This window comes from Deltaproteobacteria bacterium (assembly GCA_019309045.1).
In the GTDB taxonomy this organism is placed as follows: Bacteria; Desulfobacterota; Syntrophobacteria; order BM002; family BM002; genus JAFDGZ01.
The window spans coordinates 1-42,157 of record JAFDGZ010000017.1 but is presented as its reverse complement, the minus strand read 5'-3'; the positions used below and the strand labels follow the sequence as shown (position 1 = coordinate 42,157).

38 protein-coding genes are annotated in these 42,157 nt (G+C 53.6%); 34 read left to right on the top strand and 4 right to left on the bottom strand.

The window, feature by feature from the left end; translation table 11 throughout:
• Positions 1–263 precede the first annotated feature (263 nt).
• The 4 genes from JRI89_05540 (at position 264) to JRI89_05525 (ending at position 4,016) form a co-directional block, all read left to right on the top strand.
• A complete protein-coding gene (locus tag JRI89_05540; protein MBW2070702.1) occupies positions 264–1,586 on the top strand; it encodes a porin in 1,323 nt (440 codons plus the stop codon).
• Entirely contained in the window at positions 1,586–1,891 is a 306-nt protein-coding gene (locus tag JRI89_05535; GenBank protein MBW2070701.1) for a hypothetical protein, read from the top strand. The genes JRI89_05540 and JRI89_05535 overlap by 1 nt, the downstream gene beginning before the upstream one ends.
• 253 nt (positions 1,892–2,144) lie before the next feature.
• Positions 2,145–3,572, top strand: coding sequence for a carbon starvation protein A (locus JRI89_05530; GenBank protein ID MBW2070700.1), 1,428 nt, complete (start codon positions 2,145–2,147; stop codon positions 3,570–3,572).
• Positions 3,573–3,593: 21 nt separating this feature from the next.
• Positions 3,594–4,016, top strand: a complete 423-nt coding sequence (locus JRI89_05525; protein MBW2070699.1) for a hypothetical protein — start codon at positions 3,594–3,596, stop codon at positions 4,014–4,016.
• A 108-nt stretch (positions 4,017–4,124) separates the two neighbouring features.
• Here JRI89_05525 and JRI89_05520 read toward each other — a convergent pair whose 3' ends face one another.
• Entirely contained in the window at positions 4,125–5,150 is a 1,026-nt protein-coding gene (locus JRI89_05520; protein MBW2070698.1) for an AraC family transcriptional regulator, read from the bottom strand.
• A 161-nt stretch (positions 5,151–5,311) separates the two neighbouring features.
• On the opposite strand from JRI89_05520, the gene JRI89_05515 reads away from it, so the two are divergent.
• The 3 genes from JRI89_05515 (at position 5,312) to aceA (ending at position 9,018) form a co-directional block, all read left to right on the top strand.
• Positions 5,312–5,683 (top strand): PilZ domain-containing protein, encoded by a 372-nt coding sequence (locus tag JRI89_05515; GenBank protein ID MBW2070697.1) that lies wholly within the window; start codon positions 5,312–5,314, stop codon positions 5,681–5,683.
• Positions 5,684–6,003: 320 nt separating this feature from the next.
• Positions 6,004–7,611, top strand: a complete 1,608-nt coding sequence (aceB, locus tag JRI89_05510) for a malate synthase A (GenBank protein MBW2070696.1) — start codon at positions 6,004–6,006, stop codon at positions 7,609–7,611.
• 123 nt (positions 7,612–7,734) lie between these two features.
• Positions 7,735–9,018 (top strand): isocitrate lyase, encoded by a 1,284-nt coding sequence (gene aceA, locus JRI89_05505; protein MBW2070695.1) that lies wholly within the window; start codon positions 7,735–7,737, stop codon positions 9,016–9,018.
• Between the two features lie 86 nt (positions 9,019–9,104).
• On the opposite strand, the gene JRI89_05500 is transcribed toward aceA, so the two are convergent.
• From JRI89_05500 to JRI89_05490, 3 genes are read right to left on the bottom strand one after another with little or no spacing between them, the layout of a single operon-like run.
• On the bottom strand, positions 9,105–9,305 hold the full coding sequence (locus JRI89_05500; GenBank protein ID MBW2070694.1) for a bifunctional isocitrate dehydrogenase kinase/phosphatase: 201 nt from the start codon (positions 9,303–9,305) through the stop codon (positions 9,105–9,107).
• A gap of 16 nt (positions 9,306–9,321) precedes the next feature.
• Positions 9,322–9,954 carry a bifunctional isocitrate dehydrogenase kinase/phosphatase gene (locus JRI89_05495; GenBank protein ID MBW2070693.1) on the bottom strand — a complete coding sequence of 211 codons (633 nt, stop codon included), beginning with the start codon at positions 9,952–9,954 and terminating at the stop codon, positions 9,322–9,324.
• Between the two features lie 53 nt (positions 9,955–10,007).
• Entirely contained in the window at positions 10,008–11,444 is a 1,437-nt protein-coding gene (locus JRI89_05490) for a right-handed parallel beta-helix repeat-containing protein (GenBank protein ID MBW2070692.1), read from the bottom strand.
• Positions 11,445–11,837: 393 nt separating this feature from the next.
• Here JRI89_05490 and JRI89_05485 point away from each other — a divergent pair, with 393 nt between their 5' ends.
• The 27 genes from JRI89_05485 to mutS form a co-directional block, all read left to right on the top strand.
• The gene (locus tag JRI89_05485; GenBank protein MBW2070691.1) at positions 11,838–12,221 is read left to right on the top strand and encodes a hypothetical protein; all 384 of its coding nucleotides are present in this window, start codon (positions 11,838–11,840) and stop codon (positions 12,219–12,221) included.
• A gap of 19 nt (positions 12,222–12,240) precedes the next feature.
• Positions 12,241–13,092, top strand: a complete 852-nt coding sequence (locus JRI89_05480; protein MBW2070690.1) for an EFR1 family ferrodoxin — start codon at positions 12,241–12,243, stop codon at positions 13,090–13,092.
• 49 nt (positions 13,093–13,141) lie between these two features.
• Entirely contained in the window at positions 13,142–13,939 is a 798-nt protein-coding gene (locus JRI89_05475; GenBank protein MBW2070689.1) for an SDR family NAD(P)-dependent oxidoreductase, read from the top strand.
• Positions 13,940–14,020: 81 nt separating this feature from the next.
• Positions 14,021–14,716, top strand: coding sequence for a molybdopterin-dependent oxidoreductase (locus tag JRI89_05470; GenBank protein ID MBW2070688.1), 696 nt, complete (start codon positions 14,021–14,023; stop codon positions 14,714–14,716).
• Positions 14,717–14,750: 34 nt separating this feature from the next.
• Complete coding sequence (locus tag JRI89_05465; protein ID MBW2070687.1) at positions 14,751–15,026, top strand: DUF2007 domain-containing protein; 276 nt, start codon at positions 14,751–14,753, stop codon at positions 15,024–15,026.
• A gap of 88 nt (positions 15,027–15,114) precedes the next feature.
• A complete protein-coding gene (locus JRI89_05460; GenBank protein MBW2070686.1) occupies positions 15,115–15,759 on the top strand; it encodes a DUF3786 domain-containing protein in 645 nt (214 codons plus the stop codon).
• Positions 15,760–15,907: 148 nt separating this feature from the next.
• Positions 15,908–16,624, top strand: coding sequence for a tetratricopeptide repeat protein (locus JRI89_05455; GenBank protein MBW2070685.1), 717 nt, complete (start codon positions 15,908–15,910; stop codon positions 16,622–16,624).
• A gap of 393 nt (positions 16,625–17,017) precedes the next feature.
• Positions 17,018–18,019 (top strand): tetratricopeptide repeat protein, encoded by a 1,002-nt coding sequence (locus JRI89_05450; GenBank protein ID MBW2070684.1) that lies wholly within the window; start codon positions 17,018–17,020, stop codon positions 18,017–18,019.
• Positions 18,020–18,180: 161 nt separating this feature from the next.
• Positions 18,181–18,492 (top strand): membrane protein insertion efficiency factor YidD, encoded by a 312-nt coding sequence (locus JRI89_05445; GenBank protein ID MBW2070683.1) that lies wholly within the window; start codon positions 18,181–18,183, stop codon positions 18,490–18,492.
• Positions 18,493–18,652: 160 nt separating this feature from the next.
• Positions 18,653–19,954: a phenylacetate--CoA ligase gene (gene paaF, locus JRI89_05440; GenBank protein ID MBW2070682.1), complete on the top strand. Its 1,302-nt coding sequence runs from the start codon at positions 18,653–18,655 to the stop codon at positions 19,952–19,954.
• A gap of 155 nt (positions 19,955–20,109) precedes the next feature.
• A complete protein-coding gene (locus JRI89_05435) occupies positions 20,110–20,541 on the top strand; it encodes an ACT domain-containing protein (GenBank protein ID MBW2070681.1) in 432 nt (143 codons plus the stop codon).
• Positions 20,542–20,727: 186 nt separating this feature from the next.
• The gene (locus tag JRI89_05430; GenBank protein ID MBW2070680.1) at positions 20,728–21,897 is read left to right on the top strand and encodes an ABC transporter substrate-binding protein; all 1,170 of its coding nucleotides are present in this window, start codon (positions 20,728–20,730) and stop codon (positions 21,895–21,897) included.
• Positions 21,898–21,977: 80 nt separating this feature from the next.
• Positions 21,978–22,862, top strand: coding sequence for a branched-chain amino acid ABC transporter permease (locus tag JRI89_05425; protein ID MBW2070679.1), 885 nt, complete (start codon positions 21,978–21,980; stop codon positions 22,860–22,862).
• A 58-nt stretch (positions 22,863–22,920) separates the two neighbouring features.
• Complete coding sequence (locus JRI89_05420; GenBank protein ID MBW2070678.1) at positions 22,921–23,895, top strand: branched-chain amino acid ABC transporter permease; 975 nt, start codon at positions 22,921–22,923, stop codon at positions 23,893–23,895.
• Positions 23,896–23,911: 16 nt separating this feature from the next.
• A complete protein-coding gene (locus tag JRI89_05415) occupies positions 23,912–24,700 on the top strand; it encodes an ABC transporter ATP-binding protein (protein MBW2070677.1) in 789 nt (262 codons plus the stop codon).
• Complete coding sequence (locus JRI89_05410) at positions 24,693–25,433, top strand: ABC transporter ATP-binding protein (GenBank protein ID MBW2070676.1); 741 nt, start codon at positions 24,693–24,695, stop codon at positions 25,431–25,433. The genes JRI89_05415 and JRI89_05410 overlap by 8 nt, the downstream gene beginning before the upstream one ends.
• A 25-nt stretch (positions 25,434–25,458) precedes the next feature.
• The gene (locus JRI89_05405; GenBank protein MBW2070675.1) at positions 25,459–26,745 is read left to right on the top strand and encodes an AMP-binding protein; all 1,287 of its coding nucleotides are present in this window, start codon (positions 25,459–25,461) and stop codon (positions 26,743–26,745) included.
• A gap of 403 nt (positions 26,746–27,148) precedes the next feature.
• Complete coding sequence (locus tag JRI89_05400; GenBank protein MBW2070674.1) at positions 27,149–28,471, top strand: outer membrane protein transport protein; 1,323 nt, start codon at positions 27,149–27,151, stop codon at positions 28,469–28,471.
• A gap of 225 nt (positions 28,472–28,696) precedes the next feature.
• Positions 28,697–29,668, top strand: coding sequence for a Ppx/GppA family phosphatase (locus JRI89_05395; protein ID MBW2070673.1), 972 nt, complete (start codon positions 28,697–28,699; stop codon positions 29,666–29,668).
• A gap of 132 nt (positions 29,669–29,800) precedes the next feature.
• Positions 29,801–31,279, top strand: coding sequence for an IMP dehydrogenase (gene guaB, locus JRI89_05390; GenBank protein ID MBW2070672.1), 1,479 nt, complete (start codon positions 29,801–29,803; stop codon positions 31,277–31,279).
• Positions 31,280–32,839 carry a glutamine-hydrolyzing GMP synthase gene (guaA, locus tag JRI89_05385; GenBank protein MBW2070671.1) on the top strand — a complete coding sequence of 520 codons (1,560 nt, stop codon included), beginning with the start codon at positions 31,280–31,282 and terminating at the stop codon, positions 32,837–32,839.
• A gap of 233 nt (positions 32,840–33,072) precedes the next feature.
• A complete protein-coding gene (locus tag JRI89_05380) occupies positions 33,073–36,471 on the top strand; it encodes a DNA polymerase III subunit alpha (protein MBW2070670.1) in 3,399 nt (1,132 codons plus the stop codon).
• A gap of 99 nt (positions 36,472–36,570) precedes the next feature.
• Positions 36,571–37,305: a UPF0280 family protein gene (locus JRI89_05375; protein MBW2070669.1), complete on the top strand. Its 735-nt coding sequence runs from the start codon at positions 36,571–36,573 to the stop codon at positions 37,303–37,305.
• A 144-nt stretch (positions 37,306–37,449) separates the two neighbouring features.
• Positions 37,450–37,950, top strand: a complete 501-nt coding sequence (locus JRI89_05370; GenBank protein MBW2070668.1) for an HIT domain-containing protein — start codon at positions 37,450–37,452, stop codon at positions 37,948–37,950.
• The gene (locus JRI89_05365; GenBank protein ID MBW2070667.1) at positions 37,937–38,350 is read left to right on the top strand and encodes a LapA family protein; all 414 of its coding nucleotides are present in this window, start codon (positions 37,937–37,939) and stop codon (positions 38,348–38,350) included. Before JRI89_05370 ends, JRI89_05365 begins: the two co-directional genes overlap by 14 nt.
• Positions 38,343–39,560 carry a tetratricopeptide repeat protein gene (locus JRI89_05360; protein MBW2070666.1) on the top strand — a complete coding sequence of 406 codons (1,218 nt, stop codon included), beginning with the start codon at positions 38,343–38,345 and terminating at the stop codon, positions 39,558–39,560. The genes JRI89_05365 and JRI89_05360 overlap by 8 nt, the downstream gene beginning before the upstream one ends.
• A 30-nt stretch (positions 39,561–39,590) precedes the next feature.
• The coding region (mutS, locus tag JRI89_05355; GenBank protein ID MBW2070665.1) for a DNA mismatch repair protein MutS at positions 39,591–42,157 on the top strand (2,567 nt) is incomplete at its 3' end.

Sequence of the window (42,157 nt, the reverse complement as noted above, 5' to 3'; positions counted from 1 at the left end):
CTCCTGGAGAGAGTAAGTTCCAAAATATCAAGCAGTTATCATAGCAGAGCCAGAAGGAGTGTCAAGGAAAAAATGTCATTTTTATCAATAATTTTAAGACCATAATTTAGCCAGAGGTTTTTACGATTCCATCAGTTTTCGTGTTTTCGCCATGAAAAGTTCTGCCATGAAATGTCATGGATCCGCCTGAGGAGGGAGAAGAACTGACTGTAACAACTTCATCGAGGTGAGAAACCTGAGCAGGAGGGAGAAAGGAGGTTCAGGTGGCGAAAAAACTGAAAGCATTCGCTATTATTTTTGTCGGGCTAATGCTTGGAGTTCAGGGATCTTTTGTGGGTATGGTTGCAGCTGGGGAGGCAACCGTAGACTCCAAGACGATTGAAAGACTGGAACGTCTGATCAGGGAACAGCAGAAGCAGTTGGAATCGCTGCAGCAGCAATTGGACCAGTTGAAGCAAACAGCCGCCGAGGCGCAAGACCAGGCTTCTGAGGCCAAGTCCGCTGCGGAGCAAGCGGCTGTAGCGGCCAGGCATGCGGTGGTAGCGGTCCAGCCTGTGGACAGGGCGGTCACCTCAGGCCAGGCGCGGGTGAAGCTTGCCATCTCCGGTCAGATCAACCGGGCGGTGAATGTGATCGATGACGGCAAGAACACCACGGGTTATTTCGTGGACAATGACTCCAGCAACACGCGGGTGCGTTTTGTAGGCACGGCAAAGGCTAGCGACGACTTGTTGCTCGGTTCACGGTTGGAGATGGCAATGAACTCCAATGAATCGGGCGAGGTCAGTCAGAACAGTGAAAATTCCGGTGATTTTTTCAATGTGCGCTGGGCGGATCTTTCCCTGGCCAGCAAACGTTTCGGCAAGCTTTACTTTGGCAGGGGCGATACGGCCTCCAACAACGCAGCTGAGCTAGATCTGTCCAGAACCGACGTGGTTCAATACGCTGGCATTGCCGACATTGCCGGGGGCATGTTGTTTCGGCAAAACCGTGGGGATAAGTTGACCAGCATTTCGGTTTCCGATGCGTTCAAGGATCTGGACGGGCTGAGCCGTCAGAACCGGGTGCGTTATGACACGCCCACTTTGTGGGGTTTCCATCTGCAGGGAGGGCTGGTCAGCAACCAGCGCTGGGATGCTTCGCTGTGGTGGGGAGGTCAGGCCCTGGGCTTCAAAGCGGTGGCTGCGGCAGCAATATCCGATCCCAACAAGAGCAACACCGACCTCATTGTGGACGGTTCGTTTTCAGTTCTGCACGAGGCCAGCGGGCTGAACCTGACCCTGTCTGCTGGTCAGCGGGGGCGGGACCACCAGGGTGATGCCTCGAACTTTTACGTCAAGGGCGGCTGGCTGACGCAGTTTTTTCCCGTAGGTCAGACCGCTTTTGGTCTCGACTACACCCGTTCGGTGAATCTGCCTACTGGCAGGGATGACGGCTATTCCATCGGCGGAGCAGTGGTGCAGCAATTTGAGAACTACGGTACCGAGGTTTTCCTGCAGTACCGGCTGTACTCGCTTTCGCGAGATGCCGCCCCCAGTGTCCAGAGTATGAAAGTGGGCACCATCGGGGCAAGGGTCAAGTTCTGATGCGTATATGTAAAGGATATGGCCGCAAAGTTTGCTGGCTGGCAGTCCTGCTGCTGCTTGCAGTTGTCATGGCAGGCTGTGCCGGGGTTGAGCCTTACCAGTCTCGCAACCACCGGGAGGAGGGGCCGGAGAAGGGGTTGTTTACCGGATCCCAGGGCGAGTTCGTGATCTTGAGGAAGGCAGGCGAGGCAAAGAAGAGCAGCGAAGACAAGAAAAGCCCGAATGAACCCGAGACCTCTGAGCAACAGGTGACGGACAGCAATCAAAGCGGAAAAGTGGCCGAGCCCTCAGGGGACACGCTTTGACAAAGATATCTGGCAGGGGCATCTAATATGGCCCCCAAGCTCAGGAAAACGGAGGCGGGGCGGGATGGTACCGGCTTCAAGACCATTCTGCTGAGGAACACGATGAGGAGTCCAATTTCAGTTTCATGAGAGCATCGTTTCTCTGAATTCCAAAGCCAGGATGCCAGGGGCAGAGGTGATTCTGCCAAAGTAAGAAAAGGAGTGATGAGAGGGGCTTGATGTCTGCCAGCTGAGGTTGAAGAGGGAGGTCTGGATGCTTTTATTTTTTGCCAGTGTAGGTGCATTGATCCTTGGTTTTTTCATATACGGCAGCATTATTGACCGCATGTTTGGTGCGGATGCATCTCGCCAGACCCCTGCCGAGATCATGGCAGACGGGGTGGACTACATGATGCTGCCGCCCTGGAAAATATTTCTGATCCAGCTGCTCAACATTGCCGGCCTGGGACCTATCTATGGGCCTATTCTGGGGGCACTTTACGGGCCCTCGGCTTTGATCTGGATTGTTTTTGGCTGTATTTTTGGCGGAGCCGTCCACGATTACTTCTCCGGCATGCTGTCTGTGCGCCACAACGGGGAGAGTATTCCCGATGTGGTGGGCTACAATCTGGGCAATGGCATCAAGCAGTTTATGCGGGGCTTTTCAGTGGTGCTGCTCATTCTGGTGGGAGTGGTCTTTTTTCTGGGTCCAGCGGCTCTGCTGGGCAGTCTGACTGACATTGACAAGGCCATCTGGATTGCCGTCATCATTGCCTATTATTTTGTTGCTACCATCTTGCCCATAGATAAGATTATTGGTCGCATCTATCCTGTGTTCGGTGCGGTGCTCATCTTCATGGCTGTGGGTTTGATCGTCATGTTGATTGTCAAGGGCTATGGTTTCTATCCCCAGAGAACTTTAACAAATATCAACCCGCAGAATCTGCCTCTGTGGCCTCTGATGTTCATAACCATTGCCTGCGGTGCTGTCAGCGGCTTTCATGCCACCCAATCGCCCATGATGGCCCGCTGCCTGCCAAACGAAAAGTACGGGCGCAACGTGTTTTACGGTTCCATGATAGCGGAAGGTGTCATTGCCCTGATCTGGGCCACTCTGGCCATGTCGTTTTTCCGCACCCCGGAAATGCTCAATGAGGTGCTTGGCAAAGGGGGCCCCGGGCTGGTGGTCAACCAGGTCTCCACCACCTTGCTGGGGCACTTTGGAGGTCTGCTGGCCATCTTCGGGGTGGTGGTACTGCCGATTACCTCTGGTGATACGGCTTTCCGGAGTGCCCGTCTGATCATCGCCGACGTTTTCAAAGTTTCCCAGAAGCAGAGTTTGAAGCGTTTGATCATTGCGGTTCCCTTATTTGTCATCGGTTTCCTGATCTCGCTTTCCGACTTTGGTCTCATCTGGCGCTACTTCGGCTGGGCCAATCAGACCCTGGCGACCGTGGTGCTCTGGACGGCTGCTGCCTATCTGCTGAGCAGGAAGAAATTTCACTGGGTGGCCACTGTGTCGGCCATTTTCATGACGGTGGTGGTGATCAGCTTCATTGCCAACTCCAGGATTGGCTTCAACCTGCCTTTGCCTCTGGCCACCAGCATGGGCATTGGCGCCGGGGTGTTGGCGGTGGTATCGTTTTTCTGGTACAGCAGCCGGGTCAGGGCGGCAGACGCTGGCGCGCAAGAGGGACTGTAAGTGACGCAGGAGGAAATTGTTATGAAGTTATTGAAATCGTTGCTGCTCGCCGGTCTGCTGCTTCTGGTTAGCTCAGTTCTTTACGCCCAGGACTACAGCGGCACCTGGATAGGTCATGTCACCGAATCCATTTCCCACTGCAAAGAACTCGGCAAGGCAGAGGTTGGCGAGTATCGCTTGACCATCACCCAGAAGGGCAATGAGATCATTATTATGGAAAACGTGGTGCAGCGGCCCTACACAGGTGTGCTCAACCCGCAAACACCAGGAGAAGTGCACGTGCAGGCAACATATCGGTCTCGGGGCGGTTATGTCAGCGATCTGGTGGACATTAAATTTACTGATGAGAACAGCGGCAGCGGGCGCGGCGTCTGGGGCTGGTCCGACGGCTGGTACCAGTGCGGCGGCAGTTACCAGTTCACCCTGCAGAAGAAGCGGCCCTAGCGTTTCTTGGAGATGGGGTGAAGTTGGCGATGAGGGCTGTGGATTTGAGGCCGAACCAGAGCAAGAATGTTCAGGAAATCTGTCACACCGCAATTACAGGGGCAGGATTCAAACCTGCCCCTGCGGGTTGACAATCCTGGTGGACCGCCGGAATTCACTGGGGGTAACTCCCAGCCAACGCCTGAATGCCCTTGAAAAGGCGCTGGATTCTGAAAAACCCAGCAAGAAGGCAATATCGGTTATACTGGTATTCTGTTCACTCAAGTACTTTTGCGCCAACTCCTGGCGCATCTCGTTCAAAAGAGTATTGAAGGTCGTGCCCGCACTTTGCAGTTGGCGTTGAAGCTTGCGGGAACTCATGTACAGCGCCTGTGATACGGTTTCGTCTGTAACCCTGCCTGAAGGAAGCTGATCGATGATAACCGCTTTGACCTTTTCAGCAATGCGGTCCTGATCAAGTTGGGCGAGATACTGGATCATTACCTGATCATGCAGCTCGGCAAGTTGAGGGTTAGAGCCGGGCAGAATCTTATCAACCACTTCTGTGGAGAATCTCAGGCTGTAAGCGGGAGCTCCAAATAGTACTGGACAGCGGAAGTACTCAAAGAACTTTGCGGAACAGGCAGGCCTGGAATGTCTCAGGGTCACGGACACCGGTGTCAGGTCTTCCAGGTAGTTCACTCGGCAGACGCTCAGAGTAACGGCCAGGGCAGCATCGCTTCGTTCAGGAATGTCACCATTTCTACGGTCCGATACCAGGGTGAACCTCAACCCTTCTTCAGTGTCGTCCAGCTTCATAAACGGTTTATCCGAAAGAAAACGATAATATCGATCCATCCTCTCCAAAGAGGTTCGTAAAGTGTGGCTTGCCAGCATGGCGTAGCCCAGGGCTCCAAAATTGGAAGGATGCCACAACTCGGCGGCCTTGAGACCGAAACATGGATCATCGATGATCTCCACAGCCTGGCGCCATAGATTATCTATCTCCTGTATTCTATATCTCCCTGCTGGGTGCTTCATTACTTCAGGGTTCAGACCTGCCTTGCTGAACAGCCTGTCTGCATCAACGCCATAAGATTCCAGGATATTCCACAGTACAAGCAATAAACTGGCCCTATTTGTTGCGCAGATCATGGTTGAACTCTCCTCGGCTATGCAGTGGGCTCGAGAAATATCCTGGTGAGTTTCTTCTATCTAACAAGTTTGGCGCGATAAGTCAAAAAAATGCCGCTTATAGTCAAGCCTTTGATTATTCTATGCCTTAAGTTCTCCATAAAACCACTGGAGAGGTCAGCATGGAGCGATACACAAGCATAGATGACATAATAATGAGGATTTGCACCCAGCGCAGGCACAAGAGACTGTGGAAAAATTTTCAGGTGAAGCTCCGCAAAAGAATTCCCGGTACTGCGGTAGATGTGTGGCTCGAAGGCAATACTTTGAATTTGAGTCAAAGCGGAGCCTGCATCAGGACCAACAGCTGGCCGTCTTTCAAGGTCGAGGAGTTTACGCAGCTTACTTTTCTCTTGCCTCCAGACTTTACTGGAAAGGATGCTCCTGTGGAGTTGCATGGATCTGCTATTGTCAAGAGAGTTGACAGTGCTAGAAAGAGTATCGCTGTTGAATTTATCAATGAACTCCGGGAGTTCAAGTCAAACATGTGGTAATGATGAATTTGCAGACTACCGCAGCCAGCAACTACCTCGAGGCGGGAGTATTAACCGGAATTCTAGACAACATTTCAATAATAACTGGAGCCCTGCGGCCAGCGAGTTGCTGCCGGGATAGGGTTGTATTTTCTCAAGGCCTGCTCAAACACAAGATCGCATTATAATGGTTTTTCGTATTGACAAATATTGGATGCTTTTTAAATTATAGTGATTAGGTAGATTTTTTGAACTATCGAATAGCTCTAGATGAAATCTTGTAGAAATATGCATCGGTCGGCAGTGGGAAATAATGTTGCCGACAAAGGAGATTTACAATCATGGCAGATACAGCGATACATGGTAAAGGCTCTGATGGAGTGGAAATTCTTGGACAGGTCACCCCTGAATTTGCCGAAATCTTGACTCCAGAGGCCCTGGCCTTTGTAGCCAGGCTTCATCGTGAATTCGATGATCGCCGGCTGGAGCTCCTGCAAGAAAGAGAAGAAAGACAGGCTGAACTCGATGCGGGCAGCATGCCAGATTTTCTTGAGCATACCAGGGAGATAAAAGAGGGGAACTGGCAGGTAGCTCCCATTCCGGACGATTTACAGGACCGGCGGGTGGAGATAACCGGGCCGGCTGAGCGCAAAATGATTATCAACGCCCTGAACTCGGGGGCCAGTGTATTTATGGCAGACTTTGAAGATGCCAACTCGCCCACCTGGTACAATATGGTTCAGGGGCAGGTCAATTTGCGTGATGCAGTAGCCGGCACTATCAGCTTCTCTTCTCCCAAGAAGGAATACAGGCTCAATGAGGAGACGGCGACTTTGCTGGTGCGGCCGCGAGGTTGGCACCTCCCAGAGAAGCATGTCCTTGTAAATGGCCGTCCTGTTTCCGGGTCACTTTTCGACTTTGGTCTGTTCTTCTTTCACAATGCCAGGAGGCAGATAGACAATGGTACTGGCCCGTATTTCTATATTGCCAAACTGGAAAATCACCTGGAATCCAGGCTCTGGAACGACGTCTTCTGTCTGGCCCAGGACGAACTGGGAATTCCTCGGGGCACCATCCGGGCTACTGTCCTGCTGGAGACCATTTTGGCTGCCTTCGAAATGGAAGAAATTCTCTTCGAGATGCGCGACCACTCTGCAGGCCTCAATCTCGGCCGCTGGGACTATATCTTCAGCTTTATCAAGAGATTCCGTAAATACCCTGACTTTGTCATGCCAGATAGAAGTCTGGTTACCATGGCCAGCCATTTTCTGCACTCTGCTTCTCTACTGCTGATTCAGACCTGCCACAAAAGAGGAGCGCACGCCATGGGCGGTATGATGGCGCAGATTCCGGTGAAAGGCGATCAGGCAGCTAACGAGGCTGCCCTGGCCAAGGTTCTCGAAGACAAGGAAAGGGAAGCTGGCGATGGCCACGATGGCACCTGGGTGGCTCACCCAGGTCTTGTGCAGATAGCCAAGAAGACTTTCGACAAAATTATGCCGGAGCCGAACCAGATTCACAGGAAGCGGCACGATGTGCATATTACGGCCGAAGATCTGCTCACTGTTCCGGAAGGTGCAATTACGGAAAACGGCATCCGGCACAACATAAACGTGGGTCTGCAATATCTGGAGGCCTGGCTTCGAGGAATCGGTTGCGTTCCCATCTATAACTTGATGGAGGATGCAGCCACTGCAGAAATCAGCAGAACGCAGGTCTGGCAGTGGATACACCACCCAACCGGTGTGCTTACTGATGGCAGGGAGGTCACCAATGATCTTTACCGGCAGCTGGTGCCCGAAGAATTAGCAAAGATCAGGGAGATGATCGGCTCAGAGCGGTTTTCTTCAGGTAAATTCGACCTGGCCAGTGAACTCTTCGACAGGTTGATTACCGAGCCGGACCTGCACGAATGGTTGACACTGACCGCCTATGATTACCTGGACTAGGTTCTCGGGATTATTGAGCTGATGACTGAGTTGTGCTGCGAGGATTTGCTCCAGTACGGCCTTGACGGTCTCGAGCCGTCTGCTGAGACAGGGCGAGCAAATTCAGGCGCAGGAGGAGGTGTGATGCGAAGGGAAAAGGAGGCTGCCGCCCTAGAGAAGGCATGGAGCAGTGAGGCACGATGGCAGGGAGTGGAGCGACCTTACACCGCCGAAGAGGTATTGAAATTGCGGGGCTCCATTCGACTTGACTACACCCTGGCGCAGATGGGCGCCGACAGGCTGTGGCAGTTGCTGCACACGCAGCCATACGTGCCAGCCCTTGGGGCTCTCACCGGCAATCAGGCGGTGGAACAGGTGCTTGCCGGACTGCAAGCAATTTATGCCAGCGGCTGGCAGGTTGCAGCAGATGCCAACAGGGCAGGACAGACCTATCCTGACCAGAGCCTGTATCCAGCTGACAGTGGTCCGGCCCTGGTCCGCAGGATAAACAATGCTCTGCTGCGTGCCGATCAGATTCAACATACTCTGCAGCTGGGAGATATCTACTGGTTCGCCCCCATTGTGGCCGACGGAGAAGCCGGTTTCGGGGGGCCGCTCAATACTTACGAGTTGACCAAGGCAATGATCGAGGCCGGCGCAGCAGCTGTTCACTTCGAGGATCAGATCTCATCTCTGAAAAAATGTGGCCACATGGGAGGCAAGGTGCTGGCGCCGGCATCGGAGTTTCTGCGGAAGTTCGTGGCGGCTCGACTTGCTGCTGACGTACTGGGAGTGCCCACCTTGCTGATTGCGAGAACTGATGCCAATGGCGCCAATCTGCTTCGCAGCGATATCGATCCCCTGGACCAGCCATTCTTGACCGGCAAAAGGACACTCGAGGGCTACTTCGAGGTCAGGGGAGGGCTCGAGCTGGCGATCAGCCGTTCTCTGAACTATGCTCCCTTTGCTGATATAATCTGGTGTGAAACTTCAACGCCAGACCTGGGTGAGGCCAGAGAATTTGCTCAGGCTATCCAGGAAAAATTTCCTGGTAAATTAATGGCTTACAACTGCTCTCCCTCTTTCAACTGGAAGCGCCACCTGGATGATGCAACTATCCGTCGGTTCCAGGAAGAACTCGGCGGTATGGGCTACAGGTTTCAGTTTGTTACTCTCGCAGGATTTCATACGCTGAATGCTTCCATGTTCGAACTTGCCCATGGGTACAGGACCGAGGGCATGGCAGCCTACTCTCGTCTGCAGGAACATGAGTTCCAGATGGCAAGGGACTGGGGCTACAGTGCAGTGAAGCATCAGGGGTTTGTTGGCGCAGGCTACTATGATGAGATTCAAAAGGTTATTGCTCGGGGAGAGGGTTCCACTGGGGCGCTGGAAGGTTCAACCGAGGAGGAGCAGTTCGAGACATAGGCACAAACGGCCGGCAGAACTTCAGCCCGCTGGCCCCATGTCTTGAACTCCACCGCAGCAGGGTCTCCAATGGCAAAGGGCTGGCTCTACGGCCCAGGTGGGGGGCACCAGCTGCATCGGTCCCCAGCGGGTTCTGTCTGTCTGAGGCGTTTGCTCTGATCGTACGGAAGAATGCAGAGTATTCCATGTACGGCCAATTTTTCCTGGACTTGCTGCCAGAAACGGACCTGAAAGAGGTCCGAGTGATGCTCCAGGAAGACCTGGCGCAAATATCCCTGCAGACCCAGGAAATACTGAAATTCTTCAGGGAACTCGAAAAAAACTTGAGGGGATCATCTCAACACGGTCAATGGAAGCAGCAGCAGTTGCCTTCAGATATGCTTCTATCTTTGCACTGGCCAGGCGGCAATCCCTGTGCAAATCTTCATAGGCTGTTCCAAATTGATAGTCTGTGAGTATAGCGGTGACTAGACTAGTGATTGAGGGAAAATTTTTATAGGTGTGATAAGGCAGGTGTCCAATCTGATATGATGCTGTCCGAGAACAGGTGTCCACAAACTCCACCTGCTGATTAACACCAACCGTACCGAGCAGACGCCGGCTGACAGAGTTGAAAAAAGTTTCGGCAAGTTCCCAGGCATCCATGGAGCGGACCAGATGCGCATATACAGCTTTGGCGGCAATCCATAGACCTGTATCCTGGAAGCGCAGGCCAAATAGTTTTCTGATGCTGCTCTCGATGCTGCTTACGGCCGCCGGATAGAGTTCGAGCCTCTTGGCAGCATCAGCTCGCAGTCCGAGCCAGTCACGCTCATCGAAGCGAACTTTGGCCTGCGCCGTAATGGCCCTGAATGTGCTGTGGTAATAGTGGAAGGCCTGGTAGATGGCTTCCGCGCCACTACGAGCCAGCCTGCTGGTAAGATCGTTTTGGCTCATTCAGTTCACGCCAGCGGACCCGGTGGGCCAGGTCCAGGAATATAGCAAGCACCCTAATCGGACAACAGAAAATTAACGGCAGGAATCGCCGCCCGCCCAGGATTGAATTCGTCCGCGCCAATGTCACAGCCTAGCAAAGCGAAGCCAGCCGGTCTGGGATCGCCTTCGAAATCATCCAGGGGTGCAATTCTGGAGTAGAAGTACAACGAAGGAGGTATACTAATCCATTTGCCACAAATGCCCGCATCAATTGCCGCAGAGCTCGGCCGCAATCGCAGATTGAGGGAGTCAGCATTGGCAAATCCAGGATCGGCATGCAAGGAATGCCCACCGGCAGTAACACCGGAATAATCGCCGGCCACATTGTCAAACAGCAAATTATAGTCGTTGTCGAGATTTACCGTGGCGCTTGAACCCTGGTACAGGGTGATGCCGTAGCCGCTGCCGCAAACTGCCTGATATGTTCCCGCAACAATGTTATTGATTATTGTTGCATTTATGACTGAAGTGTCAGAGGCGCTCAAATATATTCCATGGGATCTGCATGAAAATATGGTGTTATTGTATAAATAGAGTGAATGAGTATGAGTCTTGGAGCCAAGTACAGATACAGCTGTAGAGGCAGATATGAAAAAATTATTTTTCAGCGTTGTGGTGGTCGCAGAAGACTCGCTTCCTGTAGTTCCTGATCCAGAAATATTGACAGCTTTGAAAGGATCTGTGGTATCAACTATAAAGCCTTCAAATATATTGGAGTCTGCAGTGACAGATACTGTTCTGCCGTCTTTTCCCGATTCTATACTGACCCCGCCAGCAACTGCAAAGCGAAAGGTATTGTTTTCGAGTATGACATTCAAATCGTAATCATCCGGATCAAGGCGAAGACATACTGGACTTCCAGCTGGCTTACCGATTACCTGGATAAAGCTATCCGAAATGGTCAGTGTTATATTACCTGCCATAACGGCGCTGGCGATTGACACGGCGCTTTGAATCTGGTCTCCAGTTATTCTCAGTTTATTCAATGATACATCGAGAGTGTTGCTGCTGGAATCATTTGCTATTATTACATCTTCACTTACGTCTGAGTCAGGAGGTCCAGAACCTCCATAAGCATTGATGTTCAACCCCTCTAAAGTGATCGTTGTGTCAGAATTCCGGTTCGCATAAATTCTTATTGGAGGGAGAGCACCAGTGGTCTTTTCTATGGTGGGGGTAAAGCCGTTCCCGGCCATGATGGTAACGCTCTCTGTTATGTAGACGCTTTCATCAAAGGTACCGTTGCTGTTGATAATCACTACTCCCGGATCCGCATCACTCTCCACTACGTTCACTGCCTTCTGAATGGTAGCGTAGTCTCCAGGGACAACAACAGTCGCTGCATACAACCGTCCATCAAGGTTGCAGAAGATAATCAGGGCAATTACCACAAGAAGAAAGCCTTTTATCAGCATTCGTGCCAGATTCCACCTCGTGATTTCCGAAGACATATTGTCCCTCCTTCCTGTAATGCTGGGGGCTTGCAAGAGTGTACGTTGTGAGATTAGGAGTGATATCCACACCTGCCATGGCAGCAAAGCCGTGGCAAGATTCAGGAAGCATCAAGGTCATGAACAGGTAGGCCTCGTGCATTACATGGTGTCGTGTGGTCTGTGGCTTCTTGCAGACATCTTTTTCGTAAGGCAACTGCAATCTAGACCGAAGAATGCTTGCATGTCAAGTAGTTGTCTTGAAACAAGACCCTAGGTTGAATGCTATCTGAGAAGATCGTTTCACAACCGAGGTGAAACGAGGCTGCAGCACTTGTTTCGATTCTCCAGAGTCTTGGGTTATGATATATAGCACAACCTGGCAGCTTCGATAAATTTGACGGCCAGGGCGGTATGGCGATTATTACCATTTCCGCAAGATGTTTCAGCCATGACAGCCAGATTGCCGGAAAGGTGGCTCGCTGTCTGAACTGCGGCTGCCTGAGCAGAGAGATCCTCAGAGACACATCGTGCATGTTTCATATCTCTGAAACGAAACCAATCAGGTCTCTGCAACAGGCCCCAACCATTTTCGAGAAAACCACCCATGGCAACAAAAAGTATCCTGTCTACATTCAGACCGCTCTTCTTGAGCGAGTGAAGAGGAGCAACGTAGTTTATTATGGACTCGCTGGCTCAGCCTTCAGATTAGCCGCCAGCAATCGGCTAGTGAAAGGGGTGCACTTTCGTTTTGCCATCAAGCGGCAGCGAAAAGAAGGCCAGCCGCAATTTGCATAAAGAGTGTTGCGGACTAATTATGTCAGATAGCACAGAGGTATACATAATCTACTTTTCGGCTGCCGGCTCCACCCGCCATGTGGCGGAAGTAATGGAGAAACGTTTTGCTGCAATAGGGTTGCAGCCGTTCCTGTATGATCTGGCAAGAGACAGGGACCTCTGCCTGACCATTTCCAGGCAGATACAGCTGCGGGCAAATGACTGTTGTCTGATTGTGGGCTCTCCCGTATATGTGTCGCATGCAGCGCCGCCTGTTATGGAGTTCATTTCGAGCTTGCCCAGTGTTGCTGTATCATATGCAGTGCCCTTTATCACCTGGGGTGGTGCCACCAGCGGCATTGCCCTCTACGAGATGGCAAGGGAGCTTTCCAGGAAAGGGTTCAAGATTGTTGCTGCTGCCAAGGTTCTGGCTGTTCATTCTCTCATGTGGCAACTGAAAGATCCTCTAGGGGAGGGCCACCCGAACTCGGAAGATGACAGAATGATTGAACAACTCGTCGATGAGGTCTGCCGCAAAATCCAGGCTGCTGAGAGAAAAGAGATGGAGCTGGCCCGGCTGGCATACCAGAGCAAAGAAGTTCACACTGAAATGGAAAAAGTTAGCCTGCAAGCTGCCAAGGCGTACATGCCGGCTCGAGAACTCGACGAGGAGATATGCACCCAGTGCCAAATCTGCGCAGAAGTCTGCCCCACCAAGGCTGTGACTCTGGCGCCGTACCCGGTGTTCAAGGAAGGCTGCCTCTATTGTTTCAGTTGTATGAGAGTTTGCCCTGAAGGAGCGATAAAGGCCGATCTCAGCGAGCTCTGGCAGCGAATAAGGGAGAGGGAAGCCTTTTTCAAGGAACAACCCCAGACAGAGATTTTTGTCTGATTGCGGATAAGATATTGGCCGGAGATCATTTTCGCTGGCAGGTGAGGGAATGGCTGAAAACTCTGTTGTCATTATAACTGGAGCATCGCGAGGTGTGGGGGCGTGGGTGGCGCGCTGGCTGGCCAAAGTGGGCGCAGCCATGACCCTGATAGCCAGATCTGCAGAGCAGCTCCACCATGTTGCCAGGGAGGTCGAGCGGCTGGGAGGACGGCCGCTGCCATTTGCAGCAGATGTGGCCGTGGTGGAGAACTGCTTGCAGGCCGTTGAACTTACTTTGCATCATTTTTGCAGAATCGACGCCCTGGTAAACAATGCTGCCGTGGTGGAGCCGCTGGCATTTGCTGCCTCTGCTGAAGCAACATCCTGGCGATACAATATTGAAGTCAATCTGCTGGCCCCCTTTTATCTGAGCAGGGCTGCCATACCAGAGCTGCGGCGGCAGCAGGGCCGGATTATTAATGTGAGCAGCGGCGCGGCGGTGACAGCCATTCAGGCTGCCAGTGCCTATTGCGCTGCCAAAGCAGGCCTCAACCAGCTAACCAGGGTGCTGGCAGTGGAGGAGCCTGGGATCACCAGTATCGCCGTGCGGCCGGGTGTGGTAGACACGGACATGCAGGCGCTTATTCGCAGCAAGGGATCTGCAGCCATGCCAGCGGAGCAGGTGTCTTATTATCAGAGTCTCAAAGAGCAAGGAAAGCTGGAGCATCCTGCCATACCTGGACGCTCCATTGCCTGGCTCTGCCTGTACGCGCCGAAGGCCTGGAGCGGCACCTTCATGGATTACGACGATCCGCGTGTGGTTAGGCAGGCGGTTGAGCTTTTTGGCGAATATGGCGGGGATATTTGAAGGCATTATCCTTCCAGCAATGTATGTATCTTCCCGCCAGGGCCAGAGCGGTCAATTTGGTCGCTGGAGGGACTTCTTTGAATGAATAGAAAAAGGTTAATAACGAGACGTACATTTCTGGCAACAACTGGTGGCGCCCTGGTCAGCATCGGCCTGCCCGGGTTCTATGTCAGGTTGAGCAATGTTGAGAATAGTGCCCTGGCAGCTGAGCTGCGTCCAGACGGCAGACCCCGCCTGCCTCCCAATCAGCAGGCGGTGAAAAGGCTCATCGATATGGGGGGGCAGGCAGGGCGGGCCACAGAAAAGGACTGGAAAATGCGCCTTCACGGAGAAGTCCACAATCCCTGCACTTTCTCTTTCGAAGATCTTATGAAATTAGAACAGGCACATGTCACCTGTGACGTCCACTGTGTGACGGGTTGGAGTCTCCTTGATTCAGAGTGGACTGGGGTGCTGTTGCGCACTATCATGGAGGTGGTGGGGGTCAAGGACGAGGCTCGCTACGTAATTTTCGAAGCAGCGGCAGGCTATAGCAGCAACATCTCCCTGGAAGAGGCCCGCAAGCCGCAGGTGATGGTGGCCCACAGTTACTTTCGGCGGAAACTGTCCAGGGCACACGGGGCGCCGGTGCGGGCGCTGGTGCCTGACCTTTACTTTTACAAGAGTGCCAAGTGGCTCGAGGGCATAAAGTTCAGCCGGCAGGATGAACCAGGCTACTGGGAGCGGGCTGGATACAGCTCATCTGCTGATCCCTGGAGGGAAGAGCGTTTTCGCTAGACATGCCGTATTGCTCGAGAAAAGAAGGGTTGACATGGTTGCTTTTGGAAGTAATGAGCGGGACCGCCTGGTGAGAGTCCACACGGTGGAGAATCGTTTCGAGGCAGATCTCCTCTGTCAGGCTCTGCAGCAAGACGGCATCCCTGTGCTGCTGCGCAAATTCGAAGAAACTGCCTACGACGGCCTTTTCGTACCGCAGATGGGCTGGGGGGCCTTGCTGGTTCCCGAGGAGACAGAAGAGGCGGCCCGCGCCCTGATCAGGAAGGTACTCGAAAGCACAGAGGAAGAGTCTCCTCCAGAAAACAGCTGAAAAAGTCCCCGAGAGGAAGGGTTTGCCGCCAGACGCCATCCACAGGCGGAATGACACGATTCTGGGGACACAACAGGCGAGCGGCCACATGACGCCAACGAATGTAACTGAAAAGCCCCGAGGCATTTACGAGGATCCCAAAGATATCGATAGTAAACTCTGGGAGGAGCTCTGTCAGCTCGAGGTGCAGGATGTCTGTCAGAGGGCTCTGGTGCGCTACCAGGATAGTTTGCGCTGTTATGTGGTTCCCTTTCTGCATCAGAGTTGTGCAGTTTACCCGGAACGGCGTTACATTGAATGGTCTTGCTCAACCCTGCATGAGCCTACTTTTCAATTATATCTCGTGTTACTTACTTATCTCCTTCGCGCCCGGCCGGCGCCCCTTTCCGGTCGACTGGTGACAGCAAGCGAGATTCGGGGCGGCTCGTTTTTCTTTCGCGGCCCGCACGTCTTGTTCACGGAACCATTGCTGCAAAAATTCGGCTCTAACGCCGAGGCATTCTTGCGGGCAGGGCGGAGACTGGGCGGCAGCAGCATGGATTTTGGCGATGTTTCTTTCAGACTGTGGCCTCTGCCGAGGATTCCCCTGGGTTACATTCTCTGGACCGCGGATGAAGAGTTCTCGGCGCGGCTGGTAGTGACCTTCGACAGTTCAGTGGAGCATCATCTGCCTCTGGATGTTATTTGGGCCCTGGTGAATGTGGTAGGGAGCATGTTGCTGCGCCAGGGTTGACCTGCGGTCTGCAACAGTTTGCGGTTGGCTTGACAGTAGAAGGCATTCCTGCTAATTAGCCAGAGCCATAGGTGAGGGTCCCATAACTCTTGGGAAAATAAAAGGATAGCCCGTACCGCAGGGCTTGGCGTTGCACCAGGAGAAAGTATTGGCGAGAAAAAAAATAAAGAAGAAAGATCTCAAGAAACCGGACGAATTCATCAGCTTCGGCCAGAAAATCATTAACTGGTGTGTGGCGAACAAACAGAGCGCCATCAAGCTGGCAGCAGGAGTTCTCATAATCTTTCTGGTGGTCTCGGGTTTTCTTTACTACCGCAATCAGCGAGAAGCCAGAGCAAGGGAGGTCTACACCCAAGCCGTGGCCTACTTGCAGAACGCCCGCCAGGCGAATGGAGGCAAAGGAGACATAGACAGAGCCATTGCCAAGCTGGAAGAGACAGTGAAAAATTTTGGCTCAACAGGCGTTGCCCTCACAGCCACGGTGGATCTGGGCAATGCCTACTATCAGAAAGGCGACTTTGCCAAGGCTGTGGCAGCCTATAAGGATGCCCTGCAGAAAATTGCTCGCCAGGATCCGCTTTACGAAAACGTCCTGGCAAGCCTGGGGGCGACCTACGAGGCCATGGAGGAGTGGTCCGAGGCCCTGGCTGTCTACCAGAGGTTGCTCCAGGAAGGAAAACCAGCCTACCAGACCGATGCCGAGCTTTGTCTCGGCAGAGTGTATGAGGCCATGGGAAACCGCAACAAGGCAATGGGGTACTACGAAACCTATCTCAATGAGAATCCGGGGTCATCCCTGAGTCCCGTACTGAAGACCAAACTGGAGCAGTGGCGGCTCGAGGGAATTTCGCCTGAAAAAGGGTAGCGGACCTGTGGCAAGCCCTGTTGCCTGGTTCTGGAAAGTGGAGTTGAAGGGCGCTTTTCCTGCTGTAGTCGTCTCCAGGCAAGAGACGTTCAGGCGTGGAAACCCAGCGAAAATGAACTTGACAAGGAGATTGATCTCTTATACCCTGCCTAGGCAACAAGAGCGGGAGGATGCCATGCGAGAGAGTTTCGTCGGTTTCCGCATTCACTTCCTTTTTGGCGGCTTCTTTTTTTAGAAGTCCGCCCGCTGGTTGTAAGAGGAGGCCGGTAGCAGGAAAACGGACATCGAAGGCCATGGGCGGACGACAACGGGCTCATGGCTTTTTTGTTTGCAGGCCGTGGGTTCGCCAGAATCTGCGGTTTTTTCGTTCACAGGCAGCAGATGAAACCGAGGATGGCGGTGAGGGAAAAGATGCTGTTGCTTGCTGCGTTCCCTGAAGACGGTGGTTTGAGACGGTCGAGCAGCCCACTGCTGGCGACAATGCTGATCAGCTGCCTTCTTGTTTCCCTTTGGGTTTCCCCGTCGTGGGCAGCTTCTTCGCAAGGGAGGACAAATCTTGCAGCTGATAAGATTCTGCAATTTGCCGACCACCTTTTTTCTAAAGAGGAATACTACCGAGCCATCAGCGAATACCAGCGTTTTCTTTTTCTTGCACCCCAGCATCCCCGGGCACCCCATGCTTCTTTGCGCATAGCTGAATGCTATTATGGCGGGGGAAAATGGCAGCAGGCCCTGACAGCAGTGGAACAGTTCCTGCTTGCTTATGGTGAGCAGCCATTGCGCTGGCAGGGGTATTTCCTCAAAGCCCGATGTTTCATGGAACTGCAGCAAGGCGAGGCGGCCAGGCAGGAACTGCACATGGTCATTGACTCCAGCACGGACGAGGAGATTTCTTCAGAAGCCTGGTATCTGACAGCGCTTACCTATGCCAGGGAAAGTCGCTGGCCAGAGGCGCAGAGGGCTCTGGCCGAAATAGGCAGCCGCAGTCCACTGTTTGACAGAGGGCAAAGTCTACAAAAAGTCTTGCACGAAGCTTCGCAGATGAAGCGAAAGAGTCCCACTGGCGCCGGCATTATGGCCGCTCTTGTCCCGGGTTCAGGCCACCTGTACTGTGAGCGACCCAAAGACGGCCTGCTGGCCTTTCTTTATACAGGCGGCTTTGGCCTGGCTACCTGGGAAGCCTTCAGGCAGGGCCATCAGGAACTGGGAATCGGTCTGGGCCTGGTTACCCTGGCCTTCTACGCGGGCAACATCTTCAGTGCGGTGAACGTGGCCCACAAGTTCAATGATCGTCAGCAACTGCGAATCCGTCAGAGGCTGGTGCCCTTCGAACGCCTGGGTCTCCAGATCAGGGGCGGTGAGTCGTGGCTGGTGGCTTTCAGTTATTCATTTTAAGGAGGCTGACAATGACAGCTCCGGGACGGTTGTGGCTGATGCTGATCTTGGTTTTGGCTGTCCTCTCGATTCAGGCAGCAACTGATGTGGCCACGGCTGACACTATGAGAGGGCCGTGGAGCCAACAAAGTGAAGTTGTTCACAGTAGAAGCGGGCAGCAGATGCGGCCAGCATGGTCCCTGCCTGCCAAGTTCTTTTCCTCCCTGGTCAGATTCTTTCAAAAGGTTATATCACCAGTAGATGGCAATCGCTGCCCCAGCTATCCTACCTGCTCGGCTTACAGCAGGCAGGCATTCGAGAAGCACGGCTTCTTGCTCGGCACCCTTATGACAGTGGACAGGTTGTATCACGAAGCCTCCGAGGAGGAATATGCCCCCATGGTTGTTGTGCATGGAGTTAGGCGCATCTACGATCCTCTGTGGGCGAATGAATTCTGGCGACATCCTGGGAAGGGACAGAAGCAGTGGCGGTGATAGAGATGCCAGTTTTCGACAAATCAGGCCATATGAGTGTGACTATAGAAAACATGGGTGTGCAAGGCGGCAGCCATGGCGGGCGGCTTTCTGCAAGCTGCTCAGCCCCATTGCGCTGTCTGTCTGACAGGCTTATTAATTTGCACGAGGAGGAGGGCCTATGATCTACAACGAAGAGTACGAAACAATGCCGAGGGAGGCGCTGGAAGCCATCCAGCTGCGGAGGCTGCAGAACACGGTCTCGAGAGTCTACAACACCGTGCCGTTTTACCGCAAGCGATTTGACGAAGCCGGGGTCAAGCCGGAGCATATCCAGTCTCTGGAGGATCTTGGCAAGCTTCCCTTCACCTACAAAGAGGATCTGCGGCAGAATTATCCTTTTGGCATGTTCTCGGTGCCCATGGACAATGTGGTGCGGATTCACGCCTCTTCTGGCACCACTGGCAAGCCAACGGTGGTGGGCTACACTGCCAGGGATGTGCAAACCTGGTCCGAGCTCATGGCCCGGACTCTCATGGCAGGAGGCGCCACCAAGGGGGATATCATTCACAATGCTTATGGCTATGGACTCTTTACTGGAGGATTGGGCTTTCACTACGGCGCAGAGAAGCTCGGGGCCTCGGTCATTCCTATCTCCGGTGGCAATACCAAACGCCAGGTAATGATCATGAAGGATTTCGGTCCTACCATACTCACCTGCACGCCTTCCTATGCCCTCTACATTGCCGAGGTGGCAGAAGAGATGGGGATCGATTTTCGACAGCTCAAGTTCAAGGCGGGAATTTTCGGAGCTGAACCCTGGTCCGAGACCATGCGCCAGGAAATAGAGCGCAAGCTCAATTTGAAAGCAGTAGACATCTATGGACTCAGTGAGATTATTGGCCCTGGAGTCTCAGTGGAATGTATCGAGGCACAGAGTGGTTTGCACATTTTTGAGGACCATTTTATCCCGGAGATCATCGATCCGGACACAGAAGAAGTACTGCCGTATGGGACTGTAGGCGAACTGGTTTTCACTACCATCACCAAAGAAGCGTTTCCGGTCATCCGTTATCGAACCAGGGACATCAGTGTGTTGTATCCTGAGCCATGCCGCTGCGGCCGCACCATGGTCCGTATGGGTAGAGTGCAGGGCCGCAGCGATGACATGTTGATCATTCGGGGCGTCAATGTGTTTCCCTCCCAGATCGAAAGCATCATTATGGAAACCGAAGGCATCGAGCCGCACTACCAACTGGTAGTGGATCGTGAGGGGAGCATGGACAATCTTACAGTCATGGTGGAAGTGAACGAGAAAATATTTTCTGACGAAATCAAAAACCTGCAGAACATGGAGCGCGGTCTTGAGAAGAATATCAAAGAGATGTTGGGAGTGTCTGCCAGAGTAAAACTGGTGGAGCCCAAGACCATCCAGCGGAGTGAGGGTAAGGCTGTACGGGTCATTGACAAGCGCCAGATTTGAAAGTGTTCAATCCCGGTAGTCAGCCTGTAGCGTCCCGTGGGTGTTGACAATACAGTCGCCTGCCTGAAAAAGCTGGCCAGGACGACTTCCAACCAGGCTCTAGGGCTAGCTGCATAGACAACTGGTTTGCCAGCACCAGGACAAAGGAGGAGATTATGAGAGTTGAACAAATTTCGATATTCCTCGAGAACAAAGCAGGGAGGCTTGCCGAAGTAACCCGCATCCTTGGACAGGGCAATATAAATATCCGCGCCCTTTCACTGGCTGATACTTCCGACTTTGGCATTCTCAGGCTCATTGTCAACGATCACGAGAAGGCAAAAGAGATACTCAAGGAGCATGGCTTCACAGTCGGCAGAACCGAAGTGGTGGCTGTGGAGGTCGAAGACAAACCTGGTGGACTCAACAAGATCTTGCAGATACTGTTCGAGGCCCACATCAATGTGGAATACATGTACGCCTTTGTCCAGCAAAGCGGCCAGAATGCAGTGCTCATTTTCCGTTTCGATGACATAGACGCGGCAGTGGATGTCCTCAGGCGAAACGGAGTTACGGTCATAGAAGGCAAGAAACTGTACAGCATGTAAGGCGCCGGCAGGTTTTCCTCGGGGACGCAAGGAAGGGAAGACGGCGGGCAGCAAAGGAAAAGTGCCGCCAGAGGGTAAAGGATGGGGAGTCTTTCTGCCGTGCCGTCTACAGAGAACTTGCAGTAAATGAGGGGTGCCCAGGAGAAGAAGAGAGATGGATTTGCTGGAAAAGAAAGGGAGGGGGTTATGAAGTTAGGGCGATTGAGAGTTTGGAAGATATGGTTGAGTATTTTGGCGGCACTGCTCCTGCTGCCAACCGGCTGTGCCAAAAAAAAGGAGGCCAAGGCTCCGTACAGGATTGGTGGAATTTTTGCCATTACAGGACCTGCATCCTTTCTGGGGGAACCGGAGCGCAATTCTATGCTGCTGCTGGCCGAAAAGATAAACGCTGCCGGGGGCATCAATGGTCATCCGTTAGAGGTGATCATTTACGACACTGAGGGTGATGCAACAAAGGCAGTGCTCAACGCCAACAAGCTGATAGAAAAAGATAAGGTGCTTGCCATTGTGGGACCTTCGCGCAGCGGCACGACCCTGGCAGTGGTGCCGATTGTCGAGAAGGCTCAGGTGCCTCTCATTTCCTGCGCTGCTTCTGTGAAAATTACTACGCCGGTAAAAAAGTGGGTTTTCAAGACGCCGCAGACCGATGTGATGGCAGTGTCCAAGATCTACGACTATCTCAAGGGGCAGGGCGCCAAGAAAATCGCCATTCTTACTGTCAGCAACGCCTTCGGTGACAGCGGCAGACAACAATTGCTCCAGCAGGCCGCCGATTACGGCTACCAGATCGTGGCTGACGAAAGGTTTGGACCGAAAGATACTGACATGACGCCGCAGTTGACCAAGATCCGCGGGCTCAAGCCAGAGGCCATTATTTGTTGGGGAACGAATCCAGGTCCCGCAGTAGTGGCCAAAAATATGAAGCAACTTGGCATGGACATTCCACTCTACCAGAGCCATGGTGTGGCCTCGAAGAAGTTTATAGAACTTGCGGGCAAGGCTTCCGAGGGAATTATCCTGCCCACCGGCAAAATTCTGGTGGCTGGAAGTCTTCCTGACAATGATCCTCAGAAAGCGGTGCTGCTCCAGTATATCTCTGAATATGAAGCGAAATATAATAGTGCTGTCTCGGGCTTTGGCGGCTACGCCTGGGACGGCCTGCAGATACTGGCACAGGCCTTGAAAGTGTCAGGCGCTGACAGGGCCCGGTTGCGTGATGAAATCGAAAAAATCACAGATTATGTCGGAATCAGTGGGATCTTCCGCTTTTCTCCCAAGGATCACAACGGCTTGAACAAGGATGAAGCCTTTGTCATGGTAAAAATTGTCCAGGGTAATTGGCAGATTATTAAATAAGGGCATTTCTGCAGGCAAGTGAGAAGAGCGGCTCTCAGCAGCCGCTCAAATCTATTCTAGCAGAGGAGTGAACCTCAGCAATGGATCTCGGCAGCCAAATCCTGCAATATTTCATCTCGGGCATCACCAACGGCGCTATTTACGCCGTGATTGCTCTCGGTTTTACCGTCATCTACAATGCCACCGAGGTGATAAATTTCGCCCAGGGCGAATTTGTCATGTTGGGGGCCATGGTGATGATCACCCTCAGTGGAGTCAACGGCTTGCCTGTGTGGCTGTGTTTTATTCTGGCAGTGTCAGTGGTGACACTGGTGGGTATGGTGCTGGAGCGGCTGGCCATCAGACCAGTGAAGTCTGCCAGTGCCATCAGCCTCATAATTATTACGGTAGGCGCTTCTATTTTCCTGAGGGGCGTGGCCATGATGCTCTGGGGCAAGGATTCTTTAGGGCTGCAGCCGTTTACAGGTGAAAGGCCCATCAGGATCGCCGGTGCCGCACTGACGCCTCAGAGCCTCTGGGTACTTGGCATAACAGTGCTGGTAATGGTTGCCTTGCAGTTTTTTTACAAAAAGACCATCACGGGCAAGGCTATGAGGGCCTGCTCTTTCAGCAAAAGGGGTGCCTGTCTGGTAGGAATTGGGGTAAACCGCATGGTGCTGCTCTCTTTTGGCCTGAGTGCTGCCATGGGCGCGGCCGGCGGCATCGTCATTGCGCCCATCACCATGTGTGGCTACGACATGGGTACTATGCTCGGACTCAAGGGCTTTTGTGCAGCAGTTCTGGGAGGTCTTGGCAGCAGTCCTGGATCCATTGCAGGAGGTTTTCTTCTCGGTATACTGGAAGCCATGGGCGCCGGCCTCATCAGCTCCGGATTCAAGGACGCCATTGCCTTTGCTATCCTGCTGATCATGCTGTTCATCCGACCGAGCGGTTTGCTCGGCCAAGGCGAGACAGGTAGGGTGTAAAATCGAGCGATTAGGCAATCGCCTCAATAACATTGTCTCTGTTGTGTGGCTGGAAATTATCGCAAAGCACAGGTGGCTGCAGGTGAGCATATGCGGGGTTGTGCTGGCGGCAGTGCCATTGCTGCTGCCAGGCCGCTATTATCTAAATGTGCTCATCTTTATTGGCATTCATACCTTGCTGGCGGTTGGCCTGAATCTATTAATGGGATACGCTGGCCAGATCAGCCTGGGGCACGCCGCTTTTTTCGGCCTCGGGGCCTATACTTCTGGGATTCTTTCCGCCACCTATCAGGTGTCTCCGTGGCTGGCCATGCTGGCTGCGGTGGCAGTGACAGTCACGGTGGCCCTGCTCGTGGGTATCCCCACACTAAAGCTTACTGGTTATTACCTGGCCATGGCCACTCTAGGCTTCGGCATCATCGTCCACATTTGCTTCAAAGAGTTCACCTGGCTCACTGGCGGCCCTTCAGGTCTGGTAGGTATACCCTCCCTGCGGTTGGGAGGCTTGGTACTCGACGACCCCTGGTCCTACTACTACCTGGTGTGGGCAGTGGTGCTCGGTGCCATCAGCCTCAGTCTCAATATAGTGGACTCCCGGGTGGGAAGGGCTTTGCGCGCAATTCATGATAGTGAGACCGCAGCTGCGGCCTCCGGGGTGGCAACGGCACAGTTGAAGATCTGGGTGTTCGTATTGAGCGCTGTGTACGCTTCAGTGGCAGGCAGCCTCTATGCCCATTTTGTTACCTTTATAAGCCCGAGCTCCTTCGATTTCATGTTCTCCATCAAGCTGGTCACTATGGTGGTAATTGGCGGTATGGCCAGCATCTGGGGCGCCATCCTGGGGGCGGCCACCCTGACAGTGCTGCCCGAGGTGCTGGCGGTATTTCACGACTACGACATTATCATCTTCGGTACTATCCTCATGGTGGTGATGATTTTCATGCCCCAGGGGCTCACCAGGGGAGTGCTAGATCTTGTTGGTAGACGCCGCCTGCAGCAGAGCGCGGCAACGGCGGGCCGCTCTGACGGTTGAGGAGGGGATTGGCGCCATGGAACGAGAACACCAGGAACAGGTGCTGCTGCAGACAGAACAGTTGTGCAAGTCATTCGGCGGTGTACAGGCGGTGTACGATGTCACTTTTTCTGTCTATAGTGGGCAGATAAAAGGGGTTATAGGTCCGAACGGCGCTGGCAAGACCACTCTATTCAACCTGTTCACCGGAGTCTATCCCGCGGACAAGGGCAAGGTCTACTTCTGTGGCAGAAGTCTCGAAGGACTGGCACCCTACAAAGTCGCCGAATACGGCATTGCGCGGACGTTTCAGAATGTTGAGTTGTTTGAACACATGAGTGTGCTCGAAAACGTCATGGTGGGGCTTCACCCTCGAACGAGGGTGGGATTTCTTGGAGCTGCCTTCCGACTGCCGAGCGCACGCCGGGAAGAGAAGCATATTCGCCAGCAGGCTCTGGAGATCCTCGAGTTCATCAAACTGGCAGAAAAAGCAGACCTGGCCAGTGGCTCTTTACCCTTTGGTCTGCAGCGCAAGCTGGAGATTGCCAGGGCCCTGGCAGTTGGTCCCAAACTTCTGCTGCTGGATGAACCAGCCTCCGGTTTGAATGCGGCCGAAACTGCAGACCTTGGCCGCCTGCTGCTGCGTATACGCCAGAGGGGAATTACCATTTTGCTGGTGGAGCATGATATGAGCCTCACCATGGATATCTGTGACGAGATAATGGTAATGGACTATGGCCGCAAGCTGGCCGAGGGAAGTCCCCGTGAAATCCAACAGCACCCTGAGGTAATTGCCGCATATCTTGGAGAGGAGCCAGTTGCTTAGGATTCGAAATCTGCAGACCTTCTACGGCCGCATTAGGGCTCTGGACAATATTTCTCTTTCTGTCAGGCCGGGTGAGATCGTGGCGCTCATTGGAGCCAACGGTGCTGGCAAGAGTACCATACTGAACAGTATTTCTGGCATTCTCACGCCGACTCATGGGGATATCTTCTTCGAAGGGATTCGCCTCAACAATCGCTCCCCTGAGAGTGTGGTGCGGCTGGGCATAAGCCAGGTGCCGGAGGGCAGACTTATCTTCCATCCTTTGACTGTGCTGGAAAACCTGGAGCTTGGCGCCTATGTGCGCTTCAAGAAGCGAGACAAAGCGAGGATCTTTGAGGATCTGGATATGGTGTTCACTCTGTTCCCCACTCTTGCCGAGAGAAGAGATCAGGTCTCGGGCACCCTTTCTGGGGGAGAGCAACAGATGCTTGCCATCAGCAGAGCGCTCATGGCCCGGCCTAAAATGCTTCTGTTGGATGAGCCATCTATGGGACTGGCCCCCCTGGTGACTGCAGAGATACTGCGAACGATCGTGCGCTTGCGTGATGAGGGAATCACCATCCTGATTGTGGAACAGAATGCCCGGGCCGCCTTGAATATTGCAGATCGGGGTTATGTCCTGGAGACAGGAAGGGTGATTCTGGAAGGAACCGGTTCGGAACTGTTGGAGGACAGTGAGGTGAAGAGGGCCTACCTGGGCAAAGACTACAGGGAGTTTGCAGAAGGAAGGTGACAAGGTGCCTATGTGGAATAAACAAATGGAATGCCAGCCCAGAGAAGATCTGGTGCAACTGCAACTGGAACGACTGCAGGCAACGCTGAACAGGGCATACAGAAACGTTCCTTTCTATCATAATCGCTTCGAGCAGGTGGGAGTTGAACCTTCGCACTTCCGCAGCCTGGAAGATCTGAGCCGCCTTCCCCTTACCAGCCGGGACGATCTCAGTATGAACTATCCTTACGGGCTCTTTGCAGTACCGTTGCGGGATATAGTGCGGATACACAGCACCACCGGCACGGATGTGCGGCCAACAGTGAGTGGCTATACCAGGAAAGACCTCAAAGTTTGGAAGGAACTTGTGGCCCGTTGTCTCTGCGGAGCAGGGGTGGGCCCTGAAGATATAATCCAGATCTGTTTTGATCCTGGTCTGGCAGATTGGGCCAGAGAATTCAAAGATGGGGCCGAGGCCATGCAAGCCTCTGTGATACCTATGACCGTAATGGAGATACCCAAACAGATTATGGTCATGAACGACTATAAGACCTCGGTGCTTGTCTCCACTCCTTCTTATTTGAGGCAAATTATTCGAGAAATGACCCGCATGGGCATCAATCCGAATGCCCTGTCTCTCAAACGGGCAGTTCTTCTCGGAGAAACGCTCAGCCAGAAGACCCGGACCTTCCTGGCAGACTCACTGCACATCAATATTCACACAGCTTATGGTCTCAGCGAGGTTCCAGGTCCTGGCATCGCCTATGAGTGCAATGAACACGACGGCTTGCACATCAACGAAGACCACTTCGTTGTGGAGATAATCGATCCAGAAAGCGGCGCCGTCTTACCAGCCGAACAAAACGGCGAAGTAGTGCTGACAACCCTTACAGCCCAGGCATATCCCCTTGTTCGTTTTCGCACTGGAGACAGGGGCAGCATAACAATGGAGAGCTGCAACTGCGGCAGGGTATTTGCCAGATTGCGGCAGGGCCGCGGCCGTACTGACAGCCAGCTGGTCATTCGGGGAGTAAAGATCCATCCACGTCTGATTGAAGGCATTATTTCGCAGCTGGTCCAGGGGAAAAAGACATCATATGTGGGATTCGTCCGGCGCCAGGAAGAGCTCGATCTGCTGGAGATCTGGATTGAGGTGGATGAGGACAATTTTTCTGATGAGATAAAGGTTCTGGAGCAGCTGGTGCACCGTATGCGGCAGGAGCTGGAACAGAGGCTGGGAATACCTGCCCGGGTCCGCCTGGTGGAATCAATGAGCATGGCAGCCTGTCGAGAGCATCTGGGTCGGATCGTAGACCAGCGGACCAATGGCTAGACATTCAATTTGTGGAAATAATTTCGGGGATCATAGAGCAGGTATATTACGATTGGCTGAAAATAATCAAGAAAAGATGAGATAATTTGTCTACTGTAAACCATTTTACCCTGTTATTTTCATTAGTAATCTCCTTGACATTCCTGGAACTATCTGGTATGCGAAAAAGCGATTGAAACCTGCCTTACCGTGTCATTGTTCCAACACTGTCCCTTTACGGTTTTTTATTTAGCAAGACGCTCTATTCAGGTAGCAGTCATGAGGGTAGTGCAGAGCCACATCCTCCGAACCCCAAAGTCGTGCATCAGCGGCAGACGTCCCGGAATATTCTGGCTATGGTTCGTTTTTTGCAATAAAACTTGCAAATTAACTTGTTGAACCCTGGGGAGAAAGGAGAAAGCACATGAGAGGAAAATGGATTGCAGGCGTGCTGGGGATCTTGATTATGATTGTCTGTCCAACCCTCGCTTTCGCAAACGGCTTTGCCATCAATGAGCAGGGGGCCAAGGCCCTTGGCATGGGCGGCGCCTTTGTTGCCCAGGCCGACGACCCTACAGCTGTGTACTTCAACCCTGCGGGCATCACCCAGCTCAGTGGGAGCCAGGTATCTCTGGGAATGAGCGCCATAAGCCCGGATGCCAAATTTGAAAGCAGCACCGATGATCCAGTTTTTTATGGTACCTCCTCCGGTGACAAAACCAATCTGAGAAACCACACCTTTTTCGTTCCCAATGCCTACTTTACCCAGCAGTACAATGACCGCCTCAGTTTCGGACTGGGAGTGTTCGCCAACTGGGGCTTGCGCACCGAGTGGCCAAAAAGCTGGCCGGGCCGCTTCATCCCTGGAGGCACGGATTCTGAACTGAAGACGGCTTCCATCAATCCGGTGATCGCTTTCAAACCGTGGGATCGGGTCAGCGTTGGCTTCGGCGCCGTGCTGCAGTACTTTGAATTCGAATTGAAGAGCAAGCAGTTCGCAAATTTTAATCCTGTGACAGGAGAGGTTACTGAGCTGGATACCAAGTTCAAAGGCGACGACTGGGGCGGCGGCTGGAACGTGGGTCTGCTGGTTGAGCTCCCGTACAATTTCAAGTTTGGGGCTTCTTATCGAAGCCAGGTGAATCACACCATCTCCGACGGGGATCTCAAGTTCAGCCCGCAGGTCCCGGGAGTATTTTTCAATACTAACCTGAGAACTTCCTTCAAGACACCTGCCATCGGCTATCTCGGACTTGCCTGGTCATGGGGCCCCCTGACTCTTGAATTCGACACCCACTGGACAAACTGGTCCTCTTTCAGTGATCTTTCAGCGGATTTTGACGACCTGATTGGCGGCAAGACCAGTCTGCAGGTAACGGAAAACTATCATGATGCCTGGGCGTACCGTTTCGGGACGCAGTACAGGGTGAACGAGTACTTCGATGTTCGAGCCGGGCTCATCTATGACGAGAGCCCGATCCCTGATAAAGCACTCAGCCCGCGCATTCCTTCTGGTGACAGGTGGATCTATACCGTGGGCTTCAGCGGCCACTATAAAAAGATCGATCTGGATTTTGCCTACAACTACCTGGACGATGAGAATCGCAAGCTCGGCAAAACCGCCGGAGAATACCTGAGCGAGCAACTCGAGCCCATACTGGGGCCATTCGCACCGCCTCCGCTGGAGGGCAAATTCAAGGATGTGGACGCCCACATCTTTGCCCTCAATATTACCTATCGCTTCTAAACACAGCTAATAAAGTGAGCAAAGGGGTCCCTTCTCGGGGACCCCTTTTTCTTACGAGTTGCGGGTTTCGCCTTTCAAGTCTTCATAAAGAATTTGGTCCTGTTTCGTCTTCCAGTCCCTTTTCCAGCACCAACCATCAACTGATAACCGCCCACCTTGAAATAGTAAAGCAGTTCTGTTATTGAAATTAATTTCAAGCCGGGCAAGGGAGATTGCGCTGACTGAATGCAGAGGTTTGCCTCCATAGACATTGGCTCCAACACCCTGCGGCTGCTCATTGCTGAAAAGACCCGCGGCGGCAGAGTTCGAGCCGTACGGCTGGAAAGACGCATCACTCGGCTTGGGGAACATTTCCTCCCCGGGAAAAGGCTGCAGCCCGAGGCAATTCACCGCAGTATCGAGGCGTTGCGACAGTACGCAACCTTCATGAGAGAAGAGGGGGCGAAGCACTGTCTGGCTGGTGCCACAGCCGTGGTAAGAGAGGCCCACAACGGCCCTCTATTTGTAAAAGCTGTTGAGGAACAGACTGGTCTCGAAGTGACGATTCTCAGCGGGGCTGAGGAAGCACGCCTTTCCCTGTTAGGGGTGACCTCAGTAATTGATGCCAGCAAAGGCAGCATTGCTGTGTTCGACATTGGCGGGGGCAGTACCGAGGTTGTCTGGCAGCGACAGCAGCAGGCACCCCTGGTCAACAGCATCAGCCTGCCCCTGGGAGTGGTCCACCTGACAGAGAGGTTTCTTCAGCAAGACGATCCTCCTGGCGCCGGTGCTTGCCGATCTCTGCGGAAGTATGTGCGCAGCGTCCTTGCCGATGTTTCCCTGCCCGAGGACATCAAGGGTGCCCACTGGGTAGGGACTGCCGGTACGGTGACTACCCTGGCGAGCATGCGCTGTGGCTTGCAGCGCTATGATGCAGACCGCATCAATGGTCTGAGCCTTCAAAAGAGTTGGCTCGAGCAAATGGCCGATTTATTGGCTGAGACACCGCTGCGTCAGCGCCGCGACATCCCGGGGCTGGAGCGAGGTCGAGAAGACATCATCCTGGCCGGCGTGCTCGTTACACTCGAGTTGATGGATATTGCTCAGGTTTCACAAATTACTGTTAGCGACGCCGGCTTGCTCGAAGGGTTGTTGTTGCATCTCCTGGAAAAATTCTCTGAGTGCCGCCCGCAAAAGGGGTGCCAGCATCCGGAGTGAATCTGAAACTTCGGCAACATCATTCTGTGACTGCTGTTTCTCGGACTGGCCCTTGAGACTTCACTTCATTCCTGGTATCTATGAAGGAACAATTTCATGGTAGACCAGAGTATTTCAGCACGAGGAGCATACATGAGTCCAGAGCACCCAGACTTTCCGTTGGCGCTGACCTTTGATGACGTCCTTCTCCTTCCTGCAGCCAGCAAGGTCCTGCCGAGGGATGTGCAGGTCGATACTCTATTGACCAGAGATATCCCCATGAACATACCTTTGCTGAGTGCTGCCATGGACACGGTCACAGAAGCGAATACCGCCATCAGTATGGCGAGGGAAGGCGGCATCGGCATAATTCACAAGAACATGAGCATAGAGCGGCAGGCAACTGAGGTGGACAAGGTCAAGAAATCTGAAAGCGGCATGATTGTTGATCCAGTGACCATGCATCCAGACCAGAAGATTTCAGAGGTACTGGAAGTGATGCAACGGTACCGCATTTCTGGCGTCCCCATTGTCAAGGATGGCAAAAAGCTGGTTGGTATCGTCACCAACAGAGACTTGCGATTTGAGACCAACCTGGAGCAAAAGATCTCGGCTGTAATGACAAAAGAAAATCTAGTCACAGCGCCTGAAGGCATAACTCTGGAGGAGTCCAAGATTCTGCTCCATGAGAACAGGATAGAAAAACTTCTGGTTGTCAACGAGCAGGGCGAGCTGCGCGGCCTCATAACTATAAAAGACATCATGAAGATCAAGAAATACCCCAATGCCTGCAAGGATGACCTGGGAAGATTGCGGGTTGGCGCAGCAGTGGGGGTTGGCCCTGATCGCGACGCCCGTGTGGAGGCCTTGATACAGGCCGGCGTAGATGTGATCGTGGTGGATTCCGCCCACGGGCACGCCGAGGCCGTGATAGAGAGCGTCAGGGAGATAAAGCAGTCATTTGCGAACACGACGGTCATTGCCGGCAACGTAGCTACCGCCGAAGGCACTAGGAGCCTGGCTGAAGCAGGAGCCGATGCCATCAAGGTTGGCGTTGGCCCTGGCTCCATCTGTACCACCCGTGTGGTTGCCGGGGTGGGAGTGCCGCAGATTACCGCCATAATGGAGTGCGCCAAGGTGGCAAACAAGTTCGAGCTGCCTCTCATTGCAGACGGCGGCATCAAGTACTCGGGAGATGTGGTGAAGGCTCTGGCAGCAGGGGCGCATTCGGTGATGATCGGCAGCCTGTTTGCCGGCACTGACGAGAGCCCGGGTGAGACAGTTCTCTACCAGGGCCGTTCCTACAAGGTTTACCGTGGTATGGGTTCAATGGCTGCCATGAAAGAGGGCAGCAGCGAACGCTACTTTCAAGGAGACATTGAAGAGGACATCAAGCTGGTTCCCGAAGGAATAGAGGGCAGGGTGCCTTACAAAGGGCCGCTTTCATCGAGTGTCTACCAACTTATCGGCGGCTTGCGGGCAGGGATGGGCTATGTGGGTTGCAGCACCCTGGCGGAACTTCGTCAAAAACCCCGGTTTATCCGCATCACCCCTGCGGGTCTCAGGGAAAGCCACGTGCACGACGTCATCATTACCAAGGAAGCGCCCAATTATCAGGTGGATTGGAAATAAATGGGCAGAGACGACGAGAAAATATTGATTCTGGACTTTGGCTCCCAGACAACCCAGCTCATTGCCAGAAGGGTGCGGGAGTGTCAGGTTTATTGTGAGATCCACCCCTGTCATATGGAGTTGGCAGACATCAGAGAGTATGCCCCCAAGGGGATCATTCTTTCTGGCGGACCAGCAAGCGTTGCTGAGCCCGAGGCACCGCTCTGCTCGAAGGAAATATTTGCTCTTGGCATCCCGGTGTTGGGTATCTGTTATGGTATGCAGCTCATGACGCATCTTCTGGGGGGCGAGGTGGAGCGTGCTCCCAAAAGAGAATACGGCAAGGCCTTTTTGCAGATCGATTCTTTTGCAGATCTTTTCAAGGGTTTTGCCAAAGACATGGCTCAACCCGGGGAACAGGTCTGGATGAGCCACGGCGACAAAATCAGAAAAATGCCGCCGGACTTCAAGAGAATTGCTCACAGTGCCAACTCGCCAGTAGCAGCCATGCGCCATATCCAGAAGCAGTTGTATGGGGTGCAATTTCACCCGGAAGTGGTCCACACTAGACGGGGCACTGAGTTACTGAAAAACTTCCTTTTCGGGATATGCCGATGTGAACCTACCTGGACCATGAAATCCTTTGTGGCTACAACTGTGGAACAGCTGCGGCAGACCATAGGCTCTAAAAAGGTTGTCTGTGCTCTCAGCGGTGGAGTGGACAGTTCGGTGGTTGCCGTGCTGCTGCACAAGGCTGTGGGCCGTCAGTCCACCTGTATTTTTGTAAACAATGGCCTGCTTCGCCGCGGCGAAGCAGAAGAGGTGCAGGAGATTTTCCGGCATACTTTCGACATAAATCTTGATTACGTGGATGCCTCCTCAGAGTTTCTCGAGAAACTGGCTGGCGTTGTCGAGCCGGAACAGAAGCGAAAAATTATTGGCAACCTTTTCATCGACATCTTCGAGGCGGAAGCAAGAAAGATTCCCGGGGCCGAATTTCTTGCCCAGGGCACGCTCTATCCAGATGTTATCGAAAGCGTTTCTTTCAAAGGACCGTCAGCCACCATAAAAACACACCACAATGTGGGCGGCCTGCCGGAAGTTATGAAGCTCAAGCTCATAGAACCACTGCGGGAGCTTTTCAAAGATGAGGTGCGCCGGGTGGGTGCCGAACTGGGTTTGCCGGAAAAGCTCATAAAACGCCACCCCTTTCCCGGACCAGGGCTGGCAATCAGGATTCTCGGCGAGGTGACCCCGGAGCGTCTGGCAATCCTCCGTGAGGCCGACGGAGTGGTGCTGGAGGAAATGGAGGCCAGCGGCCTCTATGATCAGGTCTGGCAAGCATTTGCTGTGCTCTTGCCAATCAGGACAGTGGGCGTCATGGGTGACGAGCGGACATATGACCAGGTGATTGGTGTCCGGGTGGTGGAGAGTGTTGATGCCATGACTGCGGACTGGGCCAAGGTTCCTTATGAGGTGCTGGGGCGAATCTCCAACCGCATCATCAATGAGGTGCAGGGGGTAAATCGAGTTGTCTATGATATCAGCTCCAAACCACCGAGCACCATCGAATGGGAGTGAGCAGTGCCTGACCGCCTCTGGACTGTGATACCGTGTGGCTGGCTGGTCAAACTACTGCGGGGCTTTCATTCTGCCCAAGACAGCTAATTTTCTGGTTCAAGGCATTCCGCATTCTTCCCCTCACGCTTTCCTGATGTCAAGTTTTCACAATGATTTTTCCTTGTCCTCTCGAATCGCTACGGGGAGTCATGGACAGCCACAACGCACTCTGATGGCGACAGCGGAGACAGTCCATGCGGCGCGTTGATTTTGTCCATTTGCATGTCCATTCCAGCTACAGTCTGCTCAGAAGTACCATCCGGTTGTCCCAGCTGCTGAAACAGGCCCAGGCCTATCGCTTGCCAGCTCTAGCTCTAACTGACCATGGCAATATGTTGGCGGGCATTGAGTTTTACGAACTGGCCTTCAGCCATGGTATCAAGCCCATCCTCGGCTGCGAACTGACGGTAGTGGACGGTGATCTGCAAGGTCCTGAGGCAAATGAGACCCCGGGAGACTCCCATATTGTCCTGCTGGTGAAAAATCAGCGCGGTTATGGCAATCTTCTCCAGCTGGTAACACTTGCCCAGGAGCGGGGCTGGACTTTGCAGGCAAAAATTGCTCGCAGCCATCTCCTGGAACACCACCAGGGACTCATTCTCCTCAGCGGTTGTGGCAGGGGCCAGATTCCTGCAATGCTCTGCGCAGGAGATTCTGCCCGGGCAAGAAAGGTTGCGGTCGAGTATCTGGAAGTGTTTGGTAGAGACAATTTTTATATAGAGCTGCAACCTGGGCGCTCCACGGAGAAGCGGCACCTGAATGAGCGGTTGTACTCCCTGGCAAGGAGTCTGGAGCTGCCCATAGTGGCCTCTGCCAATTGTCACACGCTGAGTGCCAGCGAGGGAGAATTACTGAGGATGCTCACAGCCATAAGAAAAGGAGTTCCCCTGCGGTTGACGCAGGTGGCAAAAGATCACTCCTTTTTGTCACCACAGGAGATGAAGGCCGAGTTCTCTCATCTACCTGAAGCCATTGCCAACACAGTAAAAGTGGCGGAGCGTTGCAACCTGGATCTAAATCTTGGCAAAATCAAGCCGCCAAGGTTGCCAGAGGAGCAAGAGAGTGATGCCGCAGCTCTGCTGGCGGAGAGAGCCCGGCAAGGCCTCGATGATCGGTTGGCCGAATGGCAACAACGGAATGAGTACCGACAACGGCTCAGCCATGAACTCGGAGCAGTGGCGCGAGCAGGACTGAGTGACTTCTTCCTAATTATTGCCGATCTGGTAGATGCAGCAAAGGCTGCCCGCATTCCGCTCGGACTGGCAGGAGGCAGAGCTGCCAGCAGTCTGCTGGCCTACGCGCTTGGCATCAGTTCGGTCGATCCTGTTCCTCACGGCCTCTACTTCGAGACTTTTCTGAATGAACTGCTCAGTGAGATTCCCGAGGTGGACATGGGACTGCCCATGGAAGCACGCCAGGAGGTCTACGGCCTCCTTTGTCAGATTTACGGTTCAGCCCGGCTTGCTCATATAGTATCTGTGGACACCATGCAGAAGCGTACAGCCATCAGGGATGTTGGCAAGGCTCTCCAATTGGAGCCTGGCGTGGTGGAAAAGGCTGGAGAGGCGGCAGCCAGTGTGCAGGCTGGTGGCCGCCACCAGAGAACAATTGCAGGACTTGCACTGGAGGGCGCCAACACCAGCAGCAAGATGGATAAACTGCTTGCCTATGCTGCAGCCTTTGAAGGTTTGCCGCGGCGGGTGAGCACCCATGCCACAGGAATCGTGATTGCCCCCACTGAAATCGACAAGATGGTCCCCCTTTACAGGGGACCGAGGCGGGAGTGGGTGAGCCAGTATGACGCCAGGGCATTGAAGCGACTCGGACTGATCAAACTGGACCTGGTAGGGAAGAGATACTTGACGGTCATTCAGAAAACCTGTCAGTACGGTCCAGAGGTAGATGTGGTTGACCCTGGTGGCACTGATACCCTTTGGCGCGATGCCAAGAGCTTTGCCGTGCTTTGCCGGGCTGAGACAGTGGGCCTCCCCTATGTAGACACTCCAGCGGCAAGAGATCTACTCCGCATTGTGCAGCCGAAGTCTTGCGATGAACTGCTTTACACCCTTGCCCTCGTGCGCAGGAGAGCGGCCCTGCGCAGTACCGCCGGAGAAGGTGCCTGGCAGCATACTGGAGGGGGGCCTGCCGAACTGTTGGCTAGAGGCGGCCAACGAGGCGCTGAGAAAAATCAGCTTTCTTTGATTTTTGATGAAGATTTGCTGGAGGCGGTGGTGAGACATACTGGTTGGCAGTTGGCCAAAGCAGAGCTTTTTTGCCGTCGCCTGCAACGCGAAACATCTGAGACTACCGATGATCTGAGAATAGAATTTCTGGAAGCTGTGGCCAATAACAAGGGCACGGCGGGGGAGAAACTCTGGGTCAGCTGCCAGAGGGCGGCAGCTGGACTGCAGAGAAAGAGCGACACAGTGTGTCGGGCGCTGGCAGTGTTGCAGTGCTCCGCTGTCAAGTGTCGATTGCCGATACCTTATGTGGCAGCGTTCCTCAACAGCTACCTGGCACAGCCAGAGATGTTGCTGGAGCGGCTCGAGGCATGCCTGCACGAAGGCCACAGAATTCTGCCGCCAGATATCAACCTCAGTCTTATCGAATTCAGCCCCACTGAACAGGGGATCTTGTTTGGCCTTGCTGGAATTCGTCATGTGAGCATCAAGACAGCAACGGCAATTGTTGCTGAGCGGCAAGAAAGAGGCCCTTTCAGTTCCCTGGCGGATCTCTGTGCCAGGGTCGGTCAGGAGCGGTTGGGCCGCAAGGCCCTTGAAACATTGATAAAGTCTGGGGCGCTGGACTGCTTTTCCTGCAGCCGCAGACATCTGCTGCAACTCTTGCAGACAACATTGCGGCAGATTCGTCAGGGACAGATGGCCCTGTTCCAGCAGAGTGAATTCTCAGCAGCTGGTGAGACAGGTGGAGAAAGTCTGCAGGAGTGGGATACGCCAACAGTGCTTACTTTCGAGAAGGAGGCGCTGGGAGTCTACCTCAGTCACAACCCCTTGACTGCGCACCAGCAGCTTCTTGCAGAGATTGCGCCCGGGGGAATTGCAGCTGTTTCTGAGATGGCTGCTGGCGCTCGGGCCCGGGTTGCAGGAATCATCGGTCGAATAACAAGGGAAACCAGTCGGCGGGACGAACCTCTCGTCAGGGTCAGGGTGGCAGATTTCAGGGATTCTCTGGAACTATTTATTTTTGCCGACACTGAGGTGGCAGATGGCGTCGAGCTGGAAAAAGGTGAACTCGTGCTGGCAATCGGCAGGGTGGCCGATGAACAAGGCAAGGTTCGCCTGCTGGCAGACAGAATATTGCCCCTGGAGCAAGGCTCCTGGGAACTTGTCGAAGCTGTGCATCTCCATTTTGAGGCAGGAAGTGTTTCGCAGCAACACATGGCCAGCTTGAAAAAGCTTCTTGCCCGGTATAAAGGAAAGTGTCCACTGTTTTTTCATTTTCACCTCAGCAGCCATACTGAGGTTGTCATGCGCCTGCCTGACAGTTTCTCTGTACAGCCGAGCAGAACGCTGCAGGAGAGACTGACAGCAGAATTCGGGGGCAAGTGCTGGCGGATTCAGTACGGCAACTAGGGTGGCCTTGCATCGACATATGGGAGCATGATCACTGGCGAGCCAGGGGTGAGAGGCCGAGGGCTCACTGTTGTTGTCAGAGTCCTTCAGGATGCGAACATGAGGGAATACCGAGAGAGAGAGTATCGCAGCTTCCTTCGCTGCGACAGGTTGCTTGCCTTCGAGGTCAGGGTTAAGGAGACAGATCTCTTTATTCTGGCTGACAGCGATCTGCAGCAACAGGCAGTAGAAGCAGTATACCGCATCCGGGGGCCGTTGGAGAATTATGTGGCTGACCATCCTGAATTTCTCCACTCCCTGACACCGTTGCCGGTAGATCCGCTGGCGCCCGCGGTGGTTAGAGAAATGACTCAGGCAGGCCGGCTTTGCGGCACTGGTCCAATGGCTGCAGTGGCGGGAGCTATAGCCGAGCGGGTGGGAAAGGAACTGCTCGAGACCAGCAGTGAAGTGGTGGTGGAAAATGGTGGAGATTGCTTCGTTAAGGTGAATATGCCCATGCAGTTTGGTATTTTCGCTGGCGACTCCCCTTTGAGCGGCAAAGTGGCAGTCTGGATTAGGCCTGAACAGACTCCCCTGGGAATATGTACTTCTTCCGCTACGGTGGGACACTCTCTGAGCTTCGGTCGGGCCGATGCAGTTACTGTGGTGGCTGCATCCACTGCTGTGGCCGATGCTGCAGCCACCAGGATCTGCAACGAGGTGCATAACAGGGCTGATATCAAGAGGGCGCTCGAGCTGGCCCAAAGAATAGAGGGAGTGAGGGGTGCCGTGGTTGTGATCAAGGATAGGTTGGGAGCGTGGGGGGATATCGAACTGGTGGATCTGCCGAGGTAGAGGTAAGGAGTGACCCTTCTGCCGGGGAAACCACTTGTTTTTTTGACAAATGTTGGTATACTCGCAAAAACTTGCATTTTGATACGGAGAAGCGTTTACTTGTGCTCGGAAAGCGCAAATAGGCAGTTGTGAGCAGGTGGTTGTATGAAGAATCTGTGGGCTCCTTGGAGAATGGAATACATTCTCGGCAACCGGCCGAAGGGTTGTATTTTTTGCCCAGAGGGTAATGGTGAGTCTGACGAAGAGCGACTGATACTCTATCGCGGCGAGCGCATAGTAGTTATGATGAACCGGTATCCATACAGCAATGGCCATCTTTTGGTGGCGCCCTGGAAGCACGTCTCCGGTCTGGACGGCTTGGCAGACGAAGAGTTGCTGGACTTGATAAGGACAGTACAGCGCTCTGTGGAGGCACTGCAGGGATGTATGGCGCCCGACGGCTTCAACGTTGGACTCAACCTGGGCACAGTGGCTGGTGCTGGCGTAGAAGCGCACGTGCACTTTCACATTGTCCCCAGATGGAACGGGGATACTAATTTCATGACGGTCTTTGCAGATGTACGGGTGATTCCGGAACATCTTCAACAGACGTACAGGAGGCTCCTTCCCTACTTTGCAAAGGAGAGAATGGATGAAAGCACTTAAAGTTGCGGTTTGGGGCATATTGACGCTGTTTCTGGTGTTGTTCTTTTTCCAGAACCGTGAGGCGCTTCTCCACAAAATCACCCTCGAGCTGGTCATTTTTGGGCCATTACAGTTTCGCTCCGTACCGATTCCTCTCTATGCCCTCATTCTTTTGTCTCTGTTCATTGGAGTAGTTACAACTGCGTTTTACTGCGGTTTCGGCAATCTGCGTTTACGAAGCAACCTGCGATCCCTGAGGCAGCAGAACAACAGGTTGCAAGAGGAGCTGCAATCCCTGCGGAATCTGCCCATCACCCAGGAAGAGGTGATTACTTCCAGTCCCGCCAGAGAGGTTGCTGCCACCTCAGAAAAAAAGGACGAAGGTGCTGATCCCACCAAGACCGATGTGATGGATGACTGAGCTTATCCCGCATATTTGGGGCATGGGATTCCATACTTATGTCTTTATTGGCGTCGCCTGCATGCTGGGCGTGATTCTTGGCTACTATGTTGGCAGACGCAGAAGAAGCCAGAAAACGTCCCACCACCCCGCGAACCTTCCTGACAGCAGCAGCGCTTTGTTCCAGGGAATAAACTATCTGCTAGCCAATGATACTGATCAGGCAATCGAGGCTTTTACCCGGGCTGTTCAGGTGAATTCGGAGACTATTGAAACCTATGTGGCCCTAGGCAATCTCTTTCGTTCTAAAGGAGAGATCGATAAAGCGGTGCGCATTCGCCAATCCATTCTGCTGCGTCCCAGCGTTGATCCAGAGACCAAGCTGCAAGCTCTCTTCGACCTTGGCATGGACTACAAGAGGGGAGGTTTGCTGGATCGCGCCATTGCAACTTTTGAAGAGGTGATTCGACAGGCTTCCCATCGGTTGGATGCCTATGTGCAACTGGAGGCTTTGCTGGAAGCAACCGGTGATTGGGGGCGAGCATACGAACTCCAGAAAAAAATCGGCAAACTGAACAACAACAGGGTGCAATATATCCTGGCACATTTGCGTACAGAACAAGCCAAGGCCAGAATGGAAGCGGGCGACCTGGAAACTGCTAAGAGCTATCTCAAGAAGGCGCTGTCCCTGGATCCTCACTGTGTGGACGCCAGCTTGCAACTGGGAGAACTCTACCGGTTGAAAAACAAGCCCAAGAAAGCCTTTCAGGTATGGAGGAAGATAATCAGAAGCAGCCCTGAGTGGGCGCACCTGGTACTTGAACCCCTGGAAGAACCTGAAGAGGAAACTGGACGCGAAGCCCGGTTAGTCGAATTTCTCACTGATGTATCTGCTGAAAATCTAGATGCCGCAGCTCTGGTTGCACTGGCCAAGTGTTTCCTCAGGCGAGATCGCAAGGAAGAAGGGTTGCAGACCCTCAAACGAGCCCTGCAGCTGGAACCAGAGTTGTTCGAAGCCAGGAAGATCCTGGGAAGGGCTCTCCTGGCAGAGGGGGACATTGAAGGAGCCGTGGAGCAATATGAAGATCTGCTGGCGCACCTGCAGCCGGAGGGCAGACCTTATCGATGCCGGCAGTGCGGCTACGAGACCGAGCGAGTGTTATGGAGGTGCCCAGGGTGTCAGAGGTGGGATACTATCCAACCCAGGCACGTCCGCGTTAGTTTGCCCTGACAGGAGAAGGTTGGCCGAGGCTGTGAACAAATGAGTAAGATCACTCCCATGCTGCAGCAGTACCTGGAGATAAAAGAGCAGCACAAAGATGCAATCCTCTTTTATCGCATGGGAGATTTTTATGAGATGTTCTTTGATGATGCGGTGGTGGCAGCTAGAGAGCTGGAAATCACCCTGACCTCCCGCGACAAACAGGCGAAAAACCCCATCCCCATGTGCGGCGTGCCCCATCATGCTGCAGATGGCTACATCTCTCAATTGCTGCAAAAGGGGTATACCGTTGCCATCTGTGATCAAATCGGGGATCCCCGCCAGGCCAAAGGACTGGTTCGCCGGGAAGTGGTGCGAGTTGTTACTCCTGGCACTGCTATGGACCATATTGACGGTAAATGTGCCAATTACCTGGCTGCCCTGTACTGGGGGGGAGAAGTTGGCGGCCTGGCATACCTCGATCTGTCCACAGCTGAATTTCGCCTCACTGAGATATCAGGGTTGCAGAAATGTATTGACGAACTGCGCAGAGTAGAGCCGCGCGAACTGCTCCTTGCCGCAGATTCTCAAGTGGAGCGCGAGATGTGGCTGGATGATGCCAGCCGATGCAGTGTCAAAGTCCTGCCGGCAGAGACTTTTGATGTGGGCCGGGGGAAAAAACTTCTGATCGAACAATTTCAGGTGCATTCTCTGGAAGGCTTTGGAGTGGAAAATTGGCCGCATGCCATAAGGGCGGCAGGGGCAATATTGAGCTATGTACAGCGGACTCAGAAGAAACAGGCTGCCCACATCAAGCGATTGCAGCCATATCGTCGCCAGGATTACATGGTTATCGACGAAGTTTCGAGTCGACATCTGGAACTTCTCCGTTCCTGGTATGGCGACGGCCGGCAAGGGAGTCTATTAGGGTTGTTGGATGACACGGTCACTGCCATGGGCGGCAGGCTCCTCAGGCGGTGGATCCGCTATCCCCTGTTGGAGCCGGTCAAGATCACTAGACGGCAGAGTGCGGTTTCCTGTTTTCGTCTCCATGAGGCTGTTCGCTCGCAACTGCGGCGAGAAATGGAGCAGATCTACGATCTCGAACGGCTTTACAGCCGGGTAGCTATGGGTACAGCGACTCCCCGTGATCTTGGGGCACTGCGACGTTCACTGCAAACGCTTCCCCGCGTCAAACACCTGCTGGGCTATCTGCAAGAGGACAGTATCCGCGAACTTGCTGACAGGCTGGATCCGGTCCAGGATGTAGCAGAACTGTTGCAGCAGGCGCTGGTAGACGCCCCGCCGCTCACTCTGACCGAGGGGGGAATATTTCGCTCAGGCTATCACCCCGAACTGGATCAGCTGACAACATTGAGCCGCCAGGCAAAGAACTGGATTGCCAGCATGGAAGCGGCGGAGAGGAAAAAGACTGGCATCAACTCTCTCAAAGTCGGCTACAATCGGGTCTTTGGCTATTATCTGGAGGTGTCCAAGGCGAATCTTGCTCTGGTTCCCGAACATTATATTCGCAAGCAGACCCTGGCCAACGCGGAAAGGTATGTTACTGAAGAGCTCAAGGAATATGAGACCCAGGTTCTCAGTGCGGATGAACGAAGAATACGGCTGGAGGAGGAACTATTCCGGGAGTTGCGGGCAGGGGTTGCTGCTCAGGGAGAGCGCATCCAGCAAAGTGCGGCAGTGATCGCCGAACTGGATGTTTTTGCGGCGCTTGCAGAGGTGGCTAACCGCCACAACTACTGTCGGCCGATAGTGGATGACAGCGTTGAGATCAGTATTGTGGAGGGCCGCCATCCGACAGTGGAGGCGGCTTTGCCCAAGGGAGAGTTTGTGCCCAATGATATTCATCTGGACCACGAGTCTCACCAGGTCCTTATTATCACCGGGCCCAATATGGCGGGGAAATCAACAATTTTGCGGCAGGTGGCCCTCATTGTCCTCATGGCTCAAATGGGCTGCCCTGTGCCTGCCAGTTCGGCCCACCTCGGCGTGGTGGACCGCATTTTTACCAGAGTAGGGGCTTCCGATGAACTGACCCGGGGCCGCAGCACCTTTATGGTGGAAATGCAGGAAACCGCCCATATTCTCCACCAGGCCAGCGAAAGGAGTCTGGTGATTCTTGATGAGATCGGTAGAGGAACCAGTACCTTCGACGGTCTCAGCATCGCCTGGGCCGTGGCGGAATTTCTCCATGACTGGCAGGGAGTGGGCGTCAAGACCCTTTTTGCCACCCACTACCACGAGCTTACCGAGCTTTCCGCCACCAGGCCCAGAGTGAGGAATATGACGGTTGCAGTAAAAGAGTGGGGAGATCAGGTGATTTTCCTGCGCAAGTTGATCGATGGTGGGGCCAATCGCAGCTACGGCATCCAGGTGGCGAGGCTGGCTGGCCTCCCCGAGGAGGTTGTCCTGAGGGCCAAAGAAATACTGCTCCATTTGGAACGTGACAGCGAGGAAGGACATGGACTTCCCAGACTGGCGCGCTCATACAGGGGACAAAGGCAGCAGTGGCTGCAGCTCAATCTTTTCCAACAGGGGGATCAACAGTTACGTCGGCGTTTACAGAGTCTGGATCTGGAGCGGTTGACTCCCCTGGAGGCATTGAA

Excerpts from the sequence above, each read along its gene's own strand:
- JRI89_05480 (MBW2070690.1), top strand. The coding sequence starts at position 12,241 with ATGTCAGATAGCACAGAGGTATACATAATCTACTTTTCGGCTGCCGGC.
- JRI89_05360 (MBW2070666.1), top strand. The coding sequence starts at position 38,343 with ATGACTGAGCTTATCCCGCATATTTGGGGCATGGGATTCCATACTTAT.
- JRI89_05470 (MBW2070688.1), top strand. The coding sequence starts at position 14,021 with ATGAATAGAAAAAGGTTAATAACGAGACGTACATTTCTGGCAACAACT.
- JRI89_05485 (MBW2070691.1), top strand. The coding sequence starts at position 11,838 with ATGGCGATTATTACCATTTCCGCAAGATGTTTCAGCCATGACAGCCAG.
- JRI89_05405 (MBW2070675.1), top strand. The coding sequence starts at position 25,459 with ATGGAATGCCAGCCCAGAGAAGATCTGGTGCAACTGCAACTGGAACGA.
- guaB (MBW2070672.1), top strand. The coding sequence starts at position 29,801 with ATGAGTCCAGAGCACCCAGACTTTCCGTTGGCGCTGACCTTTGATGAC.
- JRI89_05495 (MBW2070693.1), bottom strand. The coding sequence starts at position 9,954 with ATGAGCCAAAACGATCTTACCAGCAGGCTGGCTCGTAGTGGCGCGGAA.
- guaA (MBW2070671.1), top strand. The coding sequence starts at position 31,280 with ATGGGCAGAGACGACGAGAAAATATTGATTCTGGACTTTGGCTCCCAG.
- JRI89_05535 (MBW2070701.1), top strand. The coding sequence starts at position 1,586 with ATGCGTATATGTAAAGGATATGGCCGCAAAGTTTGCTGGCTGGCAGTC.
- JRI89_05425 (MBW2070679.1), top strand. The coding sequence starts at position 21,978 with ATGGATCTCGGCAGCCAAATCCTGCAATATTTCATCTCGGGCATCACC.
- JRI89_05415 (MBW2070677.1), top strand. The coding sequence starts at position 23,912 with ATGGAACGAGAACACCAGGAACAGGTGCTGCTGCAGACAGAACAGTTG.
- JRI89_05380 (MBW2070670.1), top strand. The coding sequence starts at position 33,073 with ATGCGGCGCGTTGATTTTGTCCATTTGCATGTCCATTCCAGCTACAGT.
- JRI89_05435 (MBW2070681.1), top strand. The coding sequence starts at position 20,110 with ATGAGAGTTGAACAAATTTCGATATTCCTCGAGAACAAAGCAGGGAGG.
- JRI89_05370 (MBW2070668.1), top strand. The coding sequence starts at position 37,450 with ATGAAGAATCTGTGGGCTCCTTGGAGAATGGAATACATTCTCGGCAAC.
- JRI89_05430 (MBW2070680.1), top strand. The coding sequence starts at position 20,728 with ATGAAGTTAGGGCGATTGAGAGTTTGGAAGATATGGTTGAGTATTTTG.
- JRI89_05475 (MBW2070689.1), top strand. The coding sequence starts at position 13,142 with ATGGCTGAAAACTCTGTTGTCATTATAACTGGAGCATCGCGAGGTGTG.
- JRI89_05395 (MBW2070673.1), top strand. The coding sequence starts at position 28,697 with ATGCAGAGGTTTGCCTCCATAGACATTGGCTCCAACACCCTGCGGCTG.
- JRI89_05465 (MBW2070687.1), top strand. The coding sequence starts at position 14,751 with ATGGTTGCTTTTGGAAGTAATGAGCGGGACCGCCTGGTGAGAGTCCAC.
- aceA (MBW2070695.1), top strand. The coding sequence starts at position 7,735 with ATGCGAAGGGAAAAGGAGGCTGCCGCCCTAGAGAAGGCATGGAGCAGT.
- JRI89_05520 (MBW2070698.1), bottom strand. The coding sequence starts at position 5,150 with ATGATCTGCGCAACAAATAGGGCCAGTTTATTGCTTGTACTGTGGAAT.
- JRI89_05490 (MBW2070692.1), bottom strand. The coding sequence starts at position 11,444 with ATGTCTTCGGAAATCACGAGGTGGAATCTGGCACGAATGCTGATAAAA.
- paaF (MBW2070682.1), top strand. The coding sequence starts at position 18,653 with ATGATCTACAACGAAGAGTACGAAACAATGCCGAGGGAGGCGCTGGAA.
- JRI89_05375 (MBW2070669.1), top strand. The coding sequence starts at position 36,571 with ATGAGGGAATACCGAGAGAGAGAGTATCGCAGCTTCCTTCGCTGCGAC.
- aceB (MBW2070696.1), top strand. The coding sequence starts at position 6,004 with ATGGCAGATACAGCGATACATGGTAAAGGCTCTGATGGAGTGGAAATT.
- JRI89_05525 (MBW2070699.1), top strand. The coding sequence starts at position 3,594 with ATGAAGTTATTGAAATCGTTGCTGCTCGCCGGTCTGCTGCTTCTGGTT.
- JRI89_05400 (MBW2070674.1), top strand. The coding sequence starts at position 27,149 with ATGAGAGGAAAATGGATTGCAGGCGTGCTGGGGATCTTGATTATGATT.
- JRI89_05365 (MBW2070667.1), top strand. The coding sequence starts at position 37,937 with ATGAAAGCACTTAAAGTTGCGGTTTGGGGCATATTGACGCTGTTTCTG.
- JRI89_05445 (MBW2070683.1), top strand. The coding sequence starts at position 18,181 with ATGCGGCCAGCATGGTCCCTGCCTGCCAAGTTCTTTTCCTCCCTGGTC.
- JRI89_05515 (MBW2070697.1), top strand. The coding sequence starts at position 5,312 with ATGGAGCGATACACAAGCATAGATGACATAATAATGAGGATTTGCACC.
- JRI89_05450 (MBW2070684.1), top strand. The coding sequence starts at position 17,018 with ATGGCGGTGAGGGAAAAGATGCTGTTGCTTGCTGCGTTCCCTGAAGAC.
- JRI89_05460 (MBW2070686.1), top strand. The coding sequence starts at position 15,115 with ATGACGCCAACGAATGTAACTGAAAAGCCCCGAGGCATTTACGAGGAT.
- JRI89_05530 (MBW2070700.1), top strand. The coding sequence starts at position 2,145 with ATGCTTTTATTTTTTGCCAGTGTAGGTGCATTGATCCTTGGTTTTTTC.